This is a genomic window from Arthrobacter sp. NQ4, from assembly GCF_029077345.1.
Taxonomy (GTDB): domain Bacteria; phylum Actinomycetota; class Actinomycetes; order Actinomycetales; family Micrococcaceae; genus Arthrobacter.
Map to the genome: position 1 here is coordinate 1 of NZ_JARETC010000012.1, position 54,796 is coordinate 54,796.

Annotated in this window: 54 protein-coding genes and 1 pseudogene (1 of these 55 cut by a window edge); 13 read left to right on the top strand and 42 right to left on the bottom strand. The window is 67.9% G+C overall.

Annotation, left to right across the window (positions count from 1 at the left end; genetic code table 11):
• From PUN51_RS17080 to PUN51_RS17110, 7 genes and pseudogenes are all read right to left on the bottom strand, one after another.
• A pseudogene (locus PUN51_RS17080) lies at window positions 1–199 on the bottom strand (bifunctional D-altronate/D-mannonate dehydratase); the annotation flags it as partial.
• A gap of 51 nt (window positions 200–250) precedes the next feature.
• Complete coding sequence (locus tag PUN51_RS17085; RefSeq protein WP_275181898.1) at window positions 251–1,222, bottom strand: sugar kinase; 972 nt, start codon at window positions 1,220–1,222, stop codon at window positions 251–253.
• Entirely contained in the window at window positions 1,219–1,896 is a 678-nt protein-coding gene (locus tag PUN51_RS17090) for a bifunctional 4-hydroxy-2-oxoglutarate aldolase/2-dehydro-3-deoxy-phosphogluconate aldolase (protein ID WP_275181899.1), read from the bottom strand. Before PUN51_RS17090 ends, PUN51_RS17085 begins: the two co-directional genes overlap by 4 nt.
• Before the next feature lie 5 nt (window positions 1,897–1,901).
• Window positions 1,902–3,050, bottom strand: a complete 1,149-nt coding sequence (dgoD, locus tag PUN51_RS17095) for a galactonate dehydratase (protein ID WP_275181900.1) — start codon at window positions 3,048–3,050, stop codon at window positions 1,902–1,904.
• 10 nt (window positions 3,051–3,060) lie between these two features.
• Complete coding sequence (locus PUN51_RS17100; RefSeq protein WP_224024378.1) at window positions 3,061–3,936, bottom strand: carbohydrate ABC transporter permease; 876 nt, start codon at window positions 3,934–3,936, stop codon at window positions 3,061–3,063.
• On the bottom strand, window positions 3,933–4,877 hold the full coding sequence (locus PUN51_RS17105) for a carbohydrate ABC transporter permease (protein ID WP_275181901.1): 945 nt from the start codon (window positions 4,875–4,877) through the stop codon (window positions 3,933–3,935). Before PUN51_RS17105 ends, PUN51_RS17100 begins: the two co-directional genes overlap by 4 nt.
• 106 nt (window positions 4,878–4,983) lie before the next feature.
• Entirely contained in the window at window positions 4,984–6,282 is a 1,299-nt protein-coding gene (locus PUN51_RS17110; RefSeq protein ID WP_159634072.1) for an ABC transporter substrate-binding protein, read from the bottom strand.
• Window positions 6,283–6,419: 137 nt separating this feature from the next.
• Between PUN51_RS17110 and PUN51_RS17115 the strand changes: the two genes are divergently transcribed.
• Window positions 6,420–7,169 carry a FadR/GntR family transcriptional regulator gene (locus PUN51_RS17115; protein WP_159634075.1) on the top strand — a complete coding sequence of 250 codons (750 nt, stop codon included), beginning with the start codon at window positions 6,420–6,422 and terminating at the stop codon, window positions 7,167–7,169.
• 13 nt (window positions 7,170–7,182) lie between these two features.
• On the opposite strand, the gene PUN51_RS17120 is transcribed toward PUN51_RS17115, so the two are convergent.
• Genes PUN51_RS17120 through PUN51_RS17130 form a run of 3 tightly spaced genes read right to left on the bottom strand, consistent with a single transcriptional unit; the run spans window position 7,183 to window position 11,875 of the window.
• Window positions 7,183–8,148 (bottom strand): alpha/beta hydrolase, encoded by a 966-nt coding sequence (locus PUN51_RS17120; protein WP_275181902.1) that lies wholly within the window; start codon window positions 8,146–8,148, stop codon window positions 7,183–7,185.
• A complete protein-coding gene (locus PUN51_RS17125; RefSeq protein WP_224024372.1) occupies window positions 8,145–9,134 on the bottom strand; it encodes an alpha/beta hydrolase in 990 nt (329 codons plus the stop codon). Before PUN51_RS17125 ends, PUN51_RS17120 begins: the two co-directional genes overlap by 4 nt.
• Entirely contained in the window at window positions 9,131–11,875 is a 2,745-nt protein-coding gene (locus tag PUN51_RS17130) for an alpha-L-rhamnosidase (protein ID WP_224024370.1), read from the bottom strand. Before PUN51_RS17130 ends, PUN51_RS17125 begins: the two co-directional genes overlap by 4 nt.
• Window positions 11,876–12,035: 160 nt before the next feature.
• On the opposite strand from PUN51_RS17130, the gene PUN51_RS17135 reads away from it, so the two are divergent.
• On the top strand, window positions 12,036–12,866 hold the full coding sequence (locus PUN51_RS17135) for an IclR family transcriptional regulator (RefSeq protein WP_275181903.1): 831 nt from the start codon (window positions 12,036–12,038) through the stop codon (window positions 12,864–12,866).
• Window positions 12,867–12,872: 6 nt separating this feature from the next.
• On the opposite strand, the gene PUN51_RS17140 is transcribed toward PUN51_RS17135, so the two are convergent.
• Together PUN51_RS17140 and PUN51_RS17145 are read right to left on the bottom strand one after the other, a co-directional pair.
• A complete protein-coding gene (locus tag PUN51_RS17140) occupies window positions 12,873–14,021 on the bottom strand; it encodes a cation:proton antiporter (RefSeq protein ID WP_159634090.1) in 1,149 nt (382 codons plus the stop codon).
• Between the two features lie 142 nt (window positions 14,022–14,163).
• Window positions 14,164–15,087 (bottom strand): LysR family transcriptional regulator, encoded by a 924-nt coding sequence (locus PUN51_RS17145; RefSeq protein ID WP_159634093.1) that lies wholly within the window; start codon window positions 15,085–15,087, stop codon window positions 14,164–14,166.
• 101 nt (window positions 15,088–15,188) lie between these two features.
• Between PUN51_RS17145 and PUN51_RS17150 the strand changes: the two genes are divergently transcribed.
• Window positions 15,189–15,572 carry a CBU_0592 family membrane protein gene (locus tag PUN51_RS17150; RefSeq protein WP_201302474.1) on the top strand — a complete coding sequence of 128 codons (384 nt, stop codon included), beginning with the start codon at window positions 15,189–15,191 and terminating at the stop codon, window positions 15,570–15,572.
• A 4-nt stretch (window positions 15,573–15,576) separates the two neighbouring features.
• Here the strand turns inward: PUN51_RS17150 and PUN51_RS17155 are convergent, their stop codons facing one another.
• From PUN51_RS17155 to PUN51_RS17185, 7 genes are all read right to left on the bottom strand, one after another.
• Window positions 15,577–17,064: a glycoside hydrolase family 43 protein gene (locus PUN51_RS17155; RefSeq protein ID WP_159634095.1), complete on the bottom strand. Its 1,488-nt coding sequence runs from the start codon at window positions 17,062–17,064 to the stop codon at window positions 15,577–15,579.
• A 90-nt stretch (window positions 17,065–17,154) separates the two neighbouring features.
• Entirely contained in the window at window positions 17,155–17,619 is a 465-nt protein-coding gene (locus PUN51_RS17160) for a phage tail protein (protein ID WP_159634098.1), read from the bottom strand.
• Window positions 17,620–17,699: 80 nt separating this feature from the next.
• Entirely contained in the window at window positions 17,700–19,976 is a 2,277-nt protein-coding gene (locus tag PUN51_RS17165; protein ID WP_275181904.1) for a glycoside hydrolase family 78 protein, read from the bottom strand.
• Between the two features lie 34 nt (window positions 19,977–20,010).
• The gene (locus PUN51_RS17170) at window positions 20,011–21,018 is read right to left on the bottom strand and encodes an oligopeptide/dipeptide ABC transporter ATP-binding protein (RefSeq protein ID WP_275181905.1); all 1,008 of its coding nucleotides are present in this window, start codon (window positions 21,016–21,018) and stop codon (window positions 20,011–20,013) included.
• Complete coding sequence (locus tag PUN51_RS17175; RefSeq protein ID WP_275181906.1) at window positions 21,015–23,129, bottom strand: dipeptide/oligopeptide/nickel ABC transporter permease/ATP-binding protein; 2,115 nt, start codon at window positions 23,127–23,129, stop codon at window positions 21,015–21,017. The genes PUN51_RS17170 and PUN51_RS17175 overlap by 4 nt, the downstream gene beginning before the upstream one ends.
• Complete coding sequence (locus PUN51_RS17180) at window positions 23,126–24,079, bottom strand: ABC transporter permease (protein WP_308209025.1); 954 nt, start codon at window positions 24,077–24,079, stop codon at window positions 23,126–23,128. Before PUN51_RS17180 ends, PUN51_RS17175 begins: the two co-directional genes overlap by 4 nt.
• Before the next feature lie 57 nt (window positions 24,080–24,136).
• Entirely contained in the window at window positions 24,137–25,693 is a 1,557-nt protein-coding gene (locus tag PUN51_RS17185) for an ABC transporter substrate-binding protein (protein ID WP_159634113.1), read from the bottom strand.
• A gap of 223 nt (window positions 25,694–25,916) precedes the next feature.
• Between PUN51_RS17185 and PUN51_RS17190 the strand changes: the two genes are divergently transcribed.
• The gene (locus tag PUN51_RS17190; RefSeq protein ID WP_275181907.1) at window positions 25,917–27,176 is read left to right on the top strand and encodes a glycoside hydrolase family 1 protein; all 1,260 of its coding nucleotides are present in this window, start codon (window positions 25,917–25,919) and stop codon (window positions 27,174–27,176) included.
• 54 nt (window positions 27,177–27,230) lie between these two features.
• Here PUN51_RS17190 and PUN51_RS17195 read toward each other — a convergent pair whose 3' ends face one another.
• Window positions 27,231–28,061: a nucleoside hydrolase gene (locus PUN51_RS17195; RefSeq protein ID WP_159634119.1), complete on the bottom strand. Its 831-nt coding sequence runs from the start codon at window positions 28,059–28,061 to the stop codon at window positions 27,231–27,233.
• A gap of 185 nt (window positions 28,062–28,246) precedes the next feature.
• On the opposite strand from PUN51_RS17195, the gene PUN51_RS17200 reads away from it, so the two are divergent.
• On the top strand, window positions 28,247–29,245 hold the full coding sequence (locus PUN51_RS17200) for a methyltransferase family protein (protein ID WP_275181908.1): 999 nt from the start codon (window positions 28,247–28,249) through the stop codon (window positions 29,243–29,245).
• Here PUN51_RS17200 and PUN51_RS17205 read toward each other — a convergent pair.
• The 3 genes from PUN51_RS17205 to PUN51_RS17215 all read right to left on the bottom strand — a co-directional run bounded on the left by PUN51_RS17205 (window position 29,154) and on the right by PUN51_RS17215 (window position 30,736).
• A complete protein-coding gene (locus PUN51_RS17205; RefSeq protein WP_275181909.1) occupies window positions 29,154–29,591 on the bottom strand; it encodes a universal stress protein in 438 nt (145 codons plus the stop codon). The two genes, PUN51_RS17200 and PUN51_RS17205, sit on opposite strands and share 92 nt — an antisense overlap.
• 38 nt (window positions 29,592–29,629) lie before the next feature.
• Window positions 29,630–29,914 carry a hypothetical protein gene (locus PUN51_RS17210; protein ID WP_159634125.1) on the bottom strand — a complete coding sequence of 95 codons (285 nt, stop codon included), beginning with the start codon at window positions 29,912–29,914 and terminating at the stop codon, window positions 29,630–29,632.
• A gap of 99 nt (window positions 29,915–30,013) precedes the next feature.
• Window positions 30,014–30,736, bottom strand: coding sequence for an ATP-binding cassette domain-containing protein (locus PUN51_RS17215; protein WP_275181910.1), 723 nt, complete (start codon window positions 30,734–30,736; stop codon window positions 30,014–30,016).
• Window positions 30,737–30,842: 106 nt separating this feature from the next.
• On the opposite strand from PUN51_RS17215, the gene PUN51_RS17220 reads away from it, so the two are divergent.
• A complete protein-coding gene (locus tag PUN51_RS17220) occupies window positions 30,843–31,148 on the top strand; it encodes a hypothetical protein (protein ID WP_159634131.1) in 306 nt (101 codons plus the stop codon).
• Here PUN51_RS17220 and PUN51_RS17225 read toward each other — a convergent pair.
• Entirely contained in the window at window positions 31,133–31,885 is a 753-nt protein-coding gene (locus tag PUN51_RS17225) for a GAF and ANTAR domain-containing protein (RefSeq protein WP_275181911.1), read from the bottom strand. The genes PUN51_RS17220 and PUN51_RS17225 overlap by 16 nt on opposite strands.
• Window positions 31,886–31,987: 102 nt before the next feature.
• Between PUN51_RS17225 and PUN51_RS17230 the strand changes: the two genes are divergently transcribed.
• On the top strand, window positions 31,988–33,559 hold the full coding sequence (locus tag PUN51_RS17230) for a carboxylesterase/lipase family protein (protein ID WP_275181912.1): 1,572 nt from the start codon (window positions 31,988–31,990) through the stop codon (window positions 33,557–33,559).
• Here PUN51_RS17230 and PUN51_RS17235 read toward each other — a convergent pair.
• The 6 genes from PUN51_RS17235 to PUN51_RS17260 form a co-directional block, all read right to left on the bottom strand.
• A complete protein-coding gene (locus PUN51_RS17235; protein ID WP_275181913.1) occupies window positions 33,537–33,977 on the bottom strand; it encodes an SRPBCC family protein in 441 nt (146 codons plus the stop codon). The two genes, PUN51_RS17230 and PUN51_RS17235, sit on opposite strands and share 23 nt — an antisense overlap.
• Window positions 33,977–34,246 carry a hypothetical protein gene (locus PUN51_RS17240; protein WP_159634144.1) on the bottom strand — a complete coding sequence of 90 codons (270 nt, stop codon included), beginning with the start codon at window positions 34,244–34,246 and terminating at the stop codon, window positions 33,977–33,979. The genes PUN51_RS17235 and PUN51_RS17240 overlap by 1 nt, the downstream gene beginning before the upstream one ends.
• Window positions 34,247–34,268: 22 nt before the next feature.
• The gene (locus PUN51_RS17245) at window positions 34,269–34,760 is read right to left on the bottom strand and encodes an RpiB/LacA/LacB family sugar-phosphate isomerase (RefSeq protein WP_275181914.1); all 492 of its coding nucleotides are present in this window, start codon (window positions 34,758–34,760) and stop codon (window positions 34,269–34,271) included.
• Window positions 34,760–36,508, bottom strand: coding sequence for a dihydroxyacetone kinase family protein (locus PUN51_RS17250; RefSeq protein ID WP_275181915.1), 1,749 nt, complete (start codon window positions 36,506–36,508; stop codon window positions 34,760–34,762). Before PUN51_RS17250 ends, PUN51_RS17245 begins: the two co-directional genes overlap by 1 nt.
• 52 nt (window positions 36,509–36,560) lie before the next feature.
• Window positions 36,561–37,334 (bottom strand): SDR family NAD(P)-dependent oxidoreductase, encoded by a 774-nt coding sequence (locus tag PUN51_RS17255; RefSeq protein WP_175317869.1) that lies wholly within the window; start codon window positions 37,332–37,334, stop codon window positions 36,561–36,563.
• Window positions 37,335–37,478: 144 nt separating this feature from the next.
• Window positions 37,479–38,303, bottom strand: coding sequence for a sugar phosphate isomerase/epimerase family protein (locus tag PUN51_RS17260; RefSeq protein ID WP_275181916.1), 825 nt, complete (start codon window positions 38,301–38,303; stop codon window positions 37,479–37,481).
• A gap of 186 nt (window positions 38,304–38,489) precedes the next feature.
• Between PUN51_RS17260 and PUN51_RS17265 the strand changes: the two genes are divergently transcribed.
• The 5 genes from PUN51_RS17265 to PUN51_RS17285 all read left to right on the top strand — a co-directional run bounded on the left by PUN51_RS17265 (window position 38,490) and on the right by PUN51_RS17285 (window position 43,120).
• Window positions 38,490–39,827 (top strand): MFS transporter, encoded by a 1,338-nt coding sequence (locus PUN51_RS17265; protein ID WP_159634156.1) that lies wholly within the window; start codon window positions 38,490–38,492, stop codon window positions 39,825–39,827.
• A 33-nt stretch (window positions 39,828–39,860) separates the two neighbouring features.
• Complete coding sequence (locus tag PUN51_RS17270; protein ID WP_275181917.1) at window positions 39,861–40,784, top strand: transketolase; 924 nt, start codon at window positions 39,861–39,863, stop codon at window positions 40,782–40,784.
• Complete coding sequence (locus PUN51_RS17275; RefSeq protein WP_159634162.1) at window positions 40,781–41,800, top strand: transketolase family protein; 1,020 nt, start codon at window positions 40,781–40,783, stop codon at window positions 41,798–41,800. The genes PUN51_RS17270 and PUN51_RS17275 overlap by 4 nt, the downstream gene beginning before the upstream one ends.
• A 119-nt stretch (window positions 41,801–41,919) precedes the next feature.
• Window positions 41,920–42,579, top strand: a complete 660-nt coding sequence (locus PUN51_RS17280) for a GntR family transcriptional regulator (protein ID WP_159635915.1) — start codon at window positions 41,920–41,922, stop codon at window positions 42,577–42,579.
• A 91-nt stretch (window positions 42,580–42,670) separates the two neighbouring features.
• Complete coding sequence (locus PUN51_RS17285; protein WP_224024327.1) at window positions 42,671–43,120, top strand: DapH/DapD/GlmU-related protein; 450 nt, start codon at window positions 42,671–42,673, stop codon at window positions 43,118–43,120.
• 29 nt (window positions 43,121–43,149) lie between these two features.
• Here the strand turns inward: PUN51_RS17285 and PUN51_RS17290 are convergent, their stop codons facing one another.
• Window positions 43,150–44,202: a LacI family DNA-binding transcriptional regulator gene (locus tag PUN51_RS17290; RefSeq protein ID WP_275181918.1), complete on the bottom strand. Its 1,053-nt coding sequence runs from the start codon at window positions 44,200–44,202 to the stop codon at window positions 43,150–43,152.
• Between the two features lie 168 nt (window positions 44,203–44,370).
• Between PUN51_RS17290 and PUN51_RS17295 the strand changes: the two genes are divergently transcribed.
• Window positions 44,371–46,287, top strand: a complete 1,917-nt coding sequence (locus PUN51_RS17295) for an adenylyl cyclase (protein WP_275181919.1) — start codon at window positions 44,371–44,373, stop codon at window positions 46,285–46,287.
• Between the two features lie 56 nt (window positions 46,288–46,343).
• Here PUN51_RS17295 and PUN51_RS17300 read toward each other — a convergent pair whose 3' ends face one another.
• The 11 genes from PUN51_RS17300 to PUN51_RS17350 form a co-directional block, all read right to left on the bottom strand.
• Entirely contained in the window at window positions 46,344–47,381 is a 1,038-nt protein-coding gene (locus PUN51_RS17300; RefSeq protein WP_275181920.1) for a HoxN/HupN/NixA family nickel/cobalt transporter, read from the bottom strand.
• Entirely contained in the window at window positions 47,381–48,211 is an 831-nt protein-coding gene (locus PUN51_RS17305; RefSeq protein WP_275181921.1) for an urease accessory protein UreD, read from the bottom strand. The genes PUN51_RS17300 and PUN51_RS17305 overlap by 1 nt, the downstream gene beginning before the upstream one ends.
• Window positions 48,212–48,342: 131 nt before the next feature.
• Window positions 48,343–48,957, bottom strand: a complete 615-nt coding sequence (ureG, locus tag PUN51_RS17310; RefSeq protein ID WP_275181922.1) for an urease accessory protein UreG — start codon at window positions 48,955–48,957, stop codon at window positions 48,343–48,345.
• Between the two features lie 12 nt (window positions 48,958–48,969).
• On the bottom strand, window positions 48,970–49,635 hold the full coding sequence (locus PUN51_RS17315) for an urease accessory protein UreF (RefSeq protein WP_275181923.1): 666 nt from the start codon (window positions 49,633–49,635) through the stop codon (window positions 48,970–48,972).
• Window positions 49,636–49,785: 150 nt separating this feature from the next.
• On the bottom strand, window positions 49,786–50,271 hold the full coding sequence (gene ureE / locus PUN51_RS17320) for an urease accessory protein UreE (protein WP_159634188.1): 486 nt from the start codon (window positions 50,269–50,271) through the stop codon (window positions 49,786–49,788).
• Window positions 50,272–50,304: 33 nt separating this feature from the next.
• Entirely contained in the window at window positions 50,305–52,035 is a 1,731-nt protein-coding gene (gene ureC, locus PUN51_RS17325; RefSeq protein WP_275181924.1) for an urease subunit alpha, read from the bottom strand.
• Window positions 52,032–52,385 (bottom strand): urease subunit beta, encoded by a 354-nt coding sequence (locus PUN51_RS17330; protein WP_275181925.1) that lies wholly within the window; start codon window positions 52,383–52,385, stop codon window positions 52,032–52,034. Before PUN51_RS17330 ends, ureC begins: the two co-directional genes overlap by 4 nt.
• Before the next feature lie 11 nt (window positions 52,386–52,396).
• On the bottom strand, window positions 52,397–52,699 hold the full coding sequence (locus PUN51_RS17335; protein ID WP_159634196.1) for an urease subunit gamma: 303 nt from the start codon (window positions 52,697–52,699) through the stop codon (window positions 52,397–52,399).
• Window positions 52,700–52,809: 110 nt separating this feature from the next.
• Window positions 52,810–53,367 (bottom strand): cysteine hydrolase family protein, encoded by a 558-nt coding sequence (locus tag PUN51_RS17340; protein WP_159634200.1) that lies wholly within the window; start codon window positions 53,365–53,367, stop codon window positions 52,810–52,812.
• 74 nt (window positions 53,368–53,441) lie between these two features.
• Window positions 53,442–54,446, bottom strand: a complete 1,005-nt coding sequence (locus PUN51_RS17345) for a LacI family DNA-binding transcriptional regulator (RefSeq protein WP_159634203.1) — start codon at window positions 54,444–54,446, stop codon at window positions 53,442–53,444.
• Window positions 54,446–54,796: the 3' portion of an HhH-GPD-type base excision DNA repair protein gene (locus tag PUN51_RS17350; RefSeq protein WP_275181926.1), read on the bottom strand. The gene runs 237 nt beyond the window's last position; only the last 351 of its 588 coding nucleotides appear in the window; its start codon lies beyond the right edge, outside the window — the gene reads right to left on this strand; it ends in the stop codon at window positions 54,446–54,448. Before PUN51_RS17350 ends, PUN51_RS17345 begins: the two co-directional genes overlap by 1 nt.

Below are 54,796 nucleotides of genomic sequence, written 5' to 3' on the forward strand. Positions count from 1 at the left end.
ACGTATCCTCGATCCGGTGCGGATCCTTCCCGATCAGCAACTGCGCCACGTGCTCCTTCAAATACGCGGCGACCGCGAGCTCGCGGCCGTTCAGCGTGGCATCACCAATCCCGGTCACACCATCCTCGGTCGTGATCCGAAGGGTCACAAAGTTCCGGGACGGACTGGTAACAAACACATCGGCGGCAACGATTTTCATGGCTGGCTTTCGGGTCGGGTTTCTGAAGGTCTGGAATGTCAAGGGCTGGAGTCAGCGCACGGTGCTGCCCCGGGCGGCATCAAGCAGGGCAAGCTCCTCGCGACGGGGCAGCCCTTCCCAGTCGCCTCGCGTGCTGACGGCGAAGGCGCCTGCCAGGATGCCGTGGTGCAGGCGGCCGGCGGTATCGACGCCGTCGAGCCGCGCGGATAGGTAGCCGGCGGTGAAGGCGTCTCCGGCCCCAACAGTGTCCACGCAGGTCACGGCGAGGGCCGGTGCTTCCAGGCGTCCTTCAGCGGTATAGACGGCGGCGCCTGCTGCGCCGCGCTTCACCACCACTTCGCTGACTCCGGCGTCGAGCAGCCGGGCCGCCTCGGAAGCTCCGTAAGTAGCAGTCCCTGCCGCCCCGCTCCCCGCTTGGGGTGGGGCAATCAGGTCCAGTTCGTCGTCGGACGCGATGACAATGGTGGCGTGCCGCGCCAGGGGGCCGAGCACCGCCCTCGCCTGGTCCCGGGACCAAAGCTTGCTGCGGTAGTTCACGTCGAGGCTGACCACTACACCATCACCGGCCGCCCGTTCCGCGGCGTATTCCACGGCGTCCCGGGCTTCCGTGCTGAGCGCTGCGGTGATGCCGGTCAGGTGCAGGATCCGGGCGCCGCCATCCAGCGCGGCGGACACGTGCGCACGCGAGATGGTGGACCCCGCGGACCCTGCGCGGTAGTAGAAGGCCCGGCTGAGGTCTGCGGTGCGCTGCTCCAGGAACATCACCCCAGTGCTCCGCTCCGGGTGGACGCTGTGGTGCAGCTGGACGCCTTCGCCCCGGAGTTGCTTCAGGATGAACTCGCCGTGGGGATCCGCCCCCACGCACCCGGCCCAGGCCGCCGTGTGGCCAAGGCGGGCAACGCCGATGGCGACGTTCGATTCCGCCCCGGCCACCTGCATGTTCAGGGTCCCGCCGGAGGCCAGCGGGCCGGTGGACCGAAGCGAGACCATGGACTCGCCGAAGGTCAGCAGGTCCACCGTCACGAAGGGGTCCCGGTACGGGCCGCGAATTCAGAAGCAAGGCCCAGGAAACGGCGGGCGCGGTCCCGCATGTCCGAAAGGTCGCCGCCCGAGGCCGCCGTGCCAAAGAGCGGACCACCGAGGCCGACGGCGATGGCCCCGGCTTCCCAGTACCCGGCGGCTTCGTCCAGGCCCACGCCGCCGACGGCGATGAAGGGGATGTCCGGGAAGGGATCGCGGACGGCCTTCAGGTAACCGGGGCCCCCGATCGAGGCGGGGAACAGTTTGATGGCGGTGGCGCCGCGTTCCATCGCCTCATAGGCCTCGCTGGGCGTCAGCGCCCCGGCAAAGACGGGGATGCCGGCGTTGGCGGCCTCGCTGATCGAGGGGGCCAGGGAGGGGGTGACGATGAACTGGCCGCCCGCTGCGGTGACGTGTTCGACGTCGGCCTGGCTGAGGACGGTGCCGGCGCCCACCAGGCAGCCGGCCGGGGCAGCCGCGCGGACTTCCCGGATGGCCTCCAGCGCGTTGGGCGTGGTGAGGGCGATCTCCACGTACTGGAATCCCTCCTCCATGGCGGCCAGCGCGGCCTTGGCGGCAGCACCGCCGTCGTTCCCGCGGACGATGCCGACGAGGCGCGCCTGCCGGATGCCGGCCAACAATTCGGCTGGCGTAACAGCTGCATTTTGCGATGTCATGGGGTTCACCATTCTGCGAAGGATCCGTCGGGGTGGCGCCACACCGGTCCGCGCCAGGCGTGGCCGCGCTTGTCCGCTGCCCGCACCACGGCCTCATCAATTTCGACGCCCAGTCCGGGCCCGGTGAGCCGCTCGATGTGGCCATCGACGAACTTGAACGGCGTCTTGTCCACCACGTAGTCCAGGACTTCGGCGCCCTGGTTGTAGTGGATCCCGATGCTCTGTTCCTGGATGAGGAAGTTGGGCGTGGCGAAGCCCACCTGCAGGCAGGCCGCGAGCGCCAGGGGGCCCAGCGGGCAGTGCGGCGCAAGCTGGACTTCATACACCTCGGCCAGCGCGGCGATCTTGCGGACCTCGGTGATCCCGCCGGCGTGCGAGAGGTCCGGCTGCGCCACCGCGATGCCTGCCTGCAGCGCGGGCAGGAATTCCTGCCGGCTGTAGAGCCGCTCCCCCGTGGACACCGGGGTGGTGGTGGAGGAGGTGAATTCGCGCAGCAGGTGGGTGTTTTCCGGGACCACCGGCTCCTCGAGAAAGAAGGGCCGGAACGGCTCCAGCAGGGGCGCCACCCGCCTGGCGTTGGCCAGGCTGAAGCGGCCGTGGAAATCGACGGCGACGTCCCGGTGGTCGCCCAGCACCTGGCGGGCCGCCGCGACACGGCGGACGACGCCGTCGATCTCGGCGACTGACGCCACCGGGCTCATCCGGCCGCTGGCGTTCATTTTGACGGCGGTGAGGCCCACCTCCAGCTGCGCGCTGATCTGGTCAGCCACCTCGTTCGGTTCGTCGCCTCCCACCCAGCCGTACATCCGGATCCGGTCACGGACGTGACCGCCCAGGAGCTGGTGCACGGGGGTGTTGAAGTGCTTGCCGGCAATGTCCCACAGCGCCTGGTCCAGGCCGGACACGGCACTGGCCAGGATGGGGCCGCCGCGGTAGAAGGACCCTTTGGTCATGACCTGCCAGTGGTCTTCGATCCGGAGGGCGTCCCTGCCGATGAGCAGCTCCGAGAGTTGCCCGACGGCGGCACGCACCGTTTCGCTGCGGCCCTCGCAGGTGGCCTCGCCCCAGCCCACGATGCCGCTGTCGGTTTCGATCCGGACAAAGAGCCAGCGGGGGGCAACGAGGAATGTTTCGATCCGGCTGATGACGGTCACGCGGCGGTTCCTAACCCTTGGTGGCGCCGGCGGTCAGGCCGGAGACGATGTACTTCTGCGTGAAGAGCGCAATGATCATGATGGGGATGGTCACAACGGTGGCCGCGGCCATCAGCCCGCCCCAGTCGATGCTGGCGTAGGAGACGAAGTCGAAGATCGCCACAGGCAGGGTCTTGGTCTTGGCGCCGGAGAGCACCAGGGCGAACATGAAGTTGTTCCACGAGAAGATGAAGGACAGGATGCCGGCGGTGGCAATACCGGACACCGCCAGCGGAAGCGTGATCAGCCGGAACGCCCCGATCGGCGTGAGCCCGTCCACCTCGGCCGATTCCTCCAGTTCGAGGGGCAGCGAATCGAAGTAGCTCATCATGATGTAGACGATCAGCGGGAGCGCGACGAACATGTGGCTGAGGATCAGCACCTCGAACTTGCCCACCATGCGCAGGTTGGAGAAGACGTAATACCAGGGCACCAGCAGGGAAACGCCCGGGATGACGCGGGCCATCAGGACCACCAGTGCGGAACGGTGCATGCTGAACCGGCTCATGGCGTAGGCAGCGGGGACGCCCAGGACGATCGAGAGCGCGGTGGAGACGAAGGCCACCCAGAAGCTGTTGACGATGAACACGAAGTAGTTGTTGCGCTGCAGCACGTTGGCGTAGTTCTCGAACGTGGGCGAGAACAGGAACGCCTTGCCGGTGTCGTAGATGTCAACGTTGGTCTTCAGCGACGCCAGGAGCATCCAGAACAGCGGTGCCAGCAGGAACAGCACCACCACAATCAGGGCCACCACCCGGAACACCTTGTAGGCACGGGTGCCCAGCGGCTTGCGCCGGCGCGGGGCCCGGTTGGTGGCGGTGGCGGCGGAATCTGTCATGACGGTCATTTGCTTACCGCTTTCTTGCGCATGGTGAGCAGCCACATGGAGCCGATGATGATCATGAAGAACAGGATCAGCACCGCCGAGGAGAGCCCGTACTGGTTGTAGTCGAAGCTCAGCCCGTAGGCGTAGACGTTCAGCGTCTCCACTTCGTGGAACGAGCCGCCGCCTTTGCCCTTGGTGGCGTAGAGGATGTCGAAGGTCTTCAGGGCATCGATGCCGCGCAGCAGGATGGCCACGATCACGGTGGGCATCATGAGGGGCAGGGTGATGTAGAAGAACCGCTGGAAGGCGTTGGCGCCGTCCACGCGGGCGGCCTCGTCCGGTTCATCGGACAGGGAGGTCAGGCCGGCCAGCAGGATCAGGACCACCATGGGGGTCCACTGCCAGACGTCCATGAAGATGGTGGTGCCCAGTGCGGTGTCCTGTCCGGACAGCCACGGCTGCGGCGGGATGCCCACCATGCCCAGGAGCTGGTTGACGAAGCCGATGTTGGGATCGAAGATCAGCCGCCACATCATGCCGACGGCCACGGGGGTGGCCACCAGCGGCAGCAGGATGGCCACGCGGACCCACTTTTCCCCGCGGAAGGGCCGCCACAGGAGCAGGGCCACGCCCATTCCGAGGACCACTTCGAAGGCCAGCGCGACGCCGGTGAAGGCAAGCGTGCGTCCCACGGCAGGCCAGAAACGCTCGAAATCACTGAGGACCGTGAGGTAGTTCTGCAGCCCGATGAATTCCGTGGCGGCCCGGACGGAGCCCTGGGAGTCGGTGAGGCTGAGGTACAGGGTCCAGGCCAGGGGGAAGATGATCAGGACGCCGACGAAGATCATGGCGGGCGCCGCGAAAAGCCACTTCCGGTGCCGGTTGGCCCAGGCGGAAAAGCTCCCCCCGGCACGGGCGGGGCCACCGGCCCGGCGGGTGCGGGCGCTGCGGGGTGGGTTCATTACAGACATGGTTCACCTAAGGAGTTTTGGGGGTGAAGTGGGCCGCGCCGGGACGGCATTGGGGGCCGTCCCGGCGGGCTGGTGCGGCGCATCCGCGCCCGGCGTCCTACTTCTTTTCGCTGTCCAGGAAGGTCTGGAAAGCGGTCTGGGCGTCGTTTGCCGCGGCGGCGGAGTCCGCGCCGGTGATGGTGGCAACGATCGGGGCGCCCACGATTTCGCGGGCCTTGCCTACCGTGACAACCTCGGGCCGGTCGTGGCCCACGCCGTTCTTGGCGCTGGCGGAGATCGCCTCAGCCAGGTCCTTGGGGTAGGTGGAGGTCCCGTCGGGGTTGGACCAGACGGAGGTACGCGGGCCCGGGACGCCGGCCTTCTGGGCGGCCAGGGTGCGCTCCTTGCTGGTGGCCCACTGGATGAACTTCCAGGCGTTTTCCTGGTTGCTGGAGTTCTGGTTCACGCCCAGGGCCCAGGAGGGGATGTTGTACGGCTTGGAACCGGCGGGGCCGGCGGGCAGCGGTGCGAACCCGACCTTGTCCGCCACCTTGGACTTGGCGGGGTCCGTGGCGTTCTTGTAGAGCGAGTCAGCCTCGGTGTAGAAGGCGGCGCCGCCCTGGGTGAAGATGGCCATGGCCTCGGGCCAGCTCATGTCCGTGCTGACGTTGGCGGGGCCGTAGTTCTTGATCAGGCCGCCGTAGTAGGCGTAGGCCTTCTTGGCTGCATCGGTGTTGACCGAGGCCTTGCCGCTGGAGTCCATGAAGTCGCCGCCGAAGCTGTACAGGAAGCTGGAGAACTGGGTGACGGCGGCGGACTTGCCGGTGCGGGCCACGAACCCTGCGGTCTCCGGGGAGGAAGCCTTGATGGCCTTGGCGGCCGCTTCCAGCTCGTCCATGGTCTTGGGCACCTGGAGTCCCGCGGCCTGCAGCAGGTCCTTGCGGTAGTACAGGACCTCGCGCTCGGTGATGATCGGCACGCCGACCACCTTGCCGTCAACGGTGGTGGCCTTGACCGGGCCCTCCTGGTAGTCCTTCCAGTCCCAGTTGGAGTCGGAGGAGACGTTCTTGGTCAGGTCCGCCAGGTAGCCGTTCTTGGCGAAGGCCTTGCCCTCCTGCAGCGGGCGGTACATCATGACGTCGATTTCGTCGCTGCCTGCGTTGAGCTTGACGTTGTACTGGTCCGAGAGCTGGTCTTCGCCCAGCTGGGTGAGTTCGACCTTCAGGCCGCTGGACTTCTCGAACTCCGGAATGGCGGCCTTGATGCCTTCGGTCCACACGTGGTTGGCGAGGGTGACGCGGACGGTGCCGGACTCCTTCGCCTGGTCGCTGCCGCCTCCGCCGCCGCTGCAGGCGGTGAGCCCCAGCGACATCGCCGCGGCCACGGCCGCGTACTTCACAATTGAACGCCGCTTCATTACGACTCCCTTTGCCTTTGGGCCCGCATCAGCGCGGGCTGGTTACAAACGCCTCGTTACGTCTGCTCTGTTCAGCGAGCATAGACAAATAAGGCAGACATATACAAGACCTTGCTATGCCCCCATATGATTTATTCATGACCATCCCAAAGGCGGCGTTGTCCCCTGACCTGCATTCATCGCTGGTCGAGAACCTGGGGCTCGCCATTGCCGAGGGAACGCTGGCACCGAACTCCATCCTGCGGCTGGATGAGCTGGAGGCGCAGCACAAGGTGTCCCGGTCCGTGATCCGGGAGGCCACCCGCGTCCTGTCGTCCATGGGGATGCTCGAGTCCCGCCGCCGCCTGGGCACGGTGGTCCAGCCCGAGGCGAGCTGGAACCTCTACGATCCGCAGGTGATCCGGTGGCGGCTGGCATCGGCCAAGCGGCTGGAGCAGCTGCGGGCCTTGAACGAACTGCGTGGCGCCATTGAGCCGCAGGCCGCGCGCCTGGCCGCTGAACGCGCATCCCTGGATGAGGCCAGCGACCTTGTCTCGATGGCAGCCCGGCTGTGGGCCGCGGGGCAGCGCGGGGACCAGGGGGAATTCCTGCGGCTCGATATCGACTTCCACGCCGCAGTCCTCAATGCCTCCGGCAACCTGATGTTTTCCCAGCTGCACAACCTGGTGGCGGAGGTGCTGGCCGGGCGGACCCAGCACGGCCTGATGCCGCATCTTCCGGACCACGAGGCGCTGCAGCTGCATGTTGATGTGGCCAGCGCGATCCAGCGCGGGGAGGCCGCTGCCGCGCACGCCGCCATGAGCAGGATCGTGGAGCAGTCCACCGAGGAAATGGGGGACATCTGGTCCAGCAGCCACGCGGCCGAAGAAACGCCAGGGCAGCCCTGACCCGTCTCCGCGCTTAAGGCCTCCGCGCCGCCGCCAGCTGGTCCGCCAGGAAGTCCAGTGCCGCCTGCCCCTCCGGCAGCCCTGCGGTGTGGTTGAGATGGCCGTGCACTGCGCCCTCGGCCAGGAAGTAGGACACCGGAACCCCCGCCCGCTCCAATGCCGAGGCAAACTGCTCGGTTGAGCCGCGGGCGTCGTCGTACTCGCAGGCAAGCAAAGCGGTGGGCGGAAGTCCGGCAGGGTCCGCGTAGCCGGGCATGGCGTAGGACGGTGCCATGCTGACCGGACCCCCCACGTAGTTCTCCGCCGTCCGGATGCAGTCCTCCAGCGTGAACCGCAGGTGCCGCGGCAGTCCGGCCATGACCGAATCGTCCAGCCCTCCGGCCGGCGGCGGGAGTTCGGCGTCCAGGAAGGGATAGGCCAGCAGCAGTTTTGCGGGCAGTGGCTTGCCGGCGTCGATCAGGTAGAGCGCGGCGCCCACGGCGAGGTTGCCGCCGGCACCGGCCCCGCCCAGGCAGAGCAGGTCCGGATCCAGGCCCAGGGATGCGGCGTTCTTCCGCGCCCAGAACCATCCGGCCAGGGCGTCATCATGCGGGACGGGAAAGGACACGCCGTTGCGCGCCAGGCGGTAGTCTACGGACAGCACCGGCGTCCCCTGGGCCGCGAGCACCCGTGCCAGGTAGTCCGATTCGGGGATGTCAACGCTCCCGCTGACGAAGCCGCCGCCGTGCAGCCACACCAGGGCGGGGCTGCCGGCAGCGGCCGCCTCACCGTAGATCCGGATGGCCACCGGCCCGTGCCGGCCGTCCGCCGTCACGGTTCGGATGGGGACGTCGGGCCCGGGCGACCGCACGGCGTCCGGGTTGAGGAACTGCGGGCCTTCCGGCCTGGCCAGGTACTCCGCGAACCCTGCGTCGGGCGCCTGGGCGTCGTTCCCGGGGCCGGCCGCCGGCGCTGACGCGGCAGGTTTGGTGGGTGTCATGCTGCGCCCAGCTTCCGCGAGAAGTAGCCGACGGCGGCTGCCAGGATGGCCTCCATCCGGTCCTCCGCGCCGAAGAAACAGTGGTCCCCGCCCTCGATGGTCACCACGTCGTGCTCGACGCCGGCTTCGGCGAGGGCGGCGGCCAGGAGTTCGGTCTGCGAGTGCGGGACCAGGCCGTCGCTGTCGCCGTGGACCAGCAGGAACGGTGCGGCGCCGGGGGTCACGTAGCTGACGGGGCTGGCCGCGGCGAGCAGGTCGCGGTCATCCGAGCCGCCCACCAGCATGTATTCCGGCTGCAGGGACATGCCTGGCGGCACGGCAGCGGTCAGTGCGGCGGGGAACAGCCCGGCCGGCCGCTGCATGGGCGGGATGTCCGCCAGGGAGGAGACACCGTAAAAGTCGACGACGGCGCTGACGCTGCTTGGGTGCCCCTGCGCGCCGAGGCCGCCCTCCAGGTCCTGGCGGTTTCCGGTGAGTCCCAGGAGCGCGACGAGGTGCCCGCCGGCGGATTCGCCCCAGGCGCCGAACCGTTCCGGATCGATGTTCAGCTCCGCGGCGAATTCGCGGAGGTACCGGACGGCGGCTTTGAGATCGTGGAGTTGCGCCGGGAAGGGGGCTTCCAGGGCGTGCCGGTAGTCCGCCGTGGCGCAGGCGATGCCTGCCTGGTTGAGCAGCCGGAACACGGAGTCCGGCGCGAAGGTGGGCGGCAGCTCCCGGCGGTCGCCCAGCTGGAACGCACCGCCGTGCACCCACAGCACCAGCGGCGTGGGTCCGGCGGCCTCGCGGGGCAGCCAGATGTCCATTTTCAACGGCCGGAAACCGATGGCCCGGGCGTACGTCACTTCGCGGTGCACCACCGAAACCCCGCCTGCCTGCTCCGGTGTGCCGGGGGCGTCGTAGACCGGGAACGGCGGAATGGTGCGGCCTCCGGGCCGGGAAGCATCGCGGGAAGCGTCAAGTACGTCGGTAGCGCGGTCCACTGTCATAGTGTGCTCCTCATCAGCTCAGGTTGGGTGCTGTCCCCGCCGGGTGCGGCAAGGAAAGTATGGTGTCCGGGGCCGACGACGGCGGCCGGCAGGCCGGGCAGCAGCACCTCGGCAGTGGTGCCGGAGGGGATTGTGGCGGTGAGCGTCAGCACGCCGTCGTCCGGTGCGCTTTCAGACGCTGCCGCTTCCGGTGCAGTCCCCGCCGAAATGGTCCACGCCACCTCGATCAGGCCGCGCGGCCCCTGGTGGGAAGTGGTGGCGGAGGTGATGCCGGCCCCGGGCCGCAGCTCGATGACGAGCCGTTCCCAGCCCGCACTGCCGTGGGCCTGCCGCAGCCCGGCGGTATACCGGTGCAGGAAGGACACCACCGCGCCCTTGCTGTAGTGGTTGAGCGACTGGCGGGCGGCGCCGCGGGCGTCGATGCCGTTCCACAGTTCCCACACGGTGGTGGCGCCGCGGTCCACCATGGCGAGCCAGGACGGTTCGGTGTCCTGCATGAGGAGTTCGTAGGCGAGGTCCAGTTCGCCGTTGTCCGCCAGGACGGGCAGCAGGTAGGGCGTGGACAGGAAGCCCGTGCCCAGGTGCGTGCCGGCGTCCCGGATCAGTCCTGCGAGCTGCGCGGTGACGGTGGCGCGGCGTTCCGGGCTGACCAGGTCAAACGCCAGGGCGCGGACGCAGTTGGCCTGGCTGGGTCGGGTCACCTGCCCGGCGGCGTCCAGGTATTCCGTTTCCCAGGCGTTCCGGATGTTCGCCGAGAGTTCCGCCAGTGCGGCGGCTTCCCCGGCGAACCCCAGCACCCTGGCGATGCGGGCCATCAGGTCCGTGGTGTGCCGGTAGTAGGCCGTGGCCACGATGCCGTTGTCCGCGGTGCGGGCGGCAAACAGGTCAGGTTCGGGGCCGTCCGGCTCCATCCATTCGCCGAAGTGGAAGCCGGTGTCCCACAGGTACTGCTCGTGGGCGGCCGGGAGGGGCGCCTGGGCTGCGCGGGCTGCGTGCCGCTGGGTTTCGGCGGTGGTCCGGACGAAGCCCAGCCAGCGCTGCATCGCGTCCCAGTTTTCGGCGAGGATTGATGCGTCCCCGGTGGCCCGGTAGGCCTCCCACGGCACCATGACGATCGCGTCGCCCCAGCCGGCGGACCCATTGGTGAATGCCATGAACTCCGCAGAGGTGGCAGCGGGTCCGGGCGAGGGCGAAATGTTGGCGATGACGCCGTTCTCCCACTGGTCGGCCCGGACGTCGCGGAGCCATTTCCGGGAGAATCCGGTGACGTCGAACAGGTACGCGGCGGTGGGGATGAACAGCTGCCAGTCCCCGGTCCAGCCGGCCTTCTCGCGCTGCGGACAGTCGGTGGGGACCTCGCAGGAGTTGTCCAGGAAGCTCCATTCGACGATGTCATGGAGCTTGTCCAGCCGGGCGTCGCTGCAGCTGAAGGTGCCAATCCGTTCCAGGTCTGTCCGGACCAGGCAGGCGGAGATGTCCGCCGGCTGCAGGTCCGTGGCGAGGCCCTGGACCGAGACGTACTGGAACCCGTGCGTGGTGTGCCGGGGCTCGAAGACCTCGCCCGGGGCGCCGGAGGCGGTGACGGTGTCCACCTGGCCGGCATCAAGGAAGGCCCCCGGTGCGCGGAAATTGTGCGGCCGCAGGTGGTCCCGGGTGACGTCACCGTCCGGCCCAAGCGCCTCGCCGTATTCCAGCGTGACGGTTTCTCCCGGGGCACCCAGCTGGGACAGCCGGACCCAGCCGTGGATGTTCTGGCCGAAGTCCACCACCTGGTGGCCGTTGGGCAGCCGCGTGATGGACACCGGCACCAGTTCCCGGGTCACGCGGGTGGGAGGGGCGAGGGGTCCGGTGAGTGCCGTAAAGCCGCCGGGACGGACGACGGCGGGACGTGCCCCGGGTGCCGTGCCTGCGGACGGCGTGCTCCCGCCGTCGTGCATCAGGAAGTCAACCCGCTGGCCCGCCATGAGGTCGGCGCTGGTGATCTCCGTTGCGGACACCAGCCAGGAGCCGTCGGTGCCGATGGTCTGCCGGCCGGCCGAGGACTCCACCTCGAGCTGCGCAAGGAAAGCTGTTCGCGTGCCGTACATGCCGGCGTCGCGCGTGTACCCGAAGGTGCCGCGGTACCAGCCGTCGGTGAGGACGGCGCGGACTGTGTTGGAACCTTCGACGAGCAGGTCCATGACGTCGTAGGCCTGGACCTGGAGCGTGGTGTTGTAGCTGGTGGAGCCGGGTGCGAGCTGCTGGTCGCCCACGCGGCGGCCGTTGATGAAGAGTTCGTAGATGCCGTGGGCGGTGGCGTACGCGCGGGCCTTGTGCGGGGCTGCGTCGAGCGTGAAGGTTTTGGTGAAGGCGTAGCCGGGGCGTTCCCCCGCCGCCGGGATCTCCGGCTCGTCGGCGCCGATCCACTGCGCTGTCCAGTCGGTGTCATGCAGGAGGCCCAGTTCCACCGTCATCGGCTGGGACCAGCCGGTTGGTGTTTCGGTGCCGTCTTCGCCGGAGTTCCAGGTGCGGACGCGCCACACGAACCGGCTGCGGGAGTCCAGCGCGGGGCCGGTGTACGGGATGCCGCTGCACGCGGCTGATTCCTGCCGGCCCGTGTCCCAGCCGTTGCTGGCGGTGATCCGGTACGCCGTCTGGCTGCTGGTGCCGGCGGGCGGCGTCCAGCCCAGCCGGGGCGTGGTGACGGTCAGGCCCAGCGCCGCAGGCAGGTGTTCGGCCCGAAGCCGGGTGGGGGCGGTCATGCGGCGGGACTCCTGTAGTGCGGTTGCTGGGAGTTCCAGCTTTGCGTTCCGTGACTTCCCCTCCACAGGGAGCTTTCAATGGTTGGAATAGTATTGTGGTTCAGCTCACTGCCTTCCCCGTGGGCCACAGGAACTGCCAACGGCGCTAGGAACCACTGCCATGACTGCCACTCCGGACACGGACACCCCGCCTGCGCGCGGAAAGCGGCCCAAACAGGGCGAACCCGTCATCGACCGGGCACTGAGCCTGCTCGCCGTCTTCTCCGACCGGCGCCGCGCGCTGACACTGTCCGAACTGGCCCGCCACGCGGATATGCCTGCCCCCACGGCGCTGCGGCTGATCGCCCGGCTGGTGGCGTGGGGTGCCCTGGAGAGGCTCGACGACGGCCGGTACGTGGTGGGGGTCCGGCTGTGGGAAGTGGCATCCCTCTCTCCGCGCGGGCACGGCGTGCGGGAAATCGCACTCCCCTACCTTGAGGACCTGTTCGAGGTCACCCGGCACCACGTGCTGCTGGCGGTCCGGGACAACGAGGAGGCGGTGCTGATCGAACGCCTGTCCGGGAAGGACGCCACAGAGGTGGCCTACCGGGTGGGCGGCCGTGCGCCGCTGAGGTCCACCGCCATCGGCCTGGTGTTGCTGGCCGGGGCGGACCAGCAGTTCCAGGAGACCATCCTGAAGCGCCCGCCGGAAAACGAACCCGGCGTGCCCGAAATGCCCGAAGGCCAGCTGCGCAGGACCCTGTCCGACGTGCGGCGGACCGGTATCGCGATGATCCGGCGGACCGTCCCGTCCCGCACCGTATCCGTGGCCTCCCCCATCTTCGATGCGCAGGGCGCCGTGGTGGCGTCGCTGTCCATCGTGGTTCCGGACGGTGCCACGCCGCCCAACGTCCTTGCCCCGGCGGTCCGCGCCGCCGCCCGCGCCGTGTCCCGCAACCTGGGCTTCCAGGCGCAGGCGAGCACCGGGGTGTGGACCCACTCCCGGGGGTAGCGCCGGCTACGCCGGCGCCTCGGCGTTCCGTGCGAAGGTGCGGGCAGCCCGTGAACCCGCCGCGGCGCTGGCCCCGATGGTGATGAGGGCGCCCAGGATCAACGCCGAGGCTTCCCCCGGTTCCAGCAGGGACAGCTGGGAGCCGATGGTGGCCGCGGCAACCGGCACGCCCAGCTGGGATGCCGACAGGACGGCGAGCGGCAGCGGCTGGCCCAGCAGGCGCAGGCTGCCGTGCACCAGGAGGGTCCCCGCTCCAAGGCAGACCCCGAGGAGAACCATGGCCGGGGTGCCGGCGAGCGCGCGCAGGTCCAGCGACGCGCCCAGCCAGACGAAGAACACCGGCCCCAGGAAGCCGTCGCTGACTGCGAAGAGCTGGTGCGCCAGCCGGCGGGGTTCACCCACTGCCGCCACCACCAGTCCGAAGGAGAATCCGGCGAGCATGACGGACACGTGGCCCGCCACGGCAAGCCCGGACAGCGCGAAGAGCAAGGCAAGCTGGATCCGCAGTTCCAGGGCGAACTTCCGTTCCTCGGACACGTCATGCACCCGACCGCGGGTGCCGCTGAGCTCCAGCCAGCGAAGCACGAAGAACAACACCACCGAACACGCCGCGACGGCGGTCGCCCCGATGGCTGCCCTCGGCGCGTTGGGCGGATCGACGGCCAGCGGAAGCGCCACAATGCAGGCGATATCCGCCACCGCCACCTGCGCCGTCGTCGTCAGGACCTTCGGTCCCGCCAGCCGCAGGGAATCGACAATGGGCAGCACAAGGGCGGCTGACGAGGAAGCGAGCAGCACGATGTAGAGCGGCGCATGTCCGGTGCCGAAGGCGAACGCAATGACGGTTCCTACGGCAGCCGCGAGGGCCGCAGCGATGGCAGCCCGCAGCGCGCCGCCGCCCAGGGCGGGACGGATGGCCTGGTCCCGTACCGGCACGTGCGTTCCGGCGACGAACATGATGAGGGCGAATCCCACATCGGCAACGAACGTGAACGTCGGATCTGTGGAATCCACGAGCCCCAGTCCGGTGCGTCCGATGGCGATTCCGGCCAGCAGTTGCCCGAGCACCATGGGAAGGTGCCATGTCCGGGGAAATGCCAGCAAGGGTCCGAGGAGCGCGACGGCGGCGATCAGCGAAAGCTGGAAGAACGACACCTGCCTCCTTTTGCCGGCGCGCCCGGACCGTTACCCGCCGCAGGCATCCGCAGCCTGCCGGCGCCGCGGACGGATTGTGCGCCCACAGTACCCATGCCCCTGCAGGGGGTCAACGGCACCGCGGACTGCACATCAGGGCCGGTCAGGACGCCGACCGCGTATCGAACGCCGCCGCTGATTCGCGCAGGAGCCGCGCCACGGTGTCCACCGGGGTGCTGGAACGCCGGCGCCCGTCGAACCGCCGCAGGACGATGCGCCGTGTCCCCAGCCCGGGAACGTCAAGGATGTCCACCCCTTCATGGGCCACGCCAGCCAGGGCCAGCGTGGGCACGATGGCAACGCCTTCGCCGGCAGCGACCAGTGCCAGCGCCGTCAGCGTCTCCTGGTACTGGTGAGCAGTCTCCATGCTGGCGCCCGTTGAATGGCGCAGCCGCCCCAGCACCGCGGAGTTCGCGGCTGCGGAATCCACCCCGAGCCAGGGAAGCGGCAGCCGGGCAAGGTCCACGCTTTCAGTGCTAAGCAGCGCTCCGGTGGGCACCGCCAGCCTCCACGGTTCATCCAGCAGAGGTTCCTCGATCATTCCTGCCCCGAGTGAAAGCTGGCCGGCGGTGGTGGAGTCGTGTTCCACCACCACGGCGTCGAGCTGGCGTTGCCGGAGAAGCCGCATCAGGGCGGGAAAATCGTCCTCCACGATGCGGATCTGGAGCTGCGGATATTTGCTCCGCCACTCAGGCAACCGGGGGATCACCACGGTGCGGATGAAACTGGTGAAGCCGCCCAGCCGCACCACACCTGAAATGTTGGCCCCGCTCTCCATCCGGGTCCGGGCAACACTGAGGGCGCGTTCAATCTCCTCGCCGGCTTCAGCCATGGCAAGGCCCGCAGGAGTCAGCACAGACCCCTTCGGGGTGCGGACCATCAGCGCATGCCCGGTTTCCCGCTCCAGCTTGGTGATTTGCTGGGACACCGCGGAGGGCGTGAGGTGCAGTTCATCGGCGGCTGCGAGCACGCCGCCGGTCCGGGCGACAGCCAGCAGCACGAGCAGCCGGCGGGGATCCATGTCCATGTTAAGCATTTCTAAACCAGGAGTGCAGAAGAATGCAATTGAACTACACGTCTACGGGCCCGCAGAATTGCCATTAGGTAACGATTTACGAAAGGACACCAATGGAACTCGTTTGGGAAATTTCCGGTTGGGCCGGCGCCGCCATGATTCTGACCGCGTTTCTGTCGGTCTCCATGGGGTGGGTGAAGGCCGGCCGGGCGTTCCAGGGCGCCAACCTCCTCGGCGCCGCTGCCTTTATCCTCAACGGCGCCTTCCACGAGGCGTGGCCCTCAGTGGCCACCAATGCCGCGTGGCTCCTCATTTCCGCCGTTTCGCTCCTCCGCCTGCGCGGCGCCCGCGGTACGGAGGCCGGCGCCGAGGCCCCTGCCATACACCTTCCCGGCGTCCCGGACACCACCGGCCAGCTTGCCGTCGTAGATCCGGCGAGGGCCGCATGCACGGCGCCGGCCGGACACGCCGCGCAGCCCGGCGCCGTGGCCGCGTAGCGGGTCAGTCCCTGCCGCGGTAGGACAGCCGGCGGACCAGGACCTCGCCGTCCACCGCGAAGACGCCAAAAGCCCTGCCGGTGAAGGCCTTGGCAGTTTCGAAGGCCCAGTGCCGTCCGTCCAGTTCGGTGAGCAGCTCGCCTTCAGCGCTGCCGCCCGCCCCGGCGTCACGGACCAGCAGGCGGATCCTGTCGCCGCCCACGGCGCCGGCGCGGAAGTCCGACGGCGGCGGGCTGGCCTCGATTGCCAGCTCAACATCCCCGGGCGGAACAGTTGCTTCCCAGGTGCGGTCAAAGCCCGCGACAACGGCACGCGCCGTGATCCTGACGGCGTCGCCGTCCTGGCGGGCCTCGATGCCGAACCAGTTGTCCTCGGCGTTCCGCACGGCGATGCCGCCCGCGCCGGAGCCGACGTCCAGCACGGCCCTGAATTCCATCGCGAGGTGGCGCTGGCGTTGGGCGACGAAACAAGGCCTGGGCGACCCCATGGTGCTGCCTTCGCCCCTGAGCAGGAGCCCTTTGGACGTGGGTGCCGAGAACTCAGCGGGCGTCCTGCGGACACCGATCCATCGCGGATCCTCCAGCCCGGCACCGTTGCTGAAGTCGTACTCAAGTTGCTCCGGCGGCGTCACGCCGGGCTGGGGCATCCGGGCGTGCGGCCAGCCGTCAATCCAGTCCACGGTGGTCAGGAACGTCTCACGGCCCAGCGGTGCGAACGACTTCGCCAGCCCCACCGGGCGGACACCCAGAAGGACCATGGCTGTTCCGCCGTCGGGAAGCTCAACGAGGTCTGCGTGCCCGGTGTTCTGGATGGGCGAGCCGGTTCCCGCGGCGGTGAGGAGGGGATTGTGCGGAGCGGATTCGAACGGCCCGTCCGGCCGCCGCGACCGTGCCACGGTCACAGCATGGCCCCTGTCCGTGCCGCCCTCGGCCGCCAGCAGGTACCACCAGTCACCGCGCCGGTAAAGGTGCGGGCCTTCCGGCGAATACAGCCCGCTGCCGGACCACAGCGGTCGCGGCTTCTCGAGGGCTTCCCCGGTTGCGAGGTCCACCCGCACCTGCTGGAGGGCGTCGGGGTGGCGGGCGAACGTCACGAACGCAGTTCCGTCGTCGTCCCAGGCGAGGTCCGGGTCGATGCCGTCCACCGCCCCGATGACCGTCCCGTCGCTCCATGGGCCCGCGGGATCGGCGGCCGTGAACAGGACGCAACCGCGCCCACCGAGGAACACGGACACGATCAGGTAGAACACACCGTCCCGGTAGCGCAGGGTGGGCGCCCAGACGCCGCCCGGCGTGGGGACCTGGGCAACCTGGACCTGCTCCTCCCTTGTAGCCACATGGCCCACCAGTTCCCAGCGTTCCAGGTCCTCGCTGTGGTAGACCGGCAGGCCCGGCAGGTATTCGAAGGACGACGTGACCAGGTAGAAACCGTCCGGGGCGCGGACGATGCTCGGGTCGGGGTTGAAGCCGGCAAGGATGGGATTGGAGGTCATCCCGCTATCGTGCCGCCCAGCGGCGCCCCAGGCAGGGCCCGGTTCCAATCGTTGGAAGGCGTTCTTCGGCCCTGCGGCCTTGTGCTGACCCTAGTACTGGCCCTTGATCACAAAGTAGGAGCCGCGGATGGTGCCGGCGAGCTTGGACTTTTGCCTGGCGAACTTGAAGCTGGACGCCAGTTCCTCCGGGACCTCCATGCCGTCGGACAGCTTGAAGCCCACGGCCCGTTTTCCGCCCTCTTCGACGGAGTACATGACGTTGATGGACAGCCCGGACTCGTAGAAGACGTAGGCCATTCGCAGCCCGTCCACCTCGAAGGAGGACACTTCAAGGGGCTTGGACGCGATCACCAGGTTCCGCTCCGTGGACAGGATGTTGGTGATGTACTGCAGCGTCTCCTGATCGTCTTCGGCCGGAGTGACGGTGAAGTCGTGGTCGTATTTGTTCTTGTAATAGCGCGCCTCGTTCGCGCGCAGCCCGGCCAGCGCCTCCGCCACCGGTGACGATTCCAGGCCGGCGGTGGAGACGTTCTTGAAATCCACGGTGTACGGCATGAGTCCTCCTGGGTTTGGTCCTGTGGCACATCGTTGCAGATCAGCGCCGTGCCTGCACTACTCCCCGGCTTTTCCCCCGGCTACCGCACCGCCAGGCCCAGCCCTGCCGCGAAGGAGTGCTCCCCGCCCTCGACCGTGTGCCGCGCGCCGTCCGGAAGCACGACGTCGGCCGCCACCCCGGCGGGAACGGTCGCCTCGAGGCGGAACCCCCCGTCGTCGGACGTCCAGGCCACGCGGACCTCGCCGTGCGGGGTCTTCAGGGACGTCCTGGCCCAGCTGATCCCCTCCCCCGGCCGCGGCTGGATGAGGACGCGCGCATAGCCGGGCTCCAGCGGCCGGATGCCGCCGATGGCCTTGTGCATCCAGTCCGCCACGGCGCCCAGGGCGTAGTGGTTGAAGCTGGTCATCTGCCCGGGGTTGATGGTGCCGTCCGGGAGCATGGAGTCCCAGCGTTCCCAGACGGTGGTGGCACCCATGGTGACCGGGTACAGCCAGGACGGGCAGCCTTCTTCCAGCAGGAGCCGGTAGGCCTCATCCACGTGGCCGGTGTCCGTGAGGGCGTGGGTAATGAACGGCGTTCCCGCGAACCCGGTGGACACCCGGTAGCCATTGTCCCGGACCAGCTCGGCCAGGCGGTTCCCGGCAAACTCCCGCAGCTCGGGGGTGGCCAGGATGTCGAAGGCGATGGCCAGCGCGTAGACCGTGGTGCAGTCGCTGAGGATGGTGCCGCCGGGCGCCACGTAGTGCTCGGCGAAGGCGTTCCGCACCCGGTCCGCGAGCGCGTTGAAACGGGCCTCGTCGTCGTGCTTTCCCAGCAGCCCGGCGGCCTGGGCGGTGAGCCGGGCGGTGCGGTACATGCAGGCGGTGGCCACGACGGCGGTGTCCGCCTTGGCTGCCCACGGCTGGTCCGGCGCGGCATCAGGGTCCAGCCAGTCGCCGAACTGGAAGCCGGAATCCCACAGCCCGGACGGCGAGAGCAGGCCCTCCACGCGGCGGGTGTGCGCAGCCATGGATTCGTATTGGTTCCGCAGCACGCCGAGGTCACCGTACGCCTCCCACAGCGCCCAAGGCACCCACACCGAGGCTTCGCTCCACAGCGCGGAGGACTCGGGCGACGGGAATTCCGGCGGCTGCGGGCAGTACTTCAGGACATCCGGGACCACGATGGGGACCAGGCCGTCCTGTGCCTGCTGCTCCACGGCGAGGTCCAGCAGCCAGTCCTGCAGGAAGCCCTTGACGTCGTACAGGTAGGCGGCGGTGGGGGCGAAGACGGCGATGTCGCCGGTCCAGCCGAGCCGCTCGTCGCGCTGCGGGCAGTCGGTGGGCAGGTCCAGGAAGTTGCCGCGCAGGCCCCAGACGATGTTGCGGTGCAGCTGATTGACGAGGTCGTTGGAGCACTCGAAGGTGCCGGTCCGCTCCAGGTCGGAGTGGACCACCACGGCCTCAAGATCATCCGCTGTCAGGGTTCCGGGCCAGCCGGTGACCTCGGCATACCGGAAGCCGTGGAAGGTCTTGGTGGGCTCGAAAAGGTCCTTGCCGCCGGAGAGGATGAACCTATCCTCGGCCTTTGCAGAGCGCAGCGGCCGGACGCCCAGTTCCCCTTTTTCCAGCACCTCCGCGTGCCGGACGGTGATCACGTGCCCGGCCTCCCCCTGCACGCTGAAACGCAGCCAGCCCACCAGGTTCTGGCCGAAGTCCACCAGGGTCTTCCCTGCGGGTGAGGTGAGGATTTCCACGGGACGGACGACGCCGGCACGCACCACGGGCGGGCCCACCGGCTCAGCCAGCCGGCCGGCGTCGAACTCCAGCTCCCGCACGCCCGCCCATTCAGTCCCGGGCGCGAAGCCGGGCTCCGCCCAGCCCGGCTGGGCGCGTCGGGCGTCAATGGTCTGGCCATCGTAGAGGTCGTTGAAGGTGGTGGCGGACGGTCCGGCCTGCCAGGAAGTGTCCGAGGCGACCGACTGCACTTGGCCGTCCGCGAACTCGATGTCCAGCTGCCCAACGAAGCCCAGCTCGCTGCCATACAGGTTGGACAGGCCGTGCCAGGCCAGCCGGCCACGGTACCAGCCGTTGCCCAGCTCGATGCCGATCACGGTGGACGGGCCAACCAGCGCGGTGACGTCATAGGTGCGGTAGCGCACCCGCCACTCATAGGAGCTCCAGCCCGGGCTCAGCACGTCGTCACCCACCGGGGTGCCGTTGATGAACGCCTCATAGACGCCCAGGGCGGTGGCCCGCAGCGTTGCCTTCACCACCCCGCCGTGGCCCTCGTCGAGCCGGAACGCCTTGCGGAGGCGCGGGGCGCCGTCGAAATCCTGCTCGGGGGTGATCATGGCGGCGTGCCAGGTGGATGTCATGCGGGATGGTCCGTTCTGAAGTAGGGCAGCAAATTCAGGCGTAGTGGCAGGCGACGTCGGCGGCACCCACCCCGCGCAGGGCCGGCCGTTCCGTGGCGCACAGCTCGGTGGCGAGCGGGCAGCGGAGCCGGAACGGGCAGCCGCCGGGTCCGGGAACGGCGGCGGCGCCGGTGCGGACACCCAGCGATTCGCGGGCTTCCCGCCGGGCGGCCTGCTCGGCAGGCCGGGGCACCGGGGATGCGGCCACCAGGGCCTGGGTGAAGGGGTGTTTCGGGGTTTCCGTGACGGCGGCGGCCGGCCCGGTTTCCATCACCTGGCCGCGGTAGAGCACCACCACCCGTTCGGCCAGGAACTGGACCACGGCGATGTCGTGCGCAATGAACAGGTAGCTCAGGCCGCGTTCGTCGCGGAGGTCGGCCAGCAGGTTGAGGACCTGCGCCTGGGTGGAAAGATCCAGGGCGCTGACGGCCTCATCGCAGACCACCAGCTTGGGGTCGCAGATCAGGGCGCGGGCCACGGAGATCCGCTGCCGCTGCCCGCCGGAGAACTGGCTGGGGTACCGGTCCACGGCCTCCCGCGGCAACCCGACGCGTTCCAGCATGTCCTCCGCTTTGGCCCTGGCTTCAGTGGGTGAAACGCCGCGCAGCCGGAGCGGTTCGGCAAGGGAGGTGCCGATGGTGTTGCGGGGGTTCAGCGAGGAGTTGGGGTCCTGGAAGACGGCGCGCAGTTCCCCGCCCAGCGCCCGCCGCTGCGCGGCATTGGCGGATGTGATGTCCCTGCCCTGGTAGCTGATGGAGCCGCCGGAGACCTTCTGGAGGCCCAGGATGGCCTTGCCGATGGTCGACTTCCCGGAGCCGGACTCCCCCACCAGGCCCACGGTCTCGCCGGGCGCAATCGAAAAGCTGACGTGGTCGACGGCGGCGGGTGCGGCGGCTGCCTTGCGCCCGCGGCCGTAGCGGACCACCAGGTCCTTGACCTCCAGGACGGGGGTGCCGGCTGCAGGTGCTGGTGAATCGCGGCGTTCCGTGACTGCGGTGATCATGCCAGGTCCTTTTCGACGATGGTGGTGTTCGTTGGGGCCACCGGGCTGACCGGAAGGAGCCTGGCGGCGGGGACGTCCGTGGCCAGCCAGTCCATGCCTTCGACGGCGAGCTGGTCAGCTTTGACGCATCGGACCAGGCCGTCGCCGGTGCCGGACGCCAGCAGCGGGACCGGTTCCGTGCACGCGGAGCCGGCGAACTGGCAGCGTGCGGCGAAGCGGCAGCCGGAGGGCCAGTCCTTGGGCTGCGGCACCTGGCCTTGAATCGTGGCAAGCCGCTCCGGCATGGCGTCCCCGTGGTTGGCGTGCGGGTCGGCGGCGAGCAGGGCCAGGGTGTAGGGGTGGCGCGGGTTGTCCAGGATGGCCTGGGTCTTTCCGTTCTCCACCACCTGCCCGGCGTACATGACGGCCACCTGGTCGCAGATGTCCGCCACCACGCCGAGGTCGTGGGTGACCATCACCACGGACATGCCGGTGTCCTTCACCAGGGCCCGCAGCAGGGACAGGATCTCGGCCTGGACCGTGACATCCAGGGCTGTGGTGGGCTCGTCCGCCACCAGCAGTTTGGGCTGGCCGGAAAGGGCCAGGGCGATGGCCACGCGCTGGGCCATGCCACCGCTGATCTGGTGCGGATAGGTCTTCAGGATCCGGGCGGCATCCACGATGCCCACCTTCTCCAGCAGGGCCAGGGCCTCCTTCCGGGCTTCGGCCTTGCCCAGGCCGCGGAGCCGCCGGATGGTTGCCGTGAGCTGGTAGCCCACCGTGAACATCGGATCCAGTGCCCGCATGGGCTCCTGGCTGATCAGGGCGATGTCACGGCCCCGGATGCCTTCCATCTCCTTGTCCGTGGCGGCCGCAAGGTTCTTCCCGTTCCAGAGGATCTGGCCCCCGGTTACCGAGACGCCGGACGGGAGCAGGCCCAGGAGGGACAGCGCCGTCATGGTCTTGCCGCAGCCGGATTCGCCCACCAGTCCCAGGACGGTGCCCTGTTCGACGTCGAAGGAGACGTCGGTGACCAGCCGGACGCCGTTGCCTGTCCCCGCATTGCCGACGCCGACGGACAGGCTGCGCACGGACAGGGTGCCCTTTGGCGCGTCCCCGGGGGCGCCGTCCCCGGGCGCCGGGGCAGCCGCGGCGATGGCGGCGACGGCCCTGGCCCGCTGGCGGCGGGCTGCCGCGGAGGGCAGGTGCGGGGCCGCGGCGTTGGGCGCCTTGCCGAGCGCATTGCCGATGGCGTTGGCGGACAGGACCGTCAGTGCCAGCACGGCGCCGGTGGGCACCATCATCCAGGGGGCGTCATAGACGTGCTGGGAGGCGCCCTGGATCATGCCGCCCCAGCTGGGCTGCGGGATGGGCGGCCCGAACCCGATGAACGCCAGGCCTGCCTGGATGAGCATGCCCACGGCGAAGATGAGGGCCGCCTGGACCACGATGGTGTTGGCAAGGCCGGGCAGGACGTGCCGGACACTGATGCCCAGCGGCCCCACGCCGTCCACCTTGGCCGCGTCCACGTAGAGCTGGGACTGCAGTGATTTGGCCTGGCCCAGGATCACCCGGTAGATGCCGGCGGACATCAGGATGCCCAGGATGGCCATGACCATGGGGATGTTGGTGCCCACGGCGCCGATGACGGCCAGGATGATCACCGTGCCCGGCAGGGACATCATGATTTCGGTGATGCGGTTGATCACGGCTTCGGTCCGCTCGCCGGCACCGGCAGCGGCCATGGCGAGGACGGTGCCGAGTCCGACGCCGACAATCACCGTGATCATCGACGTTCCCAGGGTGCCTGCCGCGGCAGCGAAGATGCGGCTGAGGATGTCGCGGCCCAGTTCGTCGGTCCCCAGCCAGTGGGCGGCGGTGGGGCCGGACAGGACGGCGGTGAAATCCTGGTCCTCGGTCTTGAACGGCAGCCAGAGTGGAGCCGTCAGGGACGCGGTGACCACCACGGCCAGCCAGAGCAGTCCGGCCACGGCACCGGGCGAACTGAGGAGCCAGTGCCTGGACAATCTGGTGGGTGCAGCCTTGCCTGCGCCGGGCACGGAGGCGCCTGCCGCCGTCGTACTTCCTGCCTGGTCCGCGTCCGCGGGGGCCGGGGAAACTGTGGGGATCATGAGGCACGCAACTTCGGGTCGAGGAACTTGGTGGCGAGTTCCAGCACCAGGTTGACGGCGACCACCACCACGGTGGCGATCACCACCACGCCCTGGACGGCAGGGGCATCGTGGGTGCTGACGGAGGTCTGGACGGCCTGCCCCAGTCCGGGCATGGCGAACAGCTGCTCCGCGATGACGGAACCGCCGAACAGGCCGATGAACTGCAGGGCGATGCCGGCCACGATGGGCAGGCTGGCGTAGCGCAGGGCGTGGACGTAGAGGATCTTCCACGTGGGCGTGGCGGTGGCGCGCAGGGTGCGGATGTGTTCCTGCTGCAGGGCTTCGAGCATGGACGCCCTGGTCTGGCGGGCAATGAAGGCGGCGCCGCCCACCGCCAGCGTGATGACCGGCAGCGCCAGGGACAAAGCCCAGTCCTGCGGCGAAACGTCGAACGGCACATAACCTGTGGCCGGAAAGATTGAGGACTGGACGGCGAACAGGTACACGAAGATGACGCCCACCCAGAAGGCGGGCAGGGCAACCAGGAGGCCCACGAAGCCGCCGATTGCCTGGTCGAGCACTCCCCCGCGGACCGCGGCCGTGACGCCAAGGGCGATGCCCAGGATGGCGCTGAGGATGGTGGCACCGGCGGCGAGGGAGGCCGTGACGGGCAGGCGGCTGGCGAGGTCTGTGCTGACGGAGCGGCCATCAATGAGCGAGACGCCCAGGTCGCCCTGTACTGCGGAACCCAGCCAGGTAATGAACTGCGCCGGCAGCGGATCGTTCCAGCCCAGCCGCTGGTTGACCTCGTCAATGGCTTCCTGGGACGCACCGGCGCCAAGGGACACGGCCCCCGGGCTGCCCGGCATCGCGTGCACCAGCAGGAATGCCAGCACCGCAACCACCAGCACGGTGGCCAGCGCCATCAGCAGGCGCTTGGTGATGAATAGTGCCATGGTGACCTCCATCGGTCAGGCCCCTCCCGGGCGGCCCTGGTCCTGCGGCCGCCCGGGAAGGTGCGGGTATCAGCTTGCCGGCGTGTAGGACGAGAGGAGCGGGTAGGCGTTGGTGCCGGCGAACTTCACCGGGGCTACCTTCTTGGTGTTGTACCCCTGGTTGGTCAGCGCCTCGTACAGCGGGATCATCCAGCCGGACTCCACCAGCCGCGTGTTCAGCTTGGTGGCGGCGGCCTTCACGGCAGCGTCGTCCTTGGCCGCGGCCAGCTCGCCGGTGGCGGCGCTGAGCTGGTCATCGGTGGCCTTCTGGACGTTGGTGAAACCGTTGAGGACGACGCCGTACATGACGCCCACCGGGTTGTCCCAGTTCAGCGGCGCGTACCCCAGGGGCGTGGTGGCCACCGCGGCGAAGGCTTCGTCGGTGGAAGCGGCCATCTTCACGTTCATGGTGATGCCGACGGCGGCGAGGTCCTTTTGGACGGCCTGGAGGTCTGTCTGGGTCTGGGCGCCGGCGATGATGGTGAATTCGAAGCCGTTGGGGTAACCGGCCTCGGCCAGCAGGCTCTTGGCCTTGTCCGGGTTGTAGGCGAATTTGGTTTCGAGGTCCTTGGTGAAGCCCGCGGAGTCCTTGGGGAGGGCATTCCAGGCGGGGATGTCACCCTTGTGCAGGGCATCCACCAGGGCCTGGCGGTTGATGGCGTACTGGATGGCCTGGCGCACCTTTTCCTGTGCGAACGCGGGCGCGGTCTTGCCGATCTTGTCGAACGAGATCATGGTGTTGACGGTGCCGCCCGCCTGGGAAACGCCCACTCCCTTGGACTTGGCGAAGTCCACCGTGGAGGACGTCAGCATCGCGACGTCGGCCTGCCCCGAGACCAGGGCGTTGGCGCGGGCCTGGGGGTCCAGGACGACGCTGAAGACAACCTTCTTGTAGGCGAACCTGGCTGCGTCAGCGCTTTTGTCGTTCTTGACCAGGATGTACTTGTTGCCCTTCACGGTGGACGGGTCAAGGGTGTAGGGACCGGAACCGTCCGGCGTGGCAGCCAGGCTGGCGGTGTCCGTGACACCGTTCTTGCCCACGATCATTCCGGTGGTGGAGGCCAGGTTTTTCTCGAATCCGGGCTGCGGCTTGGCGAAGGTCAGGGTCACCTGGGTGGGGCTGACTACGTCCACGGACGTGATTTCCTGGGCGCCGCCCTTGGCCACGGCGGAGTAGGCGGTCAGGGCGGGGTCGGACCGGCGGTCCAGGTTGGCCTTGACCAGTGCCGCGTCAAGCTTGGAGCCGTCCGTGAAGGTGATGTCGTCCTTGAGGTTGAGCGTCAGGACGGTGCTGTCCGCGTTGTAGCTGAAGTCCTTGGCCAGGCCGGGGCCCGTGGAGCCGTCCGGCTGGAGGGTCATCAGGCTGTCGTAGAGGCCCTCGAAGAACTGGCGTTGGGCTGCAGCAACGCGCAGGGGGTCGTAGCCGAAGGAGGCCGAATCGCTGTCGATGGCCAGGGTCAGGCTGCTCGCATCAGCCTTCGCGGACGCTTGGGAATTGCCGCCGCCGCAGGCGGCCAGGGAACCCATCAGCAGGGCACCGGTCAGGACGGCAGCGCTGCCGCGTGCGGTGGAGGTCATAAGTTTCATCTGGTGCGCCTTCGCATTCTTCTATGACGGTGACAAACGGAGGAAATTCGAGGGGCCGGAGCTGTCCGGCTCCCTTCAAGAATCCGTTGGGGCCTGCGGGACCAAACATGAGAATGTCATTGATTGAAAAAGTATTGTGGCGGCGGTCACGCCGCTGGACAGGATGGATGCAGGCAGTGAGGCCTGGGACGCCTCCGCGCGTCCATAATGAGAGGAATCACCTATGACCAACCCGTTTCCGCACGACTTCCTTTGGGGCGTGGCTACCGCCGGCCACCAGGTTGAAGGCAACAACGTCAACAGCGATGTCTGGTTCCTGGAACACCTTCCGGGCACCATCTTCGCCGAGCCCTCGGGGGACGCCGTGGACCACTACAACCGGTACCGGGAGGACATCGCGCTGATCGCCGGCCTGGGCTTCACCAGCTACCGCTTTTCCCTGGAGTGGGCCCGGATCGAACCGGAAGAGGGCCACTTCTCGGTGGCCGAGCTGGAGCACTACAAGCGGGTGCTGGAGGCCTGCCACGAGCACGGGCTCACCCCGGTGGTCACGTTCCACCACTTCGCGTCGCCGCTCTGGCTGTTGCGGTCCGGCGGCTGGGAGGGCGGGCGTACGCCGGAGCTCTTCGCGCGCTACTGCGACCGTGTGATGGCGCACCTGGGCGACCTGATCGGCGTCGCCTGCACCCTGAACGAACCCAATCTTCCGTGGCTGCTGGAATCGTTCGGCATCGGCGGGGAAGCACCGGAGAACCGCGGGAAGGTTCCCATGTGGGCAGCCGCGGCGGAACGGCTTGGCGTCCACGCCAGCACGGTGGCCCCGTTCCAGTTCTGCTCCACGGAGGCCGGCTTCAACGTCAAACTTGCGGCGCACAAGGCCGCCATCGCAGCGATCAAGGCGCACCGACCGGAGCTGCAGGTGGGCTGGACCCTGGCCAACTCGGACATCCAGTCCATCCCCGGCGGTGAGGAAACCGCGGACCGGGTGCGCCGGGACGTCAACGGGCGGTTCCTGAAAGCATCCCGCGGCGACGACTTCGTGGGCATCCAGACCTACGGCCGCACCGTGTACGGCCCGGACGGCCACGCTCCCGCTCCGGAGGGAGCGGCGGTGAACCAGATGGGCGAGGAGATCTACCCCCAGGGCCTGGAGGCAACCATCCGGGAGGCCTGGCGCGTTGCCGGCATCCCGGTGATGGTCACCGAGAACGGGCTGGCCACGGAGGATGACACGCAGCGCGTGGCCTTCCTGGAGGCGGCGGTCGACGGCGTTGCCTCCTGCCTTGCCGACGGCATCGACGTGCGGGGCTACATCGCCTGGACCGCGTTCGATAACTTCGAGTGGATTTTCGGCTACCGGCCCATGTTCGGCCTGATCGCCGTCGACCGCTCCACCCAGGAACGGACCCCGAAGGACAGTGCACGCTGGCTGGGCACCTTCGCCCGGCAGCACACTGCATCCACGGTCACGCAGCCGGCATAGTGGCAAACAATGGCCCGGACCGCCTTTGGCGGTCCGGGCCATTGTTTTAGCCTGCTACTGATGCAGGCGCAGCTTCGCGAGGAAGTCCGCCATGATCAACCGCGTATCCACCGAGGTGTAGGTCCGGCGGGAGGGCTGGGTGCCCGTTTCCGTGAAGGTGGACGTGACGTCGTCGAGCCCGGTGACCACCAGGGGTGCGCTGTCGCCCAGGCACCACAACGGCCCGAACTTCACGAAATCCGGCACCTCCAGGCTGTTGTAGAGCTCCCACAGCCATGCGCCGGCCGGCCCTGAGTTCCTGAAGGCATGATCGAGTTCTGCCACCGGGGCAACCACCTGCCGGTACGTCTCTGCCGGGAACTGCCAGACGGCCAACTGTTGGTTTTCCAGCACAGAATCCGCGGCGGCGGGATCCGTGAAGTAGTTGTATTCCTCCTCATTCGCCGCCGCCCCGCCCACCCACGCCAGGGTGAGGGAATGGGCGACGGCGGGATCCAGCAGGAGCGCATCGGCCACGTTGGTGAGCGGGCCGGCACAGACAAGGATCAGGGGCAGCTCTCCTCCGGCCGCCGCGGCGTCCACAATGGCACGGGCAGCCGCATTGTCCCGGGCTTGTCCGGTGAAGGGGGCATCGGAGCCGGCCTGCACGTCGGACACTTCCGGCCGCTTCAGGACCCGCAGCAAACCGGCCGCGAGGTCTGCGCCCCTTTGCGCCATGCCGCCGGGCGGTCCAAACATCGGGTTGGTCAGTGAACTGGTGACGCCGACGATCCTGTTGGCGGGCGACAACGCATGGTGGGCCAGGGCCACCAGCCCGTCCGGGTCCCCTGCCCAGTCGTTGTCGATTATCACGCGGCACCGGGGCTCGACCCGAATCATGTCCATGCTGGTCCTTTCACAGGTCCGGGGGCGGCCGGCCGGGAGTGATCCCGCGCCCGGACCGGCAGGCAGTCCCGGCTCAACAGGTAGTCTCAGGAACAAGTCTTGCTGCCCGATACGTCGGTGGGGCGGCAGCTTTCATTCACTGGAACGATTCGGGGGGATCCGTGCCACGCTTGGCCCAAGGGGATTTGGCTTGGTGGGGCCGGGCGTACTTTGCCCTGCAGGCAGTGGCTGGTGGCCTCTGGTGGGTCGCTGTTTTCCTCTCGCCCGGGATCCGCCGGGCCACCCTCGGTGGACTCGACCCCGTCCTCACCGCCACCCTGGACGTTCCCCTGTTTGTTGTTGCCTCCGCTGCCGCGGCTGCCGGAGTAAGGACAGCCGCCGTCGTCAGTACCTCGTGGACCGTCCTCGTCACGGCCGCCCTGGCCGTCTATGCCACCGCCACGGCCCAGGCGGGCCTGGGTGTGCTGGCCATGGGGGCTGCCACCTCAGGTTCAGCCGCTGCGCTCTGCCTTGTCCTGCTGGGGCGGATACCTACCGAGTGGATTGTGCGCGGCCCCTTCGCTTTCCGGCAGGCCCGCAGCCGGCCACGACCGGGACTCCACATGGCCGGAACGCTCGCGCAGATCGTGGTGTTCTGGGGTTTCTTCCTGGGCCTTGTTCCGTCCATCCTGGGTTTCCTTGAACAGCGCTGGGGCCTGTCCCTGGCCTTTCCCCCGTTGGCAGTTCCGGTCGGTGCCGCCTTCCTGGTCCTGGCGAGCGCCCTGGGGATTTGGTCGGCGGTGGTGATGTCCACCGTGGGGGATGGAACGCCATTGCCGTCGGCCATGCCCAACCGCCTGGTGATTGCCGGGCCCTACCGGTGGATCCGGAACCCGATGGCGGTGGCAGGCATAGTGCAGGGAGCCGCGGTGGGCCTGCTGCTGCAGTCGTGGCTCGTGGTGGCCTACGCAGTCCTGGGCTCGCTGGTGTGGAACTATGCCGTCCGGCCTTTGGAAGAAGCAGACCTCGCGGAGCGGTTCGGCGCCGGGTTCCAGCACTACCGCGAGGCGGTGCGCTGCTGGGTCCCCACGTTCCCTGGAGCCCCCGCACGCCCTAGGCGGAACCGGGTTCGCGGATCACCAGCACCGGGCAGTGCGCGTGGTGGATGGTCTGGTGGGACACGGAGCCGAGCAGCATCCCGGTGAATCCGCCGTGGCCGCGCGAACCGACCGCCACCAGGTCCGCGTCCCGGGAGGCGTCGATAAGTGCCGACGCCGGATTCCCCTCCACGATGCGCCCCGTTATGGGCACGCCCCGGTCCTTGACGCGTTCGAGTTCTGCCTCGAGGATGGCCTGGGCGTCCTTCTGGAAGATGTCGTAGTCCCAGGCTGTGCCGAGGGCATCGCTGACGTAGGGGAAGTTCCAGGCTGTCAGGGCCTGCACCTCGCCGCCGCGCAGCCTGGACTCCTCGATGGCCCAGTCCATTGCCGCCTTGGACTGGTCTGACCCGTCCGCGCCCACCACGATCCTGAAACTTCCGCTGCCGGCCACAGTTCCCCTCTTCCTGTTGTGAAGTTCTTCCGGCGGGACTAGGCCTGGCCCGCTGCGGTCCCCTGTGCCGGCACGGCCACCGTCGAGTGCTCCGCTTTGGCGGCCTGGTGCGGATTCCCCGCTTCCTTTGCGCAGTGCAGGCAGCAGTAGATGCCGGCCTCGCTTTCAACGGCATGGCCCAGGATCCGGCAGCCGCAGTGCTCGCAGGCCGGCGCCATCATGTGGATGGCGCATTCGAAGCTGTCGAATGTTCCGGTCTGGTTCCCCATACTGACGGTGAACATGCGGCCCTCGCTGCTGCCGCAGACGTCACATGCGCCCATGGTCCTTGCCTCCTGTTGTGCTTGCCTGCTCCAGACACTCAAGTTGACTGCCGGGGCGGGTCCGCTGCCTAGGGGCGAAGGTCCCCCGGGGCTAGCGGTCTAGATGTGGCGGAGGTAGCGTTCCGGCGAGTCCATGAACCGCCGCCAGTTCGCGACGAGTTCCAGTTCCTCCCAGGCGCGGGGCCGTAATCCCCAGGGCCCCACTTCGAGGATCGAGGCTCCGGGAAGGGCCGCCAGCAACGGGGAATGCGTGGACATCACCGCTTGGGATCCTCCGCCGGCCAGCAGTTCCTTCAGGACGGACAGCATGCTCAGGCAGCCCGGGAAGGACAGGGCGGATTCCGGTTCGTCAAGGACCCACAGCCCAGGACCGTTGAAGCGGTCGGCTGCCAGCTGCAGGAAGGACTCTCCGTGGGACATGTCGTGGAACGGAATGTCCGGGAGGGCTGTGCTGGGGTTCTGCTCCAGGTACGTGTAGAACCCGTGCATCGTCTCAGCCCTCAGGAAGTACCCCCGCCGGGTGGCACCGGCGTTCCGGATGAGCTGCAGGTGGTCGCCCAGGACTGATTCGGTGCGGCGGGTGGCATGCCGTGCGCCTGTGGAGCCGCCCTCTGGAGACAGCCCGTAGGCGAGCGCGAGGGCTTCAACCAGGGTTGATTTCCCCGACCCGTTCTCGCCGACCAGGATGGTGGCGGGCCCCAGGTCGAGTCCTTGGTCAAGGACCTGGGACACCGGTGGCAGCACCGCCGGCCAGAGTGCCCGGTCCAGAACGTTCCCCGGATCCTCTGCCAGCCGCCGGACGGGGTAAATGCGCAGAGGCATGGCCCCATTCTTGCAGGCAAAAGAATTTTAAAAATCTTGCCCATCCACCCGGCCAGCCGTTCCGAAGACAAAGTGTAGGAGTGTAGCCAATCACGAGGACGGGACGATGGATGCCGTGGACCAGCAGGCCCTGACCGGGGCTGTTATCAAGGAACACCGGCTGGACTTGGCCCAGTTGTGGCTGGAGTTCGTTGGGCTGGGTGGCGATGCCTCCGAACAGCTCATCCGTGACTACTGCGATGGCCAGGGGACCCTCCCGCCCAAGGAGCGGGACGCGTTGGCCCAGGCCGTCAATGAACACTGTGCCGCCGAAGGCCTGCTGCTGCGGGCTCCCCTCAGCAACTCCGATTTGTTCCTCTTCCGGCCGGAGTGGCATGACCCGGAGCGGAAAGACCCCTACTCGTCGAAGTAGCTGAAGGTGTCCGCGGCGCCGGCCACGGATGCGACCACGGCGGCGGCGACGTCGCGAAGCTTCATGTTCCTGCTGTTGGACGCGTCCCGCAGCAACTTGAAGGCGGCGGCCTGGCTGCAGCGGTTCTGCGCCATGATGGCCCCGGTGGCCAGGTCGATCACCGTGCGGGTCTGCATGGCGGCGCTCATGCCCTCCCGCGTCTCCTCCAGCTTCAGCATCCGCAGGGCAAGCTTCAGGCCCTTGGACGCCTGCCGCACGAACGCCTCGGCGGCGCGGACGCCGTCGCTGCCGGAGGCAACGGGCTGTGAGCAGTAGAACGTCAGGACACCCCGGGTGTCCCCTTCCAGCGCGGCCGGGATGCTCAGGACCGAAAGGATGCCCTGCCGCCGGAGCGCCTTGACGCACTCCGGCCACCGTTGCTCCCGCCGCAGGTCTCCCACCAGGACCGTGCCTCCGCTGCCCATGGCAGTCAGTCCCGGACCGTCGCCGTACTTGGACTCCAGCGGGGTTATGAGCGCTCCACCCGGCCGGCTGCTGGCGGTCGCCGCGGGCTTCTTGGGACGCAGCACCGTAATTTCACACGAACACTCATGATCCGGAGAGCCGAGCCGCGCGGCAGCATACTCCGCCAGGTCACGGAGGAATGCCTCCACCTCCTGGTTCTGCAGGAACGACTCCTGGAGATGCAGGGCAACGTCTGCGAAGTCCCTGTATTCAGGGACGCCGGCGTTCAGCACGGGTCTCACCTCCGGACAATGGTTAAACGCCACAGCATCGTGGCCGCCCACTGCCGAACGGTGATGACAGCCTACCTGTGCGGACCCCGTAACCTGTCAACCATGACGCGCCTCTCCACGCCCAGCGGACCCGTCCATGGCAGCTCCCTGGAAGCTGACGGGACCACCGTCCACCGGTTCCTTGGCATCCCCTACGCCGCGCCGCCGTCGGGCGCCCACCGCTTCCGGCCCCCGGTCCCGGTGCCGCCGTGGACCGAAGCGCTGGACTGCACGGCACCGGGACCCGCTGCGCCGCAGAACCCCGAATCCCCCGCGCCCCCGGGCGCCAGGCCGCGCACCTGGAGCGAGGAAGGCTGCCTCAACCTGAACATCTGGACACCGGGGACGGACGGTCCCGCCAGGCCGGTCATGGTTTGGGTCCATGGCGGCGCGTACCTTCTGGGCGCCAACAGTGACGGCATGTACGACGGCGCCCGGCTCGCCGCCGCGGCGGGCGTGGTGCTGGTGTCCATCAACTACCGCCTGGGCGCGCTGGGCTTCCTGCACCTGGCTGATCTTTTGGGTGCCGGGTATGAAGACTCCGGAAACCTCGCCCTGCTGGACCAGCTGGAGGCCCTCCGCTGGGTGCGCCGGAACATCGGCGCGTTCGGCGGCGACCCGGACAACGTCACCGTGTTCGGCGAGTCCGCAGGCGCGGCAGCGATCGGCACCCTGCTGGGCATGCCGGCGTCGGACGGGCTCCTCCGCCGGGCCATCATGCAGAGCGGCACGGCGGAACGGTACCGCCGGCCGGAGGACTCGGCCCGCATCAGCGCCGGGTTCCTGGGGCTGTGTGGCCTGGACGAATCGACCGCGAAGGAGCTGCTCACCCTCCCTGTGGAGCGGCTGCTGGAGGCCCAGGCCGCCCTGGAACGGCGGCTCGCAGCCGAAACCTTCGCCGTGCCGCTGCCCTTCCAGCCCACGGTGGGGACGCCGTCCCTGCCCGTGCCGCCGCTGGACAGCGTCCGGGCCGGGCTCAACAGCGGTGTGGACCTGCTGATCGGGACCAACCTCAACGAGGGCTCCTTCGCGGTCGAGATGCGGCCTCCTGCCGCCGGCGATCCGGACTACCCTGGCCGCGCCGCCGCCGTCCTGGCGGGTGCGGGGGTGCCGTCGGCGCAGGCCTTGGGCTACCCGCAGGCGCTCGCCCGGGTGCTGTTCCGCGAGCCTGCCGGCAAGGAACTGCTGGAGGCCGCCATCGCCGATACCGTCTACCGCCAACCCAGCAACCGGCTCCTGGCAGCGCGCCAACTGGCTGCAGAGGACGGTTCAACAGCACAAGGCGGCGCCGGGAAGACCTTTGCCTATCTGTTCACGTGGCGCAGCCCGGCGATGGGCGGAAAACTTGGTGCCTGCCACGCACTGGACATCCCCTTCGTCTTCCGGCACCTGGACGCACCGGAGGCCGCGTTCCTCACCAGGGGCAAGGCACCGGCAGCCCTCGGCGACACTATGAGCGGGGCCTGGGCGGCCTTCGCCGGCACCGGAAACCCGGCAACTGCGGGGCTGGAATGGCCCGAGTACGGCGGGGCACGCCGCACCCTGGTACTGGGCGACAAAATCCGGCTGGAGGACGATCCGCGCCGGGAGGTCCGGGAGTTCTTCGAAGCCGTCAGGCCGCTGCCAGCGCGTTAAGCGTGTCCCGGATCCCGTTCAGTGCGGGATCGCGCAGGGAATTGAAGGCAGGCTTCAGGAGCGGCTGGATGATCTTGGCCGGCCCGTGGATGCTGAACTCGGCCGTGTACTTCACCACCGAGCCTGTCCCGTTGGGGCTGACATCGATGGAATCGAACGAGGTGACGGTCTTGTTCTCGCCGCGCAGCTTGATGTGGTTGTCCGTCAGTTCGATGACCTCGTAGACCAGGGTCTGGCGTTTCCCGCGGAACTCGGACTCGGCGTGGTACTTGTGCCCCACAGCTACGGGTCCCGGCGTGATTTTGTCCATGACGGGGGTGTTGGGGTCCCACTTGGTGGTGTTTTCGAACTCACGCATGAAGGCAAAGGCCTTCTCGGCGGACAGGTTGGTTTCCACACTTCCGGTGACTGTGATCATCACCCCAGTCTAGGAGCACCGCGCAACGGGGCGGCAGCCATCTTGTAGCAGAGTTTTCCGCCCAGCTCCCGGGGCCGGATCCATGCCTCGTACCCTTCGGCGGCGGTGAACAGTTCCCTGCCGCCACCGGCGTCGGCTGCGAGCCACAGCGCGGCCGGGCGCGGCATGGCGTCATCCACCACACCGGCCCGCACCACCTCGGAGTCCCTCCGGATCTCCACCGGAACCCCGATCAGGCGCCCCCAGTCGTGGCAGGGGTAGGGCTTCATGACGTTCCCCCGATGTGTCCGGCTAGCAGCCCTCGAAGTCGGTGAGGACCTTGACCTTGCCCGCCGAGGCCGACGACGGATCGAACGTGTACCCGATCCATTCCTTTGCCAGGCGGCGGGCGAGTTCGACGCCCACCACGCGCTGGCCCATGGTGAGGACCTGGCAGTCGTTGGACAGGATGGAACGCTCAACCGAGAACGAGTCGTGCGCGGCGGTGGCGCGGATGCCTTCCACCTTGTTCGCGGCGATGGCCACCCCGATGCCCGTGCCGCAGAAGAGGATGGCCCGGTCGGCCCGGCCGTCGCGGATCATCTCGCCGGCCGCGATGCCCACGTAGGGGTAGGGCCTGGTGAAGTCGTCCGCGGCGTCGGTCCTGTTGACGCCGATGTCGATCACCTCGCTGACGCGGGGGTCGTTGCGGAGATCCGCCAGGACCTTGTCCTTGTAATCAACGCCGGCTTCGTCCGCGCCGACAATGAGCCGCAGCCCCATGGTGTGTCCTTCCGTCGTCATTACTTGGCTCCCGCCGGCGCAGCGCCAGCTGTAGTGGTGGTGACATGAGGCCCCATCACGGCGAAGACCATGGCAAGGGACGTGGCGCCGGGGTCGGCGGTGCCCAGGCTTTTCTCGGCCAGCGGGCGGGCGCGGCCCTTGAGCGGCAGCAAATCGGCGGTTGCCTCCGCCGCGGCTGCCGCTTCGCGGGCGGCGTCCTGCCAGGCCAGGCCTGGCTCGGCACCGTCAGCCACCGCGCGGCTGAATGTTGAAGCGAACGGCAGCAGGGCGTCCACCATGGTCTTGTCGCCGATTTCGGCCTTGCCCAGCTGGACGATGCGGTCCGCGAATGCGGTCACGCCGGCCGCGAGGACGGGAGCCTCGGGTGGGGAGGAGTTTCCCACCGTCTCACCGAAGGCGCGCAGGCCCGCTCCCCACAGGACACCGGAGGTTCCGCCGGCCTTGTCCGCCCAGGCGTCGCCAGCGGCAGCCAGCACGTCGCCGGCACCTGCACCGGCGGTGAGGGCGGCGGATGCTGCGGCAGCGGCGGCGTCCACCCCGCGGACCATCCCGCGGCCGTGGTCGCCGTCGCCGGCGATGGCGTCCATCCGGCCCAGCCGTTCCTCGGCCCCGTGCAGCAGGGTGCGCGCGGCACCGATGGCCTCGACGCAGGCCGCGGCATACCCACGGGAGGCGTCCGTGGCGACGAATGCCTCCGCGGAGGCGCCGGCGTCGGCCGCTTCTTCCCCGGCGGAAGTTCCCGCCGGGGTGATCACGGCACCCCGGCGGTAGGCCGGAGTCTCGGCAGGGGCAACCCACAGCGGTTCCAGCTCCTCATCCAGCCAGGTGATGGTCAGCGAGACGCCGGCCATGTCCAGGCTGGTGACCAGCTCGCCGACCTCAGGCATCACCAGCGTGTAGCCGGCGTCGCGCAGCAGCGGCGCAATGGTTCCCCAGAGGACGAACAGCTCCTCGTGCTTGGTGGAGCCGAGCCCGTTGAGGATGACGGCAAGCCTGCTGCCGGCATCCGGAGGGGTTTCGGAGAGTACCCGGGCCACCAGTTCCCGGCCCAGTTCCTTCGCCGACGGCAGGTCGGTATCGTGCAGGCCCGGCTCGCCGTGGATGCCAAGGCCCAGGCCCATCTGCCCCTCCGGAAGGGTGAACAGCGGGGCGTCGGCGCCGGGGAACGTGCAGCCGGCGAACGCGCTCCCGATGGTGCGGGTCAGGTCATTGGCCTTGCGGCCCAGGCGGACCACCTCGGCCAGGTCCGCGCCGTTCTCGGCGGCGGCCCCCATCACCTTGAAGACGGTGAAGTCACCGGCGATCCCCCGGCGCTTTCCGGATTCCGACGGCGGGGCGCTGGCGATGTCGTCCGTCACCAGGACGTTCTCCACGGCGATGCCCTCGGCGGCCAGGCGCTCGCTGGCCATGCCGAAGTTCATCACGTCGCCGGCGTAGTTGCCGTAGGTGAAGACGACGCCGGCACCGGACTCTGCGGCCTTGGCCACCGAGTAGGCCTGCTGGGCGGACGGCGAGGTGAAGATGTTGCCCACCACGGCGCCGTCCGCGAAGCCGGTGCCGATCACCCCGGCGAACGCCGGGTAGTGCCCGGAGCCACCGCCGGCCAGGACGGCGACCTTGGGCTGCGCGGGCCGGTAGCGGCGGACGGCGCCGCCGGGGACCTGGCGGACCAGGTCCGAGTGGACGTCGCAGAAGCCTGCCAGGGCCTCCTCGGCGAACTCTGAGGGGTCGTTGAAGATTTTGGTCATGGTGGGTTCTCCGGCGTCCGCGGTGTTATGTGAGCAGGGCTGTCAGGGGCTGCTAGTGGATGTGGCTGCCGCCGTTGATGTCGATGGTGGTGCCGGTGAGGTAGGCCGAGTCCTCGGAGGAGAGGAAGGCGATCACGGCGGCCACTTCCTCGGTGGTGGCGTTGCGGCCCAGCGGGATGCCGGCGTTGATGGCGGCCTCCTGCTCCTCGGTGCTGCCCACGCGGATGTTGGTGTCAACCGCGCCGGGGGTGATGGCGTTGACGGTGACGCCGGTGGTGCCCAGTTCACGGGCCAGGGCCTTGGTGAAGCCCAGGATGGCTGCCTTTGCGGCGGAGTAGGGGACCTTGCCGAAGACGCCGCCGCCGCGCTGGGCTGACACGGAGGACATGTTGACGATCCGGCCCCAGCCGTTGTCGATCATGTCCGGCAGGAAGGCCTTGGTCACCAGGTAGGTGCCGGTGGCGTTGACGTCCATGACCTTGTGCCACAGCTCAAGGGTGGTCTCCAGGAACGGGATGGGCGAGGTGATGCCGGCGATGTTGGCCAGGGCGCCGACGGGCGGGAGATTGCCGGCGGCCACTTCGGCGGCGACGGCGGCCTGGGCGGCAATCACGGAGGCTTCGTTGGCGACGTCGATCTCGTGGCCGAAGGCGGGGACGTTGAATTCGTTGCCGATTTCAGCTGCGACCTTGGCGGATTTCTCGCCGTCGAGGTCAAGGATGACGATGCCCCAGCCGTCGCGGGCGTAGCGGCGGGCGGTGGTGATGCCGATGCCGCGGTCCGAGGTTGCTCCGGTGAGGACGGCGGTGCGCTGGATGGTGGTCATGGTGGTGCTCCTTGAATTGTTTTGGTGGATCGATTGCTCCCTACCGGCTCCCAACCTTCGCAAGCTCAGGTCGGGGCCCTCGCCGGCAGGGGCCCACGTAGTTGTCGTTTATGGGGTCCGCAACGGCATCTACGCAGGTGGGGTTCAGATGAGGTCGGTGATGAAGCTTGCTGCGTTGGCGGCGGCGGCCGGGCGTTCGTCATTGGTGACGTCCCGGGTTTCCAGTTCGAGGGAGAAGTGGCCGGTGTAGCCGTCGGCGGCGAGCCGCTTCAGGCCGCCGGCGAAGTCGGCGTCCCCGTTGCCGATGCTGAGGTTGATGTTCCCCGGCACGGCGTCGCGCAGGTGGACGTGGCTGATGCGGCCCTGGTGCCGGTCCAGGTAAGCCTGGATGTCCTCGCCGGAGGCCACAATGTGGCTGAAGTCCATGACGATTCCGACGCCGGAACCGGCTAGGCGGTCGGCCAGGAGTCCCGCGCGCTCCAGGTTCCAGCAGAACCGCAGGAAGTGCAGGGATTCGGTCCAGAGTTCGACGCCGAACTCCGCCGCCCGCCGCCCGGCACCTATGAGCTGGGCGGCAACGAGGTCCAGGTCCTCGTCAACGCTCCGGACCGGGGCGTGGTCCAGGGCGCCGCACGGCAGGACCAGTGCCTTCGCACCGATGTTTGCCGTCAGGGTCAGCAGGGCGTCAAGGTGGCGCTCCCGCCCGGCCCGGCCCTCGTCGTCGAGCACTTTGTTCAGGTCCCCGATGTCGCCGTTCACGGAACGGACGCGCAGGCCCGAGGCGTTGACCTCGGCGGAAACTGCGGCGACGGCACCGGCGTCGAGCCCGTACGGTACGTGGTCACAGACGCCGGGCAGCGCGCCCAGGTCGATTTCCTCGAAGCCCAGCCCCTTCATGGTGCGCAGGGCGGTGCCCAGGTCCTGGTGCCGGAAGCTGATGGACGAGCACCCAAGTCTGGAATGGAACATCATTGATCCTTTGGTTCGTGCCGGGCTGTAGTGATGGGGACCACAATACGGACGTTAACTGTCAACAGTCAACTCTAAAAGTCGACTGTTGACAGTAAGAATGATCTGGGTCACACTGGATCCCATCAATTGTTAACAGTCGACAGCGGCGGACCTCCTTCAGCCGCTTTTCGAAAGGGAACCACCATGAGCAAAGATGCTCTGACCATGCGCGGCCCGGTCCACGGCACCAAGGACGCCCGGCGAGTTGCCATCGGATCCGGCGTGGGGGCCGTGATTGAGACGTATGACTTCATCGGCTTCGGCACCGCTGCCGCACTGTACTTCGGCACCGCATTCTTCCCCGGAAGCGATCCCGTGACCGGCACCTTGGCCTCCTTCGCCACCCTCGGCGTCGGATTCGCAGCCCGCCCCCTTGGCGGCATCATCGGCGGCCACCTCGGCGACAAGGTGGGCCGCAAGCCGGTCCTGGTCGCCTCCCTCATCCTGATGGGCCTGGCCACCTTCGCCATCGGCCTGCTCCCCACCTACGCGGCAGTCGGACTGCTGGCCCCGGCACTGCTGGTCTTCGTCCGCATCGTCCAGGGCCTGGCCTTCGGCGCTGAGTGGGGCGGCGCGATCCTGATGAGCTACGAGCACGCACCCTGGAAGGCCAAAGGCAAGTACACCGGCATTGTCCAGGCCGGCTTCCCCGTGGGCCTGCTGCTGGCCAACCTGACCTTCCTGTTCAGCGTCCAGCTCGGAGGCGAGCTCGCCTGGCGCATCCCGTTCCTGGCAAGCATCCTGCTGGTCATCGTGGGCCTGGTCATCCGTTCCAAGGTCCCCGAGTCCCCGGTGTTCGATGAGGTCAAGGACAGCGGCGCCATCGTGAAGGCCCCCATCGTGGAGGTCATCAAGACGGACTGGCGCAACATCGTCAAGGGCATCGGCCTCCGCATCGCCGAGACCGCCGGCTACGCAGTGTCCATCACCTACATGATTTCCTACATCAACAGCCAGCACCTGGCGGACAAGAGCCAGACCCTGATCGCCCTCTGCATCGCTTCGGCCATCGGCATCTTTGCCACCCAGGCCTGGGCGGCAATGACGGACCGCATTGGCCGCCGCCCGCTCTACATCTGGTCCACCGCTTTCGCCGCACTGTTCGCCATCCCGATGTTCCTGCTGGTCAACACCGGTCTGTTCATCGCCATCATCCTGACCATCGTGATTTCCTATGCGGTATGCCAGAACTCCCTGGCCGGCGCCCAGGGCGCCTGGTTCCCGGAACTCTTCCAGGCCAAGACGCGCGCCTCCGGCGCCAGCCTGGCGTACCAGATCTCGGCCATGGTGTCCGGCTTCACCCCGTTCATCACCACGCTGCTGTTCGTCAGCTTCGGCTGGATGGGCCCTGCCCTGCTCTTCGGCGCGTACGCCCTGATCGGCCTCTGGGCCGCCGTCGCCACCAGGGAAACCTGGGGCAAGCGGGAACGCGAGCTGGCTGACGAGGCCACCAAAAGCACCCCGAACACCGTCAACGCCTGAATGACCACCACGCACACGACCACGGAGCCAGTAATGCCTACAGATACCGTCCAGGACGCCCCGCAGGGACAAACACTGCAGGAACAAACACTGCAGACTGCGGTGACTCCGGAACGGCTGGAGAAGATCAGCGCCGCCGCCTACCGGATCCGGCACCACGCCCTGAATATGGGCGAGGTCCAGGGCCAGGGGTACGTGGGCCAGGCCCTGGGTGCCGCGGACATGCTCGCCACCGTCTACGGTGACCAGCTCCGCTTCCGCGCCGAGGACCCGCACTGGGAAGCCCGCGACCGCTTCCTGCTCTCCACCGGCCACTACGCCATCGGCCACTATGCCGCTCTCGCCGAAGCCGGGATTGTCCCGGTGGAGGAACTGGAGACCTACGGCTCGGACGATTCCCGCCTGCCGATGTCCGGAATGTCCACCTATACGCCCGGCATGGAAATTTCCGGCGGCTCGCTGGGGCACGGCCTGACCATCGCCGTCGGCATGGCCCTGGGCCTGCGCTACCAGGGCTCGTCCTCCCGGGTGTTCAACTTCCTCTCCGACGGGGAACTGGACGAGGGCTCCACCTGGGAGGCCGCGATGGGCGCGCACCACCACCAGCTGGGCAACCTCACCGCCATGGTGGACATCAACGCCCTGCAGGCCGACGGCAAGACGGACACGGTGCTGCGCACCGAACCGGTCACCGAAAAGTGGGAATCCTTCGGCTGGTACACCCAGCGGGTGGACGGGAACGACATCGGGGCGCTGCTGGCGGCGTTCGACAACGCAGCTGCCCAGGCCGCCACCGTCGGACGTCCTTCCGTGATCCTGTGCGACACGAAGGTGGGCCGGGGCGTGCCGCTGCTGGAGAACCGCGAAAAGGCGCACTTCATGCGCATCGAAGAGAACGAATGGCAGATCTGCCGCGAGCAGCTCACTGCCGGCTACGAAGGAAAGGCTTCAGCATGAGCACCACTACCGAGGCCCCCGACACCGCAGCAGCGGCCAAGCCGAAGCTGAAGACCTCGGCGATGATCGCATCGTTCGCCGACCCGGGCCAGAAGACCTCCAACGCACCGTTCGGGCATGCCCTGGTCAAGGCCGCACAGGAGAACGACAAGATCGTGGGCCTGACCGCGGACCTGGGCAAGTACACGGACATGCACATCTTCGCCCAGGCCTTCCCGGAGCGATTCTTCCAGATGGGCATGGCCGAGCAGCTGCTCTTCGGCGCAGCCGCCGGGCTCGCCGAGACGGGGCTGGTGCCCTTCGCGTCCACCTACTCGGTGTTCGCCGCGCGCCGCGCCTACGACTTCCTCTGCCTGGACGCGGCCGAACCGAACCTGAACGTCAACATCGTGGGCGGCCTGCCCGGCCTGACCACCGGGTACGGCCCCAGCCACCAGGCCACGGAGGACATGGCGATCTTCCGCGGCATGCCCAACCTGACCATCGTTGACCCCTGCGACTCGATCGACATCGAACAGGCCGTGCCGCAGCTCGCCGTCTCGGAGGGCCCCACCTACCTGCGCCTGCTGCGCGGCAACGTGCCCACCGTCCTGGATGAGTACGACTACACGTTCGAGCTCGGCAAGGCCAAGGTGCTGCGCGGCGGCAACGACGTGGTGTTCATTTCCTCCGGCCTGATGACCATGCGCGCCCTGCAGGCAGCCAAGGCCCTGGCGGCACACAACGTGGACGTCGCCGTCGTGCATACCCCCACGATCAAGCCGTTCGACGCCGAAACCGTCCTCAAGGAAATCAACACGGACCGCCTCGCCGTCACCCTGGAGAACCACTCCGTGGTGGGTGGGCTGTTCGAAACCGTGGCCTCCGCCGTCGTCACCGCCGGTGTGGGCAAGCGCGTGGTGCCCGTGGCGCTGCCGGACCAGTTCCTGGACGCCGGCGCCCTGCCCACCCTGCACGACCGGTACGGCCTTGCCGTGGACCGCATCGTGGCCAAAGTCCTCGCCGAGCTCGGCTAGGGCACGAAACCAATGCAGAAAGCACGGCACCGGTCCCCTCCGGTGCCGTGCTTTCTGCCGTAATATCGAAACCACTACCGACTGTAAACAGTCGACTTATGACATTGAGGACAGAAGCCATGGCCGGACTGACCGCCCCGCTGCTGGGACTGGAAAAGAAAAGCCTGCGCGAGCAGGCGCTCTCGGCACTGAGGACCGCCATCACCAGCGGCGAGCTGGAACCGGGCCGGCACCTGGTGGAAACCGAACTGTCCGAGATGCTGCAGATCAGCCGCGGCACGCTCCGCGAAGCCCTCCGCCAGCTGGAACAGGAGGGCCTGCTGTCCGCCGGACCCCGTGGCCGCCTCTCCGTCCGCCACCTGGACGAAAAGGAAATCCGGGACATCTACGCCGTCCGAGCCGCCCTGGAATCCCTCGCCGCCCGGACACTCTGCGAGCTCCCGGACCGGCAGCACGTCACCGAATCCCTCCACAAAGCCATCGACGCCATGACGGAGGCCACGAACGGAAGCCTGGAGGAGCGGATCGAATCCGACCTCGAATTCCACCGAACCCTCTGCCGGCTCACGGGCAATGAAACCCTGCTCCACTCCTGGGAGTCATTGGAAGGGTCCATCCGGATGTCCATCATGTTCGCGGGCCTGGAAAAGGGCGTCAGCAACATGAGCGTTGACCGCCACAAGGACATCGTGGGCGCCATCGACACCGGGGATGCCACCCTGGCCCGGAAGACCATCCTGGAACACATGGATACCGCCGCCGCCAACCTGGTGGCGTAGCCCCTTCGCGGCCCTGTCCAGGGAATCCTCGCGACCTCCCGGCCGTTAACCTACTGCGCGGTAAATAACCGCGGTGGTAACGAGGGATGGTATGACCGCAAAGTTTGTGTCAGTCGAGGACGACGCCGGAAAGGTCACCCGGTACAGCCGCCATGACAACGGCGGCGGCCTCATCGCTCCGGGAGCCAGCGTGGCGGAGAGCGCCCGGATCGGCCCCATGACCTACGTTGAGCACGGCGCGCAGGTGGGTTCAGGCTGCCGGATTGGACACGGCAGCTGGATCGACCGCGGCGCGACCATCGGTGACCGGACGGTCATCGGCGACGGCGTGCGCATCGGCCGGGGCACGGTGATCGGCAACCGCGTCCACATTGGCAGCCACTCGCGCATTGGCTCCAGCGTCCTGATCGAGCACGGCGTGCACCTGGATTCGGACAGCACCGTGCCGGACGGCAGCGAGGTCCTCGCGGGCGCCCACTCACGCCTGGCACCGGCCAGGCACCGGACGCACCGCAAGGCGAAGGGCGGGCTGGCCGCCTAAGTTCCGGGCCCCATGCGTACGCTCAGGGGTCAGCCCGCAGTGCTTCCGCGCACCACGAGCTCCGCCGGATAAATGACGGGCTCCCAGGCCTCTTCGGGGTTTCCGATTGCGCTGACCAGCAGCTTCCCGGCCGCAGCCGCGATGTCCGCCACGGGATGGGCCACGGTGGTGAGTCCCAGGCCATTTGCCGCCTGGATGGGGTGGTTGTCGAAGCCCACCACCGCCACGTCGTCCGGCACCCGCCGCCCACTTCCGCGAAGAGTGTCCACTACGCCGAGCGCCATGAGGTCTGATGCGGCGAATATCCCGTCGACGCCGGGCGTCCCGGCCAGCAGGCACTTGGCAGCGGCGGCACCTCCCGCCGTCGTGAAGTCCCCGTGCATGACCGGTCCGGGCTCAAGGCCGGCTTCCCTGAGCCCCTGCAGCCATCCTTCCAGGCGGTCGACGGCGGCCGTCATGTCCGTGGGGCCGGCGACAGTGGCGAGCCGGGTGCGGCCGGTTCCCGCCAGGTGCCGTGCCGCCAGCCGCCCGCCCTCGACGTTGTCCAGGTCCACGTAGGGAATCCCGGATTCCGTGTCCCACGGCCTTCCGATGAAGACGGCGGGCAACCCGGTGGCGCCCAGGGTCTCCACCCAGTCGTCAGCACGGTGGTGGGATACCACGATCGCACCGTCAACGTGGCCCCCGCGCAGGTAGCGGATGGTCCGCGCCGAGTCGTCGCCGGCCCGGGACATCAGCAGTACCAGCTGCAGGTCCGTCTCACGCAATGCTTCATTGACTCCCGTAATGACTGCGGCGAAGTACGGGTCCATCATGACCCGGGCGTCGGGTTCGGGGATGACCAGCGCCACCGAACCCGTGCGCCGGGTGACCAGGCTTCGCGCGGCACGGTTTGGGGTGTAGCCGAGTGCCACGATCGCGGCATCAACCGCAGCCTGGGCCTGCGCACTCACCTTGGAGCCGCCGTTGATGGCGCGGGATGCCGTGGAGCGGGACACCCCAGCGGCCGATGCCAGGTCCTCCAGCGTGGGGCTGGGCCGCGCGGGGCCGGCCGGAGCGGCCCGGCTGGTCTTTTCGTTCATTACACCGACAATACGACACCGCCGCTCCATGGGAGCGCTCCCGCGAAACCCTTGCTCCGGCCAAAACCCGATGCTACGCTTCCCCGACGGGAGCGCTCCCACCACTCGACCCCGGCTGCCCCTCGCAGCCGTTATGGTCGTCCAGCCCCACCACTGACAGGACCAGCAATGCCGCTATCCTCACGCCCTGATGCACCCAGACCCCTTCCGCCGCAGCGCCGGCACCACCATGGCATCGTTGCCGCAAGCACCGCCCTCCTCATCGGGCTGTTCGCCGCCGGCGCGACCGTTCCGGCACAGGCCGCACCCTCAGCCGCGCAGCCCGCAGTCCAGGCTCCGGCGTCGCCACCGCCCGCGCCGCAAAACCCGTTCGGGCCCAACACCTACGTCTTCGATCCCGGCATGCCCGTGGCGCAGATCCAGGCCACGGTGGACGCCATTGCGGCGCAGCAGGTGGATGACGAAATGGGGACCAAGCGCTACTCCCTGCTGTTCAAGCCCGGCACCTACGGCACCCCCGAGGAGCCGCTGATTGTCCAGGTGGGCTATTCCACGGAAGTCGCCGGACTGGGTGCTGCACCCACCGACGTCACCATCAATGGACACGTCGACGTCTACAACCGCTGCCTCACCGCGGACAACTGCATCGCCCTCAACAACTTCTGGCGCTCCCTGTCCAACCTCACCATCAATGTCACCGGCCTCGAAGGCTGCCGCAGCTCGGCAAACTTCTGGGCAGCCTCCCAGGCTTCGCCGATGCGCCGGGTCAACATCACCGGCGGCAACCTCTCCCTGATGGACTACTGCACCGCCGGCCCGCAGTACGCCAGCGGCGGCTTCATCGCTGATTCCACGACGGGCGCCGTCATCAACGGCTCCCAGCAGCAGTACCTGGTGCGCAACAGCAGCATTGGAAGCTGGTCCAACGGAGTCTGGAACCAGGTGTTCTCGGGCGTCAACGGGGCACCTGCAGATTCCTTCCCGGACCCGCCGTACACCACCCTGGACACGACTCCCATCAGCCGCGAGAAGCCCTACCTGACGGTGGACCCCGCCGGGCAGTACAGCGTGTTCGTGCCCTCCGTGCACCAGGACTCAGCGGGGACCACGTGGGAAAACGGCCCTACGGAAGGCCGCAGCATCCCGCTGGCCGACTTCTACGTCGCATCGCCCGGCGATTCAGTGCAGACCATCAACACGCAACTGGCCCGTGGAAAGAACCTGCTCCTTACCCCCGGGGTCTACGACATTGACCGCAGCATCGAGGTCAAGCGCGCAGGAACAGTGGTGCTTGGACTTGGAATGGCAACACTTTCCGCCGTCAACGGATCGGTTCCCCTGACAGTCGCGGATGTCCCCGGCGTGGACATTGCTGCCGTTACCGTGGATGCCGGTGAGGTCAACTCACCCTCCCTGATGCGCATCGGCAAGGCAATCCCGGGCGCAGGGGGCGGAGCGGCCAACTCTGCCGTCCGCAGCGATCCGGCCAATCCCACCACCCTCCACGATGTGTTCTTCCGCATCGGCGGCCCCCACGTGGGCAAGGCCTCGGTCAGCCTGGAAGTCAACAGCGACAACGTCCTCCTGGACCACATCTGGGCCTGGCGCGCAGACCACGGGAACGGTGTCGGTTGGACTACCAACACCGGCAGGAACGGCGTGATCGTCAACGGCAACAACGTCACCGCCACCGGCCTGTTCGTGGAGCACTACCAGGAGTACAACGCCATCTGGAACGGCGAAAACGGCAAAACGGTCTTCTTCCAGAACGAACTGCCCTACGACGCCCCCAACCAGGCAGCGTGGCAGCATGACGGGATTCTCGGCTGGGCCGGCTACAAGGTCTCGGATTCCGTCAAAACCCATGAACTCTGGGGCGGCGGCAGCTATGTCTACAACAACGTGGACCCCACCATCCACGCCACCCGCGGCTTCGAGGTCCCGGTGACGCCCGGCGTGAAGCTGCACAGCCTGCTGACCGTGAATCTTGGCGCCGGAACACTGGACCACGTGGTCAATGACACCGGAGCGCCGGTGTCCACGGACGCCGTCGGAGTTCCCAGCTACGTGGCCGATTTCGGCTAGGAGCCGCCCATCACAACGGGGGCGCGGCGCCGGCAGTGGATGCCGGCTCCGCGCCCCTATCCGTTCCGGGCCTGCCTCCACGCCAGCGCGGCCCCGCCCCAGACGGCCAGCAGCAGCGCCACCAGCAGCAGGCCGGCGTCGCCCAGGTCGATCGATGAAAGCCACGCCGTCACCGGATCATGCAAACCGAATGCGGCGTGAAAGAAGCCGGCCAAAGTGATCACGGCAATGAACAGGGCCGAGACCGCCGAGATGCCCGTCACCGCAGCATTGAAGCCAAGCTTCCGCCGCGGGTCAGCCAGTGCCGAGCGGTACATCCGCATCATCGCCATCCCGTTCACCGAATCACACAGCGTCATCGCGGCTGCGAAGGCGAGCGGCAGGGCGAGAAGGGCTAACGGGGGCACCCCGGCCAAGGACGCCGCCGTCGTCATCATCAGCAGCCCGATGGTGGTGGCGGTATCGAAACCCAGCCCAAAGAGGAAGCCAATCACGTAGATGTTCCGCGGCCGGCGCACCCTGGCGAGGGGTTTGGCCAGCAGCCGCGCCACCAGGCCCTGCGGTTCCAGGTCGCGGGGATCAATGGCTGCTCCGGCCCGGGAACGCCGGAAGGCAGCGGCCGAGCGGGTGAAGGCCGAGCCGTTGAACAGCCCCATGGCCAGCAGGAACAGCCCTGATACGCCGCTGCCGATCAGCCCCAGCACCAGGTTCCCGGCCGTACCGTCCTCCATCAGGCCGCCAGCCATGGACGCACCGGCGATTACCAGCACCCCCGCCAGGGTCACCACCGAGCTGTGCCCCAGGCTGAACGCGAAGCCGACGCTCACCGGGTCCTGCCGCTGCGCCGCGAACTTCCGGGTGGAGTTGTCGATGGCGGCCAGGTGGTCCCAGTCGTAGCTGTGCTTCACCCCGGCCAGGTAGGCGGTGAGGACAAGTCCCCAGGAGAGCGCCCCGCCGCCCCCGGTCCGGGTTCCGGCAAGCAAAAGGACGACGGCGGCAGCGTGCAGCGCGGCCACCGCACCAAAGGTGAAGAGCGCCCGGGTCCGGAGCGGCAGCGAGTCCCGGTCCCGGTAGAGCGCTGCGATGCCGGCCATCAGTGCTTCCTCAGGTCCAGCGGTCCTTGGCCGTACCAGCGTCCCCGCAGCAGGTCAGTACAGGATCGAAGCAGGCGGTTCAGTTCGTCGGTGCTGTTGGAGAGGCTCCGCAGCACCAGCCCGGTGGTCCCCGCAACAGTGCGAGTCAGCGAGATGCCGGTCAGGGCCTGGTGGTCAGTGGTCAGCAGGTGCAGTTCGTCGGCAAGCGCCTGGTCCGCCCGGGGATCCACCACCACCAGCGATCCGAGGTGGCTGTAGCCTTCCATGAATCCCAGCCCGGTGACGTCGTGGAGCGGCGGCCGGATCAGCAGGTTGTCCAGCGCCAGCAGTTCGGTCCCCGCCCCGGTTTCCACACAGATGTGGTTCCTCAGGCGCACTTCCTCATACCGGAAGGCGGCGCCGTCGGGCGACCATCCGGGCGTCACAACCTCGGCCATGACCAGCGACGACGAGGGCCACAGGGTCACGGACGTCCGCTGCCGGTAGCTGGCTTCCCGGTAGGCGATGAGCTGGTCCGGCATGAGTTCCAGCCGTGCCCCCTCCCCCAGCCGCAAAACCATCCGCTGCTCGGCAAAAGACCCGGGAGTCCGGTAAATCTTGGTGGCGGACTGGGTGGTCAGCAGCAGAGAAGCAGAGTCCTGGACTTGAACATCGAGCAGGAAAAGGTCCGCCCCTAAATAAGCCCCGCCAGGATTCACGATGACGTAGCAAACCTGCCCGGAGTCATCGAGGTAATGCGGCCGCATAACCCTCAAGGCACCCCGATGGTACCGATGCTCGGCAAAGGATCGCCGACCACGAACGGCGACCCGAAGCTCAAGCTCGCCCATCGGGGGCCGATCAGCGGACGCGGGTGGAAGGGGCCGCGGCGTGGCGGGCACCGCGGAGCGGGCACGGCCCCTTCCACCCGCGGGCGCAGGCCCCGGTGACGGACGCGCGGAACTTGCTGCCGCCGTCGTGCTCATGCCAGGTCGAGCATCAGGACGTCGTGCCTTATCCATTCGATGACCTTCTCGAGGCCTTCGTCGGTTTTGAGGTTAGTGAAGCAGAAGGGCTTATCCCCTCTAAATTCCTTCGAATCCTTTTCCATGATTGACAGGTCGGCGCCGACGTGGGGTGCGAGGTCGGTTTTGTTGATGATGAAGAGGTCGGATTTGATCATGCCCTGGCCGGCTTTGCGGGGGATCTTTTCGCCTTGGGCCACGTCGATGATGTAGATGGAAAAGTCCACCAGTTCGGGGCTGAAGGTGGCGGAGAGGTTGTCGCCGCCGGATTCGACGAAGATGACCTGCAGGTCCGGGTGCCGGGTTTTGAGTTCCTCGATGGCGGCGGTGTTCATGGAGGTGTCTTCGCGGATGGCGGTGTGCGGGCAGCCCCCGGTTTCGACGCCGATGATGCGGTCCACGGGCAGGATGCCGTTGGCGGCGAGGATTTTGGCGTCCTCGATGGTGTAGATGTCGTTGGTGATGGCGGCCATGGAGATGTCGCCGCTCATGTGCCGGGTGAGGCGTTCCACGAGTTGGGTTTTGCCGGCGCCGACGGGCCCGCCGATGCCGATTTTGATGGGTTCAGTCATGGTGTCCTCCTACTAGCTCATGAACATCCGGGCACGCTGGCGTTCGTGCCGCATTTGCGAAATTTCCAGTCCGGGGCTGACGGCGCCGAGGTCGTCCGCCGTGAGGTGCGCGACCGCATCGATGGCGGCAGCGACGTCGTCGTGCGCTTTCCGCAGCACGCGCTGCCCGGCGTTCTGGCCGAGCGGGATGGCGCGGACGGCGTTCTGGGTGAGGGACGTGACGGTGGCGAAGAGGTAGGCGGCGAGCGCCTCCTGCAGCGGCACGCCCAGGGAGCGGGCGACGACGGCGAACGCCAGCGGCTGGTGCCCGGCGGCGCGGCCCGTGGCCACCAGGTCCCGGTACAGTTCCAGCGCAGGCGAGGGAAACACCTCAGCCCCAATCTCCAAGAGACGGCTTCCCATCTTGAGGGAGGCCTCCCGAACCTGCCGCGGCAACAAAGAGGCAGAGAGGAGAGCATCCAGCTCCCCAAGATCACCGCCCTCATACAAAAGCCGAACAGCAAGCCCATCGGAATAGGTCAGCTGCTGGCCGACGAAGGCACCGAGCCAGAGCCCGAAAGACCCTTCATCAAAAACGAGCTCCCGATCGATGTACGTCTCAAACCCAAAGGAGTGAGCAAAAGCCCCAGTAGGCAAAGCAGAGTCAGTGAGCTGCTGAAGAGCAAGCTGGTAACTCATAACCGCGCTCCCAAGGCGACGTACCTGCCCAACCCGGCGGAGGCGGGTGATAGGGGCCGCGGCGTGGCGGGCACCGCGAAGCGGGCACGGCCCCTATCACCCGCCGAAGCCCCCGCCGACGCACCAGTAAGAGCGCGCAGCGCTGAAGAGTCAGTGCGAGTGTTCAGCATGGCGAAAAGGCACAGGCATGACGCGTTCCTGGCGGGAGTAGGGCACACCGGCATGGGTGAGGTAGTCCTCGACGGTGTGGTCGTAGGCGCACACCATGACGGCCGCCCCGTACTCGCTGTCAGCGTCGAAGAACTGTGCCTGGAGGTGGCGGTTGCCGAGGGAGTGCGCAGTGACGCCCATTTCGTGGATGGTGCGGGGCGCGATGACCAGGACGTCGGTGGGCAGGACGGACACCACGATCATGTTGGCTTCTTCGACGTGGAGGATGTCGCCGTCGCGGAGGTCGCCGGAGCCGGCGGGGAGGCGGATGCCGATTTCCTTGCCGTGGTCGGTGGTGGCGCGCTGGATGCGTTTGACCAGCTGGGCGCTGGGCAGGACGACTTTTTCGCGGTGCAGGCCGGCGTAGGCTGCGAGGTCGGAGTCCGGCAGGTCGTGCAGGTTGCCCAGGACTTTGTCGATGATCATGTGGTTGCTTTCAGGGGTTTGTAATTCGCGGTTCTAGAAGAGGAAGTACCGCTGGGCCATGGGCAGCACGTCGGACGGTTCGCAGGTGACGTCCTCGCCGTCCACCGTCACCTGGTAGGTTTCCGGGTCCACCTGGATGTCGGGCGTGGCGTCGTTGTATTTGAGGTCGGCTTTGGTGAGGTTGCGGATTCCGGAGACGGGCCGGATGACCTTTTCCAGGCCCAGTTCCCGGGGCACGCCGGCGTCGATCGCGGCCTTGGACAGGAAGGTGATGGAGGACTGCTGCACAGCCTTGCCGAAGGTGGCGAACATGGGACGCATGGTCCGGGGCTGCGGGGTGGGGATGGACCCGTTGGAGTCGCCCATGAGTGCGTAGGCGATCTGGCCGCCTTTGAGCACCAGTTCCGGTTTGACGCCGAAGAATGCCGGGTCCCACAGCACCAGGTCCGCGAACTTGCCCACTTCCACTGACCCTACGGAATCGGCGATGCCCTGCGCGATGGCGGGGTTGACGGTGTACTTGGCGACGTAGCGCTTGAGCCGGAAGTTGTCGCTGTCCGCACTGCCGTGCGCCCCGCCGTCGGCATCTTCCAACACCCCGCGCTGCTTCTTCATTTTGTCCGCCACCTGCCAGGTGCGGGTGATCACCTCGCCTACCCGGCCCATGGCCTGGGAGTCGGAGGAGGTGATGGAGAAGATGCCCAGGTCCTGCAGGACGTCTTCCGCGGCGATGGTTTCGGCGCGGATGCGGGAGTCAGCGAAGGCCACGTCCTCGGGGATGTCCGGGTTGAGGTGGTGGCAGACCATCAGCATGTCCAGGTGCTCTTCGATGGTGTTGCGCGTGTACGGCAGTGTGGGGTTGGTGGAGGCCGGCAGGACGTTGGGCATGCCTGCAATCTTGATGATGTCCGGAGCGTGGCCGCCGCCTGCGCCTTCGGTGTGGAAAGTGTGGATGACCCGGCCGGCGATGGCGCGGATGGTGTCCTCCACGAACCCGCACTCGTTCAGGGTGTCGGTGTGGATGGCCACCTGGACGTCGTACTCGTCCGCGACCTGGAGCGATGTGTCGATGGAGGAGGTGGTGGCTCCCCAGTCTTCATGGACTTTGAGCCCGATGGCACCGGCACGGATCTGCTCGGCGAGGGGTTCGACGGCGGACGCGTGGCCTTTGCCGAACAGGCCGATGTTCATGGGGAATGCCTCGGCGGCCTGCAGCATCCGCTGGATGTGCCATTTTCCGGGCGTCACGGTGGTGGCTTTGGTGCCTTCGGCGGGGCCGGTGCCGCCGCCGATCATCGTGGTTACGCCGCTGGCCAGGGCGGTGGGGATCTGGTCCGGGGAGATGAAGTGGATGTGGGTGTCGATGCCGCCGGCGGTGAGGATTTTCCGCTCGCCCGCGATGATTTCGGTGCTTGAGCCGATCACGATGTCCACGCCGTCGGTGATCTGCGGGTTGCCGGCCTTGCCGATCCGGAAGATGTGGCCGTCTTTCAGCGCCACGTCCGCCTTGTAGATGCCCGTGTGGTCCAGGATCACGGCGTTGGTGATGACGGTGTCCGGAATGTCCTCATCACGGGATGCCTGGCCGTTCTGCCCCATGCCGTCCCGGATCACCTTGCCGCCGCCGAACACCACTTCCTCGCCGTACACGGTGAGGTCCTCTTCGATTTCGAGGAAGAGTTCGGTGTCCGCCAGGCGGATCCTGTCCCCGGTGGTGGGTCCGTAGAGGTCCGCGTACTGCCGGCGCGGAATGTCGAAGCTCATTGGCCGTCCCCTTCCGTAACAGGCCCGCTTTGGCGCGTCCCGGCGTCGAGCCTTCCATTGACCGCGTTGCTGAGCCCGTAGACCTCCCGGGACCCGGCCAGTTCAATAAGCCGCACGCTCCGCGAATCCCCCGGCTCGAACCTGGCCGCCGTTCCCGCGGGGATGTCCAGGCGCCGGCCGTAAGCTGCTTCGCGGTCGAAGGCCAGGGCCGCGTTGGCCTCGGCGAAATGGAAATGCGACCCCACCTGGATGGGCCGGTCGCCGGTGTTGGTCACGGCCACCTCGATGGCCTCCCTGCCCGCATTCGCGGTCACGGGCTCCGGCCGGAGGACGTACTCGCCTGGAATCATTGCCGCGCTCCTTAGCGGATGGGGTTGTGGACGGTGACCAGCTTGGTGCCGTCCGGGAAGGTGGCCTCGATCTGGACGTCGTGGATCATCTCCGGCACGCCTTCCATCACGTCCTCCCGGGTGAGCAGGGTGGTGCCGTAGCTCATGAGGTCGGCCACGCTCCTGCCGTCGCGGGCGCCTTCGATCAGTTCATAGCTGATGATGGCCACGGCTTCGGGGTAGTTGAGCTTGAGGCCGCGGGACTGCCTTCGGCGGGCCAGGTCGGCGGCCACCACGATCAGGAGTTTCTCCTGCTCACGCGGCATAAGATGCATGGGGTTCCCTTCGACGGCCTGCGGCGTGCTGCCAGCGTAAGCGGGTCACGTTTCCGCCAGGTTTCAGGAGTATCAACAAAAGCTGGGGATATGCCCCAACGGTGGGAAGGCTAGTTTGCCCCGCTGAGCCGGGCAAGGATCTCGTCGCTGGACTGGATGGGCTGCCGGTAAGTGGCGGAGAGGATGCGGAGCATGTCGGCAGCGTCCTGGTCGGCTTCGGAGGCCATCGCGTCCTTGGCGTAGGTGACCCGGATGTTGTGCGCGAATGCGTCGGCTGCGGTCTGGGCGATGCAGTTGTGCGTGGAGACGCCGGCGAGCACCACCTCGCCGGCGTCCCAGTTCCGCAGCCGCGCCAGCAAGTTGGTTCCCACGAAGGCGCTGTCCCTGGTCTTGTTCAACTGGGGCAGGTCCTTCCTGATGAGGCCGGGCACCGACTGGGCCTGCCCGCTCCCGCGGAAGATGAAGCCCTGGTCATCGTCCAGCATGCTGAGGGTCCAGGTGGACTTGTCCCGCTCGTGTTCGGTGCCGACCAGGAGCGCGGCGTGCCCGGCGGCCTTGAACCCTTCCAGCAGCCGGTTGCACTCACTCACCACCCGGTCCTGCTGCGCCGCCAGTTCGGGCGTTTCGAAGAATGCGTTCTGCATGTCGATGACCAGGAGGGCAATCATGTGGGCACCTTTCCTCGTTGAACCGGTGGGCCGGGTGGTGAGGAAAAGTTACCCGCGTGGAGCGCGGCGAAACCCTAGGGTGCGGATTCCCTGACCTTCAGTTCGAACCCGGCTTCCACGTGCACGCCCTGTTCCGAGGGCTCCCTGCCGGCGATCCGCTCCAGCAGCAGATGGATGGACCGCTCCGCGATCTCATCCATGCCCGGCGAGACGGTGGTCAGGGAGGGGGACGCGAACCGCGCCTCGTCGATGTCGTCAAAACCGGCCACCGCCACGTCCTGCGGCACCTTGACGCCGCGGATCAGCAGCTCGTGCATGGCCCCCAGCGCCAGTACGTCATTCAGCCCGAAGACGGCGTCGAACTCCACGCCCTTATCCAGCAGGCCGGCGACGGCGGCAGCACCCGTATCGCGCCGCCATTCAGCCGGTGCCACGAGCGCGGCGTCGAAGGCGATGCCTGCTTCCGCCAGCGCACTCCGGTACCCGTTCAGGCGCAGGCCCGCAGTCCCGGCGGACTCCCCCGCGTTCGCTCCCACCACGGCGATACGACGGCGGCCGCCGGCCAGCAGATGCCTGGTCAGCGCAGCCGCGGCTTCCTCATTCTTCATGGTCACCAGATCGAACCGGGGATCCACGATGTGCTCGCCGAGCATCACCACCGGTTTTTTGCCCGCCCGCGCGGCAATGGCATCCGCGTCCACCACCAGCGGCGTGAACAGGAGGCCGTCGGTGAGCTGCCGGAAGGTCCCCTGGAGGGCGCCAAGTTCAGCGGAGGCTTCGGCGTCGGACTGCTCCACCATCACCCGGTACCCGTGCCGGGCGGCAGCCTTCATCAGCCTGGACGCCAGCTCGGCATAGTAGGGGGCGGAAAGGTCGGACAGGACCAGGCCCAGCATGGACGTCTTGCCGGACCGCAGGCTGCGGGCGGTGAGGTTGGCCTCGTAGCCCAGCTCCGCGATGGCATCCTGCACCCGTTGCTTGGTGGCGGGACGGATGAATTCATAGTCGTTCAGGACGTTCGAAACGGTTTTGAGGGAGACGCCTGCCGCCCTCGCGACGTCGTTCATGGTGACTGCCATTAACGTTCTTTTCCTGCCTTTGCCGCCGCCTTGGCAGCCTGCTTGCTGGCCCGCACCTTGACCAGGGATTCCGGGTCCACGATGTCGGCCACCGACAGGTAGGCGCCATCCTCACCGTAGTGTCCTGCCGCTTCGCGCCAGCCCGGAGCCTCCAGGCCCCGCTGCTTGCCCAGCAAGGCAAGGAAGATCTTCGCCTTTTGCTCCCCGAAACCGGGCAGCGCTTTGAGCCGCCGCAGCACCTCGGCACCGTCCGGCGAGCCTTTGGTCCAGATGGCGGCGGCGTCACCGTCCCACTCGTTCTGGACCGCCTCGGCGAGCGCCTGCACGCGCGCAGCCATGGAGCCCGGAAA

What these genes read in the sequence shown, in the direction of transcription:
- PUN51_RS17090 (WP_275181899.1), bottom strand. Translation starts at nt 1,896, where the DNA reads ATGACATCGCAAAATGCAGCTGTTACGCCAGCCGAATTGTTGGCCGGC.
- PUN51_RS17100 (WP_224024378.1), bottom strand. Translation starts at nt 3,936, where the DNA reads ATGACCGTCATGACAGATTCCGCCGCCACCGCCACCAACCGGGCCCCG.
- PUN51_RS17105 (WP_275181901.1), bottom strand. Translation starts at nt 4,877, where the DNA reads ATGAACCCACCCCGCAGCGCCCGCACCCGCCGGGCCGGTGGCCCCGCC.
- PUN51_RS17110 (WP_159634072.1), bottom strand. Translation starts at nt 6,282, where the DNA reads ATGAAGCGGCGTTCAATTGTGAAGTACGCGGCCGTGGCCGCGGCGATG.
- PUN51_RS17115 (WP_159634075.1), top strand. Translation starts at nt 6,420, where the DNA reads ATGACCATCCCAAAGGCGGCGTTGTCCCCTGACCTGCATTCATCGCTG.
- PUN51_RS17120 (WP_275181902.1), bottom strand. Translation starts at nt 8,148, where the DNA reads ATGACACCCACCAAACCTGCCGCGTCAGCGCCGGCGGCCGGCCCCGGG.
- PUN51_RS17125 (WP_224024372.1), bottom strand. Translation starts at nt 9,134, where the DNA reads ATGACAGTGGACCGCGCTACCGACGTACTTGACGCTTCCCGCGATGCT.
- PUN51_RS17130 (WP_224024370.1), bottom strand. Translation starts at nt 11,875, where the DNA reads ATGACCGCCCCCACCCGGCTTCGGGCCGAACACCTGCCTGCGGCGCTG.
- PUN51_RS17135 (WP_275181903.1), top strand. Translation starts at nt 12,036, where the DNA reads ATGACTGCCACTCCGGACACGGACACCCCGCCTGCGCGCGGAAAGCGG.
- PUN51_RS17145 (WP_159634093.1), bottom strand. Translation starts at nt 15,087, where the DNA reads ATGGACATGGATCCCCGCCGGCTGCTCGTGCTGCTGGCTGTCGCCCGG.
- PUN51_RS17150 (WP_201302474.1), top strand. Translation starts at nt 15,189, where the DNA reads ATGGAACTCGTTTGGGAAATTTCCGGTTGGGCCGGCGCCGCCATGATT.
- PUN51_RS17155 (WP_159634095.1), bottom strand. Translation starts at nt 17,064, where the DNA reads ATGACCTCCAATCCCATCCTTGCCGGCTTCAACCCCGACCCGAGCATC.
- PUN51_RS17160 (WP_159634098.1), bottom strand. Translation starts at nt 17,619, where the DNA reads ATGCCGTACACCGTGGATTTCAAGAACGTCTCCACCGCCGGCCTGGAA.
- PUN51_RS17165 (WP_275181904.1), bottom strand. Translation starts at nt 19,976, where the DNA reads ATGACATCCACCTGGCACGCCGCCATGATCACCCCCGAGCAGGATTTC.
- PUN51_RS17170 (WP_275181905.1), bottom strand. Translation starts at nt 21,018, where the DNA reads ATGATCACCGCAGTCACGGAACGCCGCGATTCACCAGCACCTGCAGCC.
- PUN51_RS17175 (WP_275181906.1), bottom strand. Translation starts at nt 23,129, where the DNA reads ATGATCCCCACAGTTTCCCCGGCCCCCGCGGACGCGGACCAGGCAGGA.
- PUN51_RS17180 (WP_308209025.1), bottom strand. Translation starts at nt 24,079, where the DNA reads ATGGAGGTCACCATGGCACTATTCATCACCAAGCGCCTGCTGATGGCG.
- PUN51_RS17185 (WP_159634113.1), bottom strand. Translation starts at nt 25,693, where the DNA reads ATGAAACTTATGACCTCCACCGCACGCGGCAGCGCTGCCGTCCTGACC.
- PUN51_RS17190 (WP_275181907.1), top strand. Translation starts at nt 25,917, where the DNA reads ATGACCAACCCGTTTCCGCACGACTTCCTTTGGGGCGTGGCTACCGCC.
- PUN51_RS17195 (WP_159634119.1), bottom strand. Translation starts at nt 28,061, where the DNA reads ATGGACATGATTCGGGTCGAGCCCCGGTGCCGCGTGATAATCGACAAC.
- PUN51_RS17210 (WP_159634125.1), bottom strand. Translation starts at nt 29,914, where the DNA reads ATGGGCGCATGTGACGTCTGCGGCAGCAGCGAGGGCCGCATGTTCACC.
- PUN51_RS17215 (WP_275181910.1), bottom strand. Translation starts at nt 30,736, where the DNA reads ATGCCTCTGCGCATTTACCCCGTCCGGCGGCTGGCAGAGGATCCGGGG.
- PUN51_RS17220 (WP_159634131.1), top strand. Translation starts at nt 30,843, where the DNA reads ATGGATGCCGTGGACCAGCAGGCCCTGACCGGGGCTGTTATCAAGGAA.
- PUN51_RS17230 (WP_275181912.1), top strand. Translation starts at nt 31,988, where the DNA reads ATGACGCGCCTCTCCACGCCCAGCGGACCCGTCCATGGCAGCTCCCTG.
- PUN51_RS17235 (WP_275181913.1), bottom strand. Translation starts at nt 33,977, where the DNA reads ATGATCACAGTCACCGGAAGTGTGGAAACCAACCTGTCCGCCGAGAAG.
- PUN51_RS17240 (WP_159634144.1), bottom strand. Translation starts at nt 34,246, where the DNA reads ATGAAGCCCTACCCCTGCCACGACTGGGGGCGCCTGATCGGGGTTCCG.
- PUN51_RS17245 (WP_275181914.1), bottom strand. Translation starts at nt 34,760, where the DNA reads ATGACGACGGAAGGACACACCATGGGGCTGCGGCTCATTGTCGGCGCG.
- PUN51_RS17250 (WP_275181915.1), bottom strand. Translation starts at nt 36,508, where the DNA reads ATGACCAAAATCTTCAACGACCCCTCAGAGTTCGCCGAGGAGGCCCTG.
- PUN51_RS17255 (WP_175317869.1), bottom strand. Translation starts at nt 37,334, where the DNA reads ATGACCACCATCCAGCGCACCGCCGTCCTCACCGGAGCAACCTCGGAC.
- PUN51_RS17260 (WP_275181916.1), bottom strand. Translation starts at nt 38,303, where the DNA reads ATGTTCCATTCCAGACTTGGGTGCTCGTCCATCAGCTTCCGGCACCAG.
- PUN51_RS17265 (WP_159634156.1), top strand. Translation starts at nt 38,490, where the DNA reads ATGAGCAAAGATGCTCTGACCATGCGCGGCCCGGTCCACGGCACCAAG.
- PUN51_RS17270 (WP_275181917.1), top strand. Translation starts at nt 39,861, where the DNA reads ATGCCTACAGATACCGTCCAGGACGCCCCGCAGGGACAAACACTGCAG.
- PUN51_RS17275 (WP_159634162.1), top strand. Translation starts at nt 40,781, where the DNA reads ATGAGCACCACTACCGAGGCCCCCGACACCGCAGCAGCGGCCAAGCCG.
- PUN51_RS17280 (WP_159635915.1), top strand. Translation starts at nt 41,920, where the DNA reads ATGGCCGGACTGACCGCCCCGCTGCTGGGACTGGAAAAGAAAAGCCTG.
- PUN51_RS17285 (WP_224024327.1), top strand. Translation starts at nt 42,671, where the DNA reads ATGACCGCAAAGTTTGTGTCAGTCGAGGACGACGCCGGAAAGGTCACC.
- PUN51_RS17290 (WP_275181918.1), bottom strand. Translation starts at nt 44,202, where the DNA reads ATGAACGAAAAGACCAGCCGGGCCGCTCCGGCCGGCCCCGCGCGGCCC.
- PUN51_RS17295 (WP_275181919.1), top strand. Translation starts at nt 44,371, where the DNA reads ATGCCGCTATCCTCACGCCCTGATGCACCCAGACCCCTTCCGCCGCAG.
- PUN51_RS17300 (WP_275181920.1), bottom strand. Translation starts at nt 47,381, where the DNA reads ATGGCCGGCATCGCAGCGCTCTACCGGGACCGGGACTCGCTGCCGCTC.
- PUN51_RS17305 (WP_275181921.1), bottom strand. Translation starts at nt 48,211, where the DNA reads ATGGGCGAGCTTGAGCTTCGGGTCGCCGTTCGTGGTCGGCGATCCTTT.
- ureG (WP_275181922.1), bottom strand. Translation starts at nt 48,957, where the DNA reads ATGACTGAACCCATCAAAATCGGCATCGGCGGGCCCGTCGGCGCCGGC.
- PUN51_RS17315 (WP_275181923.1), bottom strand. Translation starts at nt 49,635, where the DNA reads ATGAGTTACCAGCTTGCTCTTCAGCAGCTCACTGACTCTGCTTTGCCT.
- ureE (WP_159634188.1), bottom strand. Translation starts at nt 50,271, where the DNA reads ATGATCATCGACAAAGTCCTGGGCAACCTGCACGACCTGCCGGACTCC.
- ureC (WP_275181924.1), bottom strand. Translation starts at nt 52,035, where the DNA reads ATGAGCTTCGACATTCCGCGCCGGCAGTACGCGGACCTCTACGGACCC.
- PUN51_RS17330 (WP_275181925.1), bottom strand. Translation starts at nt 52,385, where the DNA reads ATGATTCCAGGCGAGTACGTCCTCCGGCCGGAGCCCGTGACCGCGAAT.
- PUN51_RS17335 (WP_159634196.1), bottom strand. Translation starts at nt 52,699, where the DNA reads ATGCATCTTATGCCGCGTGAGCAGGAGAAACTCCTGATCGTGGTGGCC.
- PUN51_RS17340 (WP_159634200.1), bottom strand. Translation starts at nt 53,367, where the DNA reads ATGATTGCCCTCCTGGTCATCGACATGCAGAACGCATTCTTCGAAACG.
- PUN51_RS17345 (WP_159634203.1), bottom strand. Translation starts at nt 54,446, where the DNA reads ATGGCAGTCACCATGAACGACGTCGCGAGGGCGGCAGGCGTCTCCCTC.